Source organism: Deltaproteobacteria bacterium (assembly GCA_016874735.1).
Lineage (GTDB): Bacteria > Bdellovibrionota_B > Oligoflexia > Oligoflexales > CAIYRB01 > CAIYRB01.
This window is the reverse complement of record VGTI01000014.1, coordinates 1-57,671: the sequence shown is the minus strand read 5'-3', so window position 1 is coordinate 57,671 and position 57,671 is coordinate 1. Positions and strand designations below refer to the sequence as shown.

At 52.4% G+C, this 57,671-nt stretch carries 51 protein-coding genes and 1 pseudogene (1 of these 52 running past the window's edge); 21 read left to right on the top strand and 31 right to left on the bottom strand.

What is annotated here, in order from left to right:
- The 3 genes in view from FJ146_08670 to FJ146_08660 are tightly spaced (at most 7 nt apart) and all read left to right on the top strand, a layout consistent with a single transcriptional unit that may run on beyond the window.
- Positions 1–626: the 3' portion of a 2OG-Fe(II) oxygenase gene (locus tag FJ146_08670; GenBank protein ID MBM4252030.1), read on the top strand. It extends 1,723 nt beyond the left edge of the window; only the last 626 of its 2,349 coding nucleotides appear in the window; its start codon lies beyond the left edge, outside the window; the stop codon is at positions 624–626.
- Complete coding sequence (locus FJ146_08665; GenBank protein MBM4252029.1) at positions 538–987, top strand: hypothetical protein; 450 nt, start codon at positions 538–540, stop codon at positions 985–987. Before FJ146_08670 ends, FJ146_08665 begins: the two co-directional genes overlap by 89 nt.
- Positions 988–994: 7 nt before the next feature.
- Positions 995–1,507, top strand: a complete 513-nt coding sequence (locus FJ146_08660; protein MBM4252028.1) for a hypothetical protein — start codon at positions 995–997, stop codon at positions 1,505–1,507.
- A gap of 617 nt (positions 1,508–2,124) precedes the next feature.
- On the opposite strand, the gene FJ146_08655 is transcribed toward FJ146_08660, so the two are convergent.
- Complete coding sequence (locus FJ146_08655; GenBank protein MBM4252027.1) at positions 2,125–2,670, bottom strand: hypothetical protein; 546 nt, start codon at positions 2,668–2,670, stop codon at positions 2,125–2,127.
- Between the two features lie 36 nt (positions 2,671–2,706).
- On the opposite strand from FJ146_08655, the gene FJ146_08650 reads away from it, so the two are divergent.
- The 3 genes from FJ146_08650 to FJ146_08640 all read left to right on the top strand — a co-directional run bounded on the left by FJ146_08650 (position 2,707) and on the right by FJ146_08640 (position 3,782).
- Positions 2,707–2,928, top strand: a complete 222-nt coding sequence (locus tag FJ146_08650) for a type II toxin-antitoxin system VapB family antitoxin (protein ID MBM4252026.1) — start codon at positions 2,707–2,709, stop codon at positions 2,926–2,928.
- Positions 2,929–3,321 carry a PIN domain nuclease gene (locus tag FJ146_08645; GenBank protein MBM4252025.1) on the top strand — a complete coding sequence of 131 codons (393 nt, stop codon included), beginning with the start codon at positions 2,929–2,931 and terminating at the stop codon, positions 3,319–3,321.
- A gap of 257 nt (positions 3,322–3,578) precedes the next feature.
- A complete protein-coding gene (locus FJ146_08640; protein MBM4252024.1) occupies positions 3,579–3,782 on the top strand; it encodes a helix-turn-helix transcriptional regulator in 204 nt (67 codons plus the stop codon).
- A gap of 261 nt (positions 3,783–4,043) precedes the next feature.
- Here the strand turns inward: FJ146_08640 and FJ146_08635 are convergent, their stop codons facing one another.
- The 5 genes from FJ146_08635 to FJ146_08615 form a co-directional block, all read right to left on the bottom strand.
- Positions 4,044–4,346, bottom strand: a complete 303-nt coding sequence (locus FJ146_08635; protein MBM4252023.1) for a DUF2442 domain-containing protein — start codon at positions 4,344–4,346, stop codon at positions 4,044–4,046.
- Positions 4,300–4,539: a DUF4160 domain-containing protein gene (locus FJ146_08630; GenBank protein ID MBM4252022.1), complete on the bottom strand. Its 240-nt coding sequence runs from the start codon at positions 4,537–4,539 to the stop codon at positions 4,300–4,302. The genes FJ146_08635 and FJ146_08630 overlap by 47 nt, the downstream gene beginning before the upstream one ends.
- A gap of 245 nt (positions 4,540–4,784) precedes the next feature.
- Complete coding sequence (locus FJ146_08625; protein MBM4252021.1) at positions 4,785–5,414, bottom strand: HdeD family acid-resistance protein; 630 nt, start codon at positions 5,412–5,414, stop codon at positions 4,785–4,787.
- 287 nt (positions 5,415–5,701) lie between these two features.
- On the bottom strand, positions 5,702–6,199 hold the full coding sequence (locus FJ146_08620) for a GreA/GreB family elongation factor (GenBank protein ID MBM4252020.1): 498 nt from the start codon (positions 6,197–6,199) through the stop codon (positions 5,702–5,704).
- 20 nt (positions 6,200–6,219) lie between these two features.
- Positions 6,220–7,089, bottom strand: coding sequence for a DUF2330 domain-containing protein (locus FJ146_08615; protein MBM4252019.1), 870 nt, complete (start codon positions 7,087–7,089; stop codon positions 6,220–6,222).
- A 136-nt stretch (positions 7,090–7,225) separates the two neighbouring features.
- On the opposite strand from FJ146_08615, the gene FJ146_08610 reads away from it, so the two are divergent.
- On the top strand, positions 7,226–7,555 hold the full coding sequence (locus FJ146_08610; GenBank protein MBM4252018.1) for a hypothetical protein: 330 nt from the start codon (positions 7,226–7,228) through the stop codon (positions 7,553–7,555).
- Positions 7,556–8,237: 682 nt separating this feature from the next.
- Here the strand turns inward: FJ146_08610 and FJ146_08605 are convergent.
- The 3 genes from FJ146_08605 to FJ146_08595 all read right to left on the bottom strand — a co-directional run bounded on the left by FJ146_08605 (position 8,238) and on the right by FJ146_08595 (position 13,733).
- Positions 8,238–9,299: a HEAT repeat domain-containing protein gene (locus FJ146_08605; GenBank protein MBM4252017.1), complete on the bottom strand. Its 1,062-nt coding sequence runs from the start codon at positions 9,297–9,299 to the stop codon at positions 8,238–8,240.
- Between the two features lie 12 nt (positions 9,300–9,311).
- Complete coding sequence (locus FJ146_08600; GenBank protein ID MBM4252016.1) at positions 9,312–11,243, bottom strand: hypothetical protein; 1,932 nt, start codon at positions 11,241–11,243, stop codon at positions 9,312–9,314.
- A gap of 381 nt (positions 11,244–11,624) precedes the next feature.
- The gene (locus FJ146_08595) at positions 11,625–13,733 is read right to left on the bottom strand and encodes a hypothetical protein (GenBank protein ID MBM4252015.1); all 2,109 of its coding nucleotides are present in this window, start codon (positions 13,731–13,733) and stop codon (positions 11,625–11,627) included.
- A gap of 149 nt (positions 13,734–13,882) precedes the next feature.
- On the opposite strand from FJ146_08595, the gene FJ146_08590 reads away from it, so the two are divergent.
- Together FJ146_08590 and FJ146_08585 are read left to right on the top strand one after the other, a co-directional pair.
- Complete coding sequence (locus FJ146_08590; GenBank protein ID MBM4252014.1) at positions 13,883–14,743, top strand: class I SAM-dependent methyltransferase; 861 nt, start codon at positions 13,883–13,885, stop codon at positions 14,741–14,743.
- Between the two features lie 96 nt (positions 14,744–14,839).
- Positions 14,840–16,879, top strand: a complete 2,040-nt coding sequence (locus FJ146_08585) for a CHASE2 domain-containing protein (protein MBM4252013.1) — start codon at positions 14,840–14,842, stop codon at positions 16,877–16,879.
- Here the strand turns inward: FJ146_08585 and FJ146_08580 are convergent.
- Positions 16,851–17,708, bottom strand: a complete 858-nt coding sequence (locus FJ146_08580) for a hypothetical protein (GenBank protein MBM4252012.1) — start codon at positions 17,706–17,708, stop codon at positions 16,851–16,853. The genes FJ146_08585 and FJ146_08580 overlap by 29 nt on opposite strands.
- A gap of 412 nt (positions 17,709–18,120) precedes the next feature.
- Here FJ146_08580 and FJ146_08575 point away from each other — a divergent pair, with 412 nt between their 5' ends.
- Entirely contained in the window at positions 18,121–20,451 is a 2,331-nt protein-coding gene (locus FJ146_08575) for a hypothetical protein (GenBank protein ID MBM4252011.1), read from the top strand.
- A 21-nt stretch (positions 20,452–20,472) separates the two neighbouring features.
- Here the strand turns inward: FJ146_08575 and FJ146_08570 are convergent, their stop codons facing one another.
- The 10 genes from FJ146_08570 to FJ146_08525 all read right to left on the bottom strand — a co-directional run bounded on the left by FJ146_08570 (position 20,473) and on the right by FJ146_08525 (position 32,490).
- Positions 20,473–22,794, bottom strand: a complete 2,322-nt coding sequence (locus FJ146_08570; protein MBM4252010.1) for a TonB-dependent receptor — start codon at positions 22,792–22,794, stop codon at positions 20,473–20,475.
- Positions 22,795–22,817: 23 nt separating this feature from the next.
- The gene (locus tag FJ146_08565; protein ID MBM4252009.1) at positions 22,818–23,495 is read right to left on the bottom strand and encodes a TonB family protein; all 678 of its coding nucleotides are present in this window, start codon (positions 23,493–23,495) and stop codon (positions 22,818–22,820) included.
- 28 nt (positions 23,496–23,523) lie between these two features.
- Positions 23,524–25,395, bottom strand: a complete 1,872-nt coding sequence (locus tag FJ146_08560) for a beta-galactosidase (protein ID MBM4252008.1) — start codon at positions 25,393–25,395, stop codon at positions 23,524–23,526.
- Positions 25,396–25,549: 154 nt separating this feature from the next.
- Positions 25,550–26,347, bottom strand: coding sequence for a 3'-5' exonuclease (locus FJ146_08555; GenBank protein ID MBM4252007.1), 798 nt, complete (start codon positions 26,345–26,347; stop codon positions 25,550–25,552).
- Between the two features lie 94 nt (positions 26,348–26,441).
- The gene (locus FJ146_08550) at positions 26,442–27,095 is read right to left on the bottom strand and encodes a GNAT family N-acetyltransferase (GenBank protein ID MBM4252006.1); all 654 of its coding nucleotides are present in this window, start codon (positions 27,093–27,095) and stop codon (positions 26,442–26,444) included.
- 119 nt (positions 27,096–27,214) lie between these two features.
- Complete coding sequence (locus FJ146_08545) at positions 27,215–28,051, bottom strand: trypsin-like serine protease (GenBank protein ID MBM4252005.1); 837 nt, start codon at positions 28,049–28,051, stop codon at positions 27,215–27,217.
- A 70-nt stretch (positions 28,052–28,121) separates the two neighbouring features.
- Complete coding sequence (locus FJ146_08540; GenBank protein ID MBM4252004.1) at positions 28,122–30,011, bottom strand: alpha-amylase; 1,890 nt, start codon at positions 30,009–30,011, stop codon at positions 28,122–28,124.
- A gap of 65 nt (positions 30,012–30,076) precedes the next feature.
- Entirely contained in the window at positions 30,077–31,090 is a 1,014-nt protein-coding gene (locus tag FJ146_08535; GenBank protein MBM4252003.1) for an alpha/beta hydrolase, read from the bottom strand.
- Between the two features lie 25 nt (positions 31,091–31,115).
- Positions 31,116–31,583 carry a hypothetical protein gene (locus tag FJ146_08530; protein ID MBM4252002.1) on the bottom strand — a complete coding sequence of 156 codons (468 nt, stop codon included), beginning with the start codon at positions 31,581–31,583 and terminating at the stop codon, positions 31,116–31,118.
- 139 nt (positions 31,584–31,722) lie between these two features.
- Positions 31,723–32,490, bottom strand: coding sequence for a hypothetical protein (locus tag FJ146_08525; protein ID MBM4252001.1), 768 nt, complete (start codon positions 32,488–32,490; stop codon positions 31,723–31,725).
- A gap of 272 nt (positions 32,491–32,762) precedes the next feature.
- Here FJ146_08525 and FJ146_08520 point away from each other — a divergent pair, with 272 nt between their 5' ends.
- Positions 32,763–33,422 (top strand): hypothetical protein, encoded by a 660-nt coding sequence (locus FJ146_08520; protein ID MBM4252000.1) that lies wholly within the window; start codon positions 32,763–32,765, stop codon positions 33,420–33,422.
- Positions 33,423–33,429: 7 nt separating this feature from the next.
- Here the strand turns inward: FJ146_08520 and FJ146_08515 are convergent, their stop codons facing one another.
- Together FJ146_08515 and FJ146_08510 are read right to left on the bottom strand one after the other, a co-directional pair.
- Positions 33,430–36,210 carry a phosphoenolpyruvate carboxylase gene (locus FJ146_08515; GenBank protein ID MBM4251999.1) on the bottom strand — a complete coding sequence of 927 codons (2,781 nt, stop codon included), beginning with the start codon at positions 36,208–36,210 and terminating at the stop codon, positions 33,430–33,432.
- A 78-nt stretch (positions 36,211–36,288) separates the two neighbouring features.
- Positions 36,289–37,113, bottom strand: a complete 825-nt coding sequence (locus FJ146_08510; protein MBM4251998.1) for a hypothetical protein — start codon at positions 37,111–37,113, stop codon at positions 36,289–36,291.
- A gap of 275 nt (positions 37,114–37,388) precedes the next feature.
- Between FJ146_08510 and FJ146_08505 the strand changes: the two genes are divergently transcribed.
- The 5 genes from FJ146_08505 (at position 37,389) to FJ146_08485 (ending at position 42,590) form a co-directional block, all read left to right on the top strand.
- Positions 37,389–39,353: a hypothetical protein gene (locus tag FJ146_08505; protein MBM4251997.1), complete on the top strand. Its 1,965-nt coding sequence runs from the start codon at positions 37,389–37,391 to the stop codon at positions 39,351–39,353.
- A 43-nt stretch (positions 39,354–39,396) separates the two neighbouring features.
- The gene (locus tag FJ146_08500; GenBank protein MBM4251996.1) at positions 39,397–40,377 is read left to right on the top strand and encodes an alpha/beta fold hydrolase; all 981 of its coding nucleotides are present in this window, start codon (positions 39,397–39,399) and stop codon (positions 40,375–40,377) included.
- A 290-nt stretch (positions 40,378–40,667) separates the two neighbouring features.
- Positions 40,668–41,132: a hypothetical protein gene (locus FJ146_08495; protein ID MBM4251995.1), complete on the top strand. Its 465-nt coding sequence runs from the start codon at positions 40,668–40,670 to the stop codon at positions 41,130–41,132.
- Between the two features lie 41 nt (positions 41,133–41,173).
- The gene (locus FJ146_08490) at positions 41,174–42,190 is read left to right on the top strand and encodes a hypothetical protein (protein ID MBM4251994.1); all 1,017 of its coding nucleotides are present in this window, start codon (positions 41,174–41,176) and stop codon (positions 42,188–42,190) included.
- A gap of 82 nt (positions 42,191–42,272) precedes the next feature.
- Entirely contained in the window at positions 42,273–42,590 is a 318-nt protein-coding gene (locus FJ146_08485; protein MBM4251993.1) for a helix-turn-helix transcriptional regulator, read from the top strand.
- Positions 42,591–42,623: 33 nt separating this feature from the next.
- Here the strand turns inward: FJ146_08485 and FJ146_08480 are convergent, their stop codons facing one another.
- Positions 42,624–43,847, bottom strand: coding sequence for a tail fiber protein (locus FJ146_08480; protein MBM4251992.1), 1,224 nt, complete (start codon positions 43,845–43,847; stop codon positions 42,624–42,626).
- A 991-nt stretch (positions 43,848–44,838) separates the two neighbouring features.
- On the opposite strand from FJ146_08480, the gene FJ146_08475 reads away from it, so the two are divergent.
- The gene (locus tag FJ146_08475) at positions 44,839–45,411 is read left to right on the top strand and encodes an IS607 family transposase (protein ID MBM4251991.1); all 573 of its coding nucleotides are present in this window, start codon (positions 44,839–44,841) and stop codon (positions 45,409–45,411) included.
- The gene (locus tag FJ146_08470) at positions 45,408–46,607 is read left to right on the top strand and encodes an IS200/IS605 family element transposase accessory protein TnpB (protein ID MBM4251990.1); all 1,200 of its coding nucleotides are present in this window, start codon (positions 45,408–45,410) and stop codon (positions 46,605–46,607) included. The genes FJ146_08475 and FJ146_08470 overlap by 4 nt, the downstream gene beginning before the upstream one ends.
- A 1,146-nt stretch (positions 46,608–47,753) precedes the next feature.
- On the opposite strand, the gene FJ146_08465 is transcribed toward FJ146_08470, so the two are convergent.
- Both FJ146_08465 and FJ146_08460 read right to left on the bottom strand, forming a co-directional pair.
- Positions 47,754–48,350, bottom strand: coding sequence for a hypothetical protein (locus tag FJ146_08465; protein MBM4251989.1), 597 nt, complete (start codon positions 48,348–48,350; stop codon positions 47,754–47,756).
- A gap of 216 nt (positions 48,351–48,566) precedes the next feature.
- On the bottom strand, positions 48,567–49,175 hold the full coding sequence (locus FJ146_08460; GenBank protein MBM4251988.1) for a hypothetical protein: 609 nt from the start codon (positions 49,173–49,175) through the stop codon (positions 48,567–48,569).
- Between the two features lie 135 nt (positions 49,176–49,310).
- On the opposite strand from FJ146_08460, the gene FJ146_08455 reads away from it, so the two are divergent.
- Entirely contained in the window at positions 49,311–49,754 is a 444-nt protein-coding gene (locus tag FJ146_08455) for a hypothetical protein (protein ID MBM4251987.1), read from the top strand.
- 99 nt (positions 49,755–49,853) lie between these two features.
- Positions 49,854–50,744, top strand: coding sequence for a hypothetical protein (locus FJ146_08450; protein MBM4251986.1), 891 nt, complete (start codon positions 49,854–49,856; stop codon positions 50,742–50,744).
- 10 nt (positions 50,745–50,754) lie between these two features.
- Here FJ146_08450 and FJ146_08445 read toward each other — a convergent pair whose 3' ends face one another.
- The 6 genes and pseudogenes from FJ146_08445 to FJ146_08420 form a co-directional block, all read right to left on the bottom strand.
- On the bottom strand, positions 50,755–51,939 hold the full coding sequence (locus tag FJ146_08445) for an FAD-binding monooxygenase (GenBank protein ID MBM4251985.1): 1,185 nt from the start codon (positions 51,937–51,939) through the stop codon (positions 50,755–50,757).
- 84 nt (positions 51,940–52,023) lie between these two features.
- On the bottom strand, positions 52,024–52,380 hold the full coding sequence (locus FJ146_08440) for a hypothetical protein (GenBank protein ID MBM4251984.1): 357 nt from the start codon (positions 52,378–52,380) through the stop codon (positions 52,024–52,026).
- Between the two features lie 66 nt (positions 52,381–52,446).
- A complete protein-coding gene (locus FJ146_08435) occupies positions 52,447–53,178 on the bottom strand; it encodes a hypothetical protein (protein ID MBM4251983.1) in 732 nt (243 codons plus the stop codon).
- Positions 53,179–53,337: 159 nt separating this feature from the next.
- Positions 53,338–54,696 carry an amidohydrolase gene (locus FJ146_08430; protein ID MBM4251982.1) on the bottom strand — a complete coding sequence of 453 codons (1,359 nt, stop codon included), beginning with the start codon at positions 54,694–54,696 and terminating at the stop codon, positions 53,338–53,340.
- A gap of 593 nt (positions 54,697–55,289) precedes the next feature.
- On the bottom strand, positions 55,290–56,213 hold the full coding sequence (locus FJ146_08425; protein MBM4251981.1) for a hypothetical protein: 924 nt from the start codon (positions 56,211–56,213) through the stop codon (positions 55,290–55,292).
- Between the two features lie 176 nt (positions 56,214–56,389).
- A pseudogene (locus tag FJ146_08420) lies at positions 56,390–56,557 on the bottom strand (rRNA (cytidine-2'-O-)-methyltransferase).
- A 481-nt stretch (positions 56,558–57,038) separates the two neighbouring features.
- On the opposite strand from FJ146_08420, the gene FJ146_08415 reads away from it, so the two are divergent.
- Positions 57,039–57,671: hypothetical protein (locus FJ146_08415; GenBank protein MBM4251980.1), on the top strand; the 633-nt coding region annotated here is incomplete at its 3' end.

The window sequence follows — 57,671 nt, the reverse complement described above, 5'->3', positions numbered from 1 at the left end:
GTCGTCACGCTGGCAAACTTAAATCTGCCGCGCCATTTAGCGATAAAACTATGACTAAGAGGTACTTGGACGACCTTGCGTCACACTTTGTTGCCGCGGCGGTAACAGGCGCAAGCAATGTGCGCGACGAACTGATCGCCATACTGACGAGTCCCGATCAGGCGCTAGCGCCAGAGTTGGCTGCAGACCTGCTGGCAAGTTGCTTGGAGGCCAGTCGGCCAATTGGGGCGCGGGACCTCGGATTGCAGCGATTCTACGAGCATGTGATCGGGCAGCTCGAAATGGCGATAAACACCCCAGTGCGTAACCCCGATAATTGGTCCATTCAGCCCCCGAAGGGGTGCTCGTGCGACCTGTGCAAGGAGTTGGCCTCGTTTCTTCGGGCCAGCACCCGCGTCAGATTTGAATGGCCGCTGTCCAAAGAACGTCGCTTTCACATCCATGGCATCATTGATCGCCATCTGCTGCCAGTGACTCATACAACGATTCACATGGGTAGTCCGCACAAACTGGTGCTGACGAAGCAGGAGGCGCTGTTTGCGCGGGATCAGGTGCAGCGTGAGCGACAAAAGGAGTGTCTGGTTTGGTTGCGGGACCGTGAGGAAGCTTTTCGGTCTGGATGGTAGGGTGTTCAACTCACCTTCGACCGCCGCTCCTAGGAGTCCCGGACAGCTCGGCAGCCGCACAAGCCCATCTCTCGAAGCCGAAGGCCGTCCCGTACCGGAGCGAGTGGCCAAGGAGCTGCGCGGCTTTCTCACATGCGGCATTCTGCAGTACGGCTTCGTTCTGGCATTCTGTCCGGGGTGCTTTTGTCCCAGCTGTTTCGGTAAGCGGATGGCCGAGTCGGTCAAGCACCTTGTTGACCATGTGCTGCCACATGCGCCGTATCGACAGTGGGTGTTGACGTTCCCGTTTCGAGGGCGTTTACCGGACGCCGGCGACAGAGGGCGTCGCGCCGCGCCTCCACGCGCTCGCCGGTCCCAGTGACGCGGATTTGGCGAGCGTCGTGGACAAGATCGCCAAGCGCACCGTCAAACTCCTGCGCCGTCACGGCTACTTGGATAGCGACGCGGAGTTTGTCATGCGCCCGGACGCTGACGAGATGTTCCAGGACAACGCCGCCATGACCGCGGACTTTGGCGCCGGAGTCCAGAGCAAGATCGCGCTCGGCCCCCGCGCCGGGCACTTCGTCCGCAAGATTGGCAAGGGGTTCGGGTTCGAGGAGGAGACGCCGCTTGTCAAAGGCACCAAGTGTGCCACCATCAACGGCTTCAACCTCCAGGCCGGCGCATTCGTCAGCGCCACGAATCGGCGGCACTTCGAAGAACTCGTCGCCTACATGACCCGGTCACCCCTCGCCACCGACCGGCTCAGCGTCAACGACCACGGTGACCTTGTTTACACCATGAAGCGCGTCTTCTCGGATGGTACACGGGCAATCCTGTTGTCGCCCATGGAGCTCAGTCAAAAACTCTGTGCGATGGTGCCTCCTCCCCGCGCGCACTAAACGCTCGACACCGGCGTCATCTCGCCGCACAGCAAGTGGCGCAATCTGATTGTGCCGGGTCCGAAGGCCCGTAAGGGCTTCAACCCTGAAACCGTCGACAAAAAGAAGGTCAAAAACCACCGCCGCGCGAAACTCCTGGGGCGCATCTTCTAGATCGACGGCGGCACCTGTCCCAAGTGCGGCACTGAGATGGACATCCGCGCCGCGATCCATGACCCAGGGCGACCTCGAGCAAAGTTTCGCAGAGGCCCGGGGTTCACCTGAGGATGAGGTTCAGTCCGCTTATGATGACCTCTGATACGGCCTTCGGACCGGTGCGCCTCGGAGATGTTAGTGTCACAGAAAATCCACGAATTTCCCTAAGCAATGACTTTTCAGAACGGATGTTGCGAATGGAAATTTTGATCCAGTCAAACGCATATTTTCGTCGTAGTCTGGAGGGAGGCCCTCGTAGTACTCGCAAGGTTGGTTGTCGTCGTCCCCTGTGATCGTGAGCCTCCTCACTCCGTCGACCCTTTGGGTCGGCGGGTCTTGGGATGATGCCATGAGTGCTTAAGGATCATCCTCGAATCAATCGTCTCGCTTGCTCGTCTAGAGGCTCCAACCAACAAGTGAGGTCATTGATGTTTAAAGGCGCCAATGCAGAGAAAAATAAACACCTGTGGTCCAAGGTATTGGACATTGAGGTACAACTTAAACACCTTCTGGGTGCTGAACAGGCTGGACGGGTAGCCACTTAAGACCTGTGCCACGTGGGTGCCTGATGAGGTGTGAACGATAGTCTGCGCACTGGAGTTATTCTGCCCGCTGGCTATTTGCAATTGCTCCCACGATTGGTCGGTGATGCAGTTGGCGGAGTAGGTTCTGACAAAGGTTGGAATGCCGTTGCCGCCTCCTGCGATGGAGATCGTGCCGGTAGAGCTGATGGCTGGTGCAGCGATGCGGCTATTCGCAGGATGGGCGCTACTGACCAAATGCCAGGAGGAGGCTACGGAGCAATTGCTGGTGCAGAGTAGCGTACTGAAAAGTGAGTTGTAGCCATCACGCTGGGTCAGGGCTACTGCCACATGCTGACCGTTATTGTAGACCGTTCCAAGACCACGCCATTCGACTGCCTCAGGCGCAACCAATTGCGCATAGAGACATTGACATATCATACACATATTTGTTACACCTTGTGTGTATGGAGTTACACCGTCATGAAGCGCACTAACCTTGTTATTGATGAAAAGCTCCTGACCGAGGCTAAACGTCTCTTGGGAGCCAGTACCCAGTCAGATGCAGTCAATCAAGCGTTGGCTCAGACGATTCAGTTACTTAAAATTCGACGCTTAGCTGAATTCTTCGGCACAGGCGCTTGGGATGGCAGTCTCCCTGCAATGCGGGAAGATCAATCAAAGACCAAGAAGCGACGCGCCTAAATGTATTTGGTCGACACATCGATATGGATCAATCTGTTTAGCAAAAAACCTCGTTTTCATCTCGAGGTTGAGCAGCTATTTCAACTTGCCGTAGCACCTCCCATCGTGCAGGAGCTAATTCAAGGGCTTCCTACGGGCTCATCCTATGAGCAGATGAGATCTTCCATTTTGGCGTTACCGTGCAGTCCTGCGGTGGTGACTATTGATCATTATCTTAAGGCCGCAGACATCTACCGGGCGGGGCGGAGACGAGGTTTGACCATTAGATCGTCGGTCGACTGTTTGATAGCCGCGTTGGCTTTAGAGGAAAAGCTACCTGTATGGCATTTGGACCGTGATTTTTCGGCAATCGCAAGTTTCACGGATCTACATGTGACGGAATATCCATGGTGACCTTCCATCCGATGCCTTGGTACGGCATATCTCTTAGTCGATTTACGAGACACGTTTGCATCGCCAGTCTCTGTCCGTTTTTGATTGGCTGAAAGCCAATGGTAGGACATTCACCCCCTTTATTGCCACAATACCCCCACACCCCTTACCAGTGCCAACCTGCCACCCCCATAACCCCGATCTAGCCCTGAAGTTGATAGAAGTGGTGAATCTCGCACGTCAGGACGACGCCATCGTTGGCTTAATGGAGCTTTTGGGTGAAGAGCCCGAGGAAACGTCTGAACGATATGATTGACCGCCACGGTGGTGTTAGCAAAGTCGCCAGAAAGGTGGTAACGCCGCAGCCCTCGCTCAGTCGCCTGCTTAATTCAGCCTCGATGCCTAGGCATGTGACAATGTATAAAATCGCTAATGCGCTTGGTCTGCCGGAGACCGAAATCGCATCTGAGTGGAGCCGGTAAGCAGAAAATTTTGTATACGCTTGGCGTACGCAGAAGGTTCGAAATCGACCCCAAATGCCGGCAGAAAACGGTAGATTGACTCTAAAACTTTGGTTCGTGAATTCCGTGATTTATCTTGAGTCTTAGCTTGATGCGAAAAATGCTATTGCTGTATTCGACTCCCGTCGCCTCCACCAAAATTTATTTAATTATAAACCCATGATGGAAAAAGCTGTCGCCTAGGAATGCCGCGGCCCTTAGTGGGCTACTAATTATGGGAAATCAAGCCGACCTTTTACGCTTGGGACGCAATGGGGCAGCCTTGGCAAGGAGTGGATAGGCATGCGGTTGAGTTAAAGATTCAACATGCAGGTCAACATCTAGGTCCGGCCATCTCAAATGGCCCTTATGCGGTGTTTCAACATAGAAAATCGCTTTAGCTGGCGCGGTTTGAAACCAAGGGTAATCGGCAAAAGGAGCAAAGTACTCTACTTTGTCTACTAACAGCCAAATACCATGTTTGGTGACGGCCGATACTTCAGGCTTTGAAGTGCGTGATCCAAGCCGTCCGGATTTCTTTTTCATGCTGTTCCACCAGTTTTTGTAACAACCCAACTTGACGCTTAGTTAATCCATGCGCTGACGCGAGGGCGATGATCGGCTCTATCCAAAACTTTGCTTCGCCACTTGGCGAGGACACGTGGACATGCAAACGCGGCTCCTCACGCGAGAAGAAGAAGAATCGATAAGAGCCATGTGTAAAAACTGTCGGGCTCATAACCGCCTACTCTCATTTGACATACAGCAATCAACACATAATACTTGATGGCTACCCACCATGCAATTATTTGATCTCTAAGTAGCCCCTACTTTTGACAGCTAAGCCGGCGAAAACTGGCTCTCACCTGATCACCAACCCAGTGTGGAGACCTTCTTTGAGTCATAGGGCCCTTGTGTCATTGATCACGGACCATGACCGCTTGATGCAATGGCGTTAGCTCAAGATTATAGCTTAAGTAAACTTTAAATCGGCCGCGGCATACTAGGTTTGCTGCCGATATGACGCCCGGCTGCGCGCATTGCTGCAGCACCCAAGGCGATCATTGTTATGCCGCTAACCAGGATATCTATGCCGATAAGTGTGCCAAGAACCCAGAGGCCGGATGCTGGCCAGCCCAACATGATCATCCCACCCAATGCAAACGTCGCAATACCGCTAATGAGCAACCACGGCCAGTGGCTTGGCAGCATAGCGATTGCCGCTAAGATGCGCACAACGCCTTGCACCATGAAGATGATCGACAGCATCAGGGTGATGCCGGTGGCCGCGGCAATTGGCTGACGTAGTATGAAGCTGCCAACAACTATGTAAACGGCTGCAGCGAGCACGTCGAGTAGGGCTATATTCCATCGCCGAGCGACAAATGCACCTATGCCAAACATGCAGCCGCCAACAATCATACATGCGCCAACAAGATAGACCGAAGCAATGGTTGCTGTGGGAAACTGAATACAAGCGGCCGCACCAACCAACACCAATAAGGCACCAAGACCGATCATAAGCGGACCGCTTCGTCTGCTAGCATCGTGGTCGCGGTCTAAGGTAGCTGGGATGAACTCAATGGCAAACAACCGTTCTGAGTTGCCTCTCATAAATTAACCTCCTGAACGAGTCGCTGACGCAGTTATGGCTCCTAGGAAATCCCACCAGCAAAAAGTACGCCAGGGACTGACCAGACCATTTTTGGGCAAATGACGCTGCAACACTAATCAGCGTCTGCTGATGCTGACTGCGTAGGTAACTTAGCCAGAGTTCTACTGCGAATTGCGGTGACAGCGCATTTTCGCTAGATTAGTTAATGAAAATCTTGGCCACGGATTAATCCGAGGACATTAAGAACGGCATCTCGCGCCCCTGCTTAGAGAAGCTCGTTAAGTTCTTATTCTTTCGCAACCTTATCAGTGCGGACCATAATCTCATCGCCTATGCGCTTGCCCACTAAGGCCCGCCCAAGCGGAGTCTGCGGTGTAAGTGTGATTATGGACCCATGAACCTGCTCGTCGGAACTCTGGAGCGTGTAGCCGCCAGCTACCTGGATGAGAAAATACCAGCAAGTTGTATGTTCTGTGCTTAGTTTGACTAGCGCGGTCAGGCCAACAACGTCATGACTTTGGAAGCATCGCGGAATCATTGCGGTCACGAGGTCTAAAGCGGCTTGGAGTTGCGAGGCCCGCGCCTCCTGAGCCCCGGCCAGATAGGAGGCCTCCAATCCGCGGGGGGGATCGTACTTATTCTCTGGCTTGTTTTCGGTGTGAGTAGCGGCATCATGTGCTGCGGCTGCGGCGATACGAAGAGCGTTTAGTTCAGCCCCTAGTTTGGATGATAGTAGTTCATATAATTGCGAATTACCGCTCAACATGACACTGACTAAATACATTGTTGCGTCAAAAGCCGTGTTTAATTGACACCAATGCTTGGATCGTCGTTAAGCCGTGCAAAAGGGAACTCAGCGCTATTGAGATTCCGTCCTCTATAGCGCAGTATGAACGCTTGATGTTTGTCGATAAAGAGATTTTGGAGTAGGGTCGGCCACCGACCTTTATCAAATGACACGAGCCCTCGTAACTCCAGGTAGGGAAATACCGGCAGAGTCTTGGGCATTTTATGGAGCAACCAGTAAATTTCGAGATCAAAGCTACGTTCGTGGTGGGTGAAGCGAATAGGATAGCTCAACTGTGAGGCGCGATAAGTGACCTGTAGAGGTTTAAGCCGAGCTTCAGGGCCGTCCAGCGATGCTTTGATAGCCAAGAAAACATCTCCTTTCCTAAGGTAGATCTTTTGCAACTCATCAGGCATGCCTTGGAAGCCATTTCGCTTGAGCCACGCTTGAAAGGGCTCACCGGCTCCCTCAGCGAGAATCTCGATGGGTTCGATCTGATAGTTGCCGACTCTTTGCATGTCATGGACTTTAATTGTTCTATCCATAGACTTGCCTTTTGGCGAGCGCGACAAGCCACCGGAGCGATCAGGCGGAAAGAGTTGTTGGAGCTGCTCAAAAAAATGTTCCTCTCGTTCTTGATAGCGTGATGGGACAGATGGAAAAGGAAGCACCCAAGCAAGCACACGCGGCAGCTTCTTGCCGGCTTTGACCTCAGTTTGAAGGATCACGTGGGCATTTGTTCCGTCGTGATAAAGAAAGACTGACTGTGTTCCTTCTTTCACCGAGTCCTTGTAAGTCTGAGCATAATGCAAACAAGCAAAGCTACTCTTGGCGAAGAAAATCATTATAAAAGCAGAGATTAGGTGCGGGTATAACATGAGCCTCATTCAGAGTTCTAAATGGAATTCGTAATAGTTTCCTGCCCTGAGCTCGGACTTTGCTCACTGGTATTTCATTCTTGGTCAATCTGCAATTAAATGCAAGTTAGTTGACACGGGTGACCAACGTCAGACAAGCCATGTCATGTGGCACAATAACGCTATCTCAGGCAAGGGGTTCGGGTTCGAGGAGGAGACGCCGCTTGTCAAAGGCACCAAGTGTGCCACCATCAACGGCTTCAACCTCCAGGCCGGCGCATTCGTCAGCGCCACGAACCGGCGGCACCTCGAAGAACTCGTCGCCTACATGACCCGGCCACCCCTCGCCACCGACCGGCTCAGCGTCAACGACCACGGTGACCTTGTTTACACCATGAAGCGCGTCTTCTCGGATGGTACGCGGGCAATCCTGTTGTCGCCCATGGAGCTCACTCAAAAACTCTGTGCGATGGTGCCTCCTCCCCGCGCGCACTAAACGCTCGACACCGGCGTCATCTCGCCGCACAGCAAGTGGCGCAATCTGATTGTGCCGGGTCCGAAGGCCCGTCAGGGCTTCAACCGTGAAACCGTCGACAAAAAGAAGGTCAAAAACCACCGCTGGGCGAAACTTCTGAGGCGCATCTTCAAATCGCCCTAGCGCCCTCATGATGAAGTCTGCACCCTAGAGTGAGGCTCTCCATGAACTATCCCGACCAATCCTCACGCTCTCTGACAAGAGCGCTCCGATATGGTCAGAGTTTCGTGCTTCAACGGGCGGGTAACCTCGCCCTCCACACCTGAGGACGGTTCCCGTCCCGTGACAAAGCCTGTCAAAGCATAATTCAAGATCACACGTGCAGCATTCACGTCCCGGTCAATTTTGAGCTGGCAGTCGTACTTTTTTTAAGTGACGCGGATTAGCGATGAGATACTGGGCGTAGTCGTCACCAACGATGGTCACAAAGTTGGCGGTGCCCCAGTCAATCCCGACGGCCGCTTGACCACTTGCTCGATATGGCCGCAGCGTCAGCAAAGCTGATCGACGCAAACCACTTTACTAAGTATCAGTTTCGCGAGCACGCCGAACTTGTCGGTCAACTACCGCGGTTGTTTATCGAACGCACCGGCCAAGCAAAAATGGTGCCTTTGCAATGCGCGTTACTGGGATAATTTACTTATTAATAGCTCTGCGCCAGCGCCTTCAGATGCTCGTTTGATTCAAAGTTTGCCAATTGGCGCAGAATTAACTTTGACTCTTCATCTCCGGCCTTTGCCAATACATTGATCACGGACTCTTTTAAATATACGCTAGTCGCACGGTTGTAGTGGACACCAAGCTGTTTGACCACTCTATAGCTTGGGGTGCCTTGGCCCAGAGCTTCGATAGCAGAAGCGGCAACGCTCTCGTCTGGATCTTGATCCAGTAAACTTAAGAGAACTTCCTCTGCTTCTGGGTGATTCAAGTGTCCTATGGTTCGGGCTACCTCTTTTAGCACTGATACCTCGACATTCGAAAAAAGAACGTCCTTTACGCGCTCGAAATATCGGGAATCGCCGTGATTTGCCATTGCTGCCAGCGACTGTACCAGTGTTTCATCACCCGCATATGACATTGCAAGGAGACGCTTAACTACTCCCGCCGTTTGCACTGGGCCTAAATTTCGAGCTACAGATCCCAGAGCCATCAGAGCGGCAGACTTAGACTCTGGCAGGAGCTCCACGCGATCCACCACGGCTGCAAGTGCGTCAAGTGCAAGAGAGGACGGTGCAGTGTGGCTGCCCATGCTTATGACGCTTTGAAAAATCATGATCTCTTGCTCAAGGGATGCCTCAATCATAATGGCACACAACGCTTCCTGTGCCAGCGGGCTACTTTGATCACCCATCGCGCTGATCACTAAGGTTATGTCGTCTTCAAAAAAGGGGCTTTTTGGATCGCGCCCCATCAGCTCACTTTTAGCCTCAATGATACGCGAGGGATTCTTTTGAAATTCTCGAATTAGTCTTGAAAAAAAGCTATTTTTTCCCCTTTGCCGATGCTCGGGAGGTAGTTTATTGAGTGCAGTCAAAATCTCGGAAACTCGCCCAACCAAGGGCACAAACGGTGGGCCCACACCATCATCCTGTTTGAAATCGCTGCCTCTTTCAAAAGGCATAGTAAAATTTATTGAGTAGTCGGCGGTGCTCTCACTGACCAGCATCAGCACGGACGTCAAAACTATAAAAAACATGTAACGCAATGCGCACCCTCCCTACTCAACGGAATCTTCGAACAATTTTGGTAGATCTCCGGGGTCACACTTTTTTCTAGTGGAGCTTTCATAGAAAAGCTTATTTTTTCTATTTTGAAAAAGTGCCAGGCCTTCGCACCTTTGGTCTTCGAGCTTGCTGTTGCAAAAATTATCCAGATCACCGAAAAGTTTCGAATGAGCTGACTTTTCGGTAGCTAGAGACCTACTTTTTTCCACGTTATCAGCGTGATCTGCCAAACATTCGATTGTGTGAATGAGCACCCGTCGCGATTCTACAAGATCCGCAAGACTTCGGTAGCAGCTGCACCCATCCTTTATCTGTGTAAAGCCTTCCCTTGCGTTTGGCTCCTCGACCAACACCGTAGGATTTGTATGTGCGTATGCCTTCCAGCTTAGTGACTTTGGAAATTGCACCAAAGGATAATGCCAATCCTTGCGGAGGTACTTTTTTTTGAATTGTCCAAAAGTATCAGCCATTTTTGAAAATCGATCGAATTGTCTAATGATGCCAACAATAGAATCGTAGATAATATCAAGCCTGTCATCTAAACCCGCTGATATTGAAAAGGAGAGGTTTCCCCGCAATGCGTGCAGAGCATGCTCATAGTCAACGCTAGTGATGATCCATTTTTGATCATCACTTGACCTCGTGTAACGCATTGAAGCCGACGCTGACTGCTCGAAATCAACTAGCTCAAGACTGCCTCCCAAAGTGGACTTGGCACCGACGACGGAGCCGAGTCCAACTCCGCCTTCAACAGATGCTGATATGCTCACATTGACATCAGGGGACGCAATCAACGAGGTGGCATGATCAGGAAGACAATTGGCACTACCTTTTCCACCGCAATCGTTTGTGGATCCTAAAACCCTAGGTAACTCCGTTTGTAGATAGCTATCAAAACAAACCTTTCCTGACGATCCAAGACGAACCCCACCCATGGCTCCGATAGCCGGAACTACCTCGTTCTCGACTTGAAGCTCTGGAGAGAAGTTCACGTAGCGACAAGCCTTTAAACTTGTCTTCACTCGATTTTGGGAAACCTTGAGTCCACCGCTGTAGAGTCCTCGTCCAAAGGAATACACTTTCAGATTACCGATACTTCTAGAATCAAATAAATCGGGACCGAAATTTGACACCGATGCCTGAATATCAAAGGCCTCACCTTTTTCAAAGCGACACAAAGGAACGATCTGATTTCTGAATCCCTCAATGTTCAATTGCCTGAAATGGTCCCAAAATCCTGCACCAGACATTGCCGTAGTGTTGCCACCATTTTTCACGTAGCCATCCAAGACTTCGTTTATCGTCTGTGCCTCGGCAACTGCTTGGCCAGCCTTGTTAATGTAGGCACATAATTTATCGATCCCTACTAAACCTCTGCCTTTTGCTAGGCTACCAATGATGCCCGAAACTCTGTGGTCAAAAATATACCCATCGACTTTGAATTTTGTAGAAATTTGCTGATTTGCATTATCTCCGATGTTTTGTCGCATCGAACCATGAAGCATTACAGCGAAGTTTTTCTTTATTCCAGATTGATCTCGTGATCCTGTAACCCTCGGTGTGTATCCAATCAGAAGATACTGCTCGATTGCATCCCTCTCCGTCTGAAAAACTGTATTGTCACAATATCTGTTATGAGCTGCTGGCGGGACTAAAGATCCATTCTTGTTAACCACATGGAACCAGGGCGTGTCACTCGTTGGTTTAAATTGACAACTGATGTCAAACCAGCTCTTCTTGTACCGGCTAAAGTCGAAATTTTCCTTGGCTAGGTCGTATCCGAAGTCTCCCTCTTCTTCACTTTGATCTTCAAGACTCGTGCCGGCCCAAATTGGCGATGGCGTGGAAAAAACAGCAGAGACGTTGGAATTGTCTCCCGATTTACAGCCCGTAAGTAAAATTGAGATAATTGAAAACCAAATCATCCTCGGATCCTTGTTCTGGTTTTCTCCACCTAATTCTGTTCGGAATTTGAATTCACATTGTTGCTGGGTCTTAATTTTTTGCCCAGTGTTCCAGTAGTTCCAGACTCGCTGGAGACACACGATCCTACAAAAAATCCATCGGAGAATGTTTTGGGATCTTTAATGAAAAAAAAGAATTCTTAGAAATAATATGGCCTTACGCTTCGCTATTCAATTGCGTTAATGGCTGCATACAAGAAGAAGTTCAAGCCCACCACCGATTCGAAGCACAGTCTACGGGTAGCAAAAAACGCCCTGAAACGCAATTTTGCACCGAGTACGCCCAGACTGTCGTGGGCCGAAAACAACGCCTACTTTTGGACCCGCGAGGAATGGTTATATCTAGCTTTCGCGTTTAGCGCGCCATATGATCTCATCAAGACTATCACGCAGAAGCATTTGTCCATCGTTGGTGATCACAAGGCGAAATGGTGGTAGCCCGTGACCAGCGGTGCCGGATTGCCAGACGATCTGATTTTTCTGATCGATGATCACTAGATTGCCATTATCAAGTAGCTTGGCTGAAACTGGGGGTGAGAAGTTGCCAGACGCCCGAGATTTGTTGGGAGGGCTCGACCAAACTCTGCGTGATGATGCCATCAAATTCAGTGAGCCGTCCTCCTTAAGCAGCACCTGATAGTGACCATTGAGCGATATTAGCCCCGAGAACTTGCGCTGCGAAATGACTGTGTCGGTCGATAGATGGGTGGAGGGAGTAAATTGCCACGTGTCACCGATCAAGCCGGTTGTCTTACTCACAATCTTTTTTTCGCCGTGGGGGAGAGAAACAAGCATGAATGCCTGCACGTTTTTCCCTGATTCACATCTTTCAAGATGTAGATCCTGGAACGTCGTGGCCCTCTCAGTTGATGTTGCGAGGCAGTTATCGGTTGCGAGATGCCGCAGTTGTACATAACTGTAACCAGGTAAAGGACTCAGGTACCAATGCTGGGCTCGTGCGGGACTACAGGTGGACACACTAATATCCGATGTCTTTGGGCCGAGTTTTTGCTTATCCACTTGAATCAAGCATTGGTTCGTACTTATGTTGCGGATCTGGTAGGGGCCTCCTTGCAGCTCATTGCGGTCCTTTACCGATGCGACTATATGCTTGACGAGTTGTACCGCCGCACGATCTTGTACCTCCAGGCTACGATCATCGTCGGCTGTGCGCACGATGATCATGTCGAGCGACGGAATAATGGCAATCATTTGACCAAATATGCCCTCGGCCAAGTAGGCGTCATGGGGTAAGTCTTCGAGCTCTTCGGGCTTGAATGCGGCAACCTTTAAGGAAGGTGGCGCCTGGCTGCTAAACCTGAGCGGCATATCGAGGTGCCACAAAAAACCATAAAAGGCGAAGCATTTTTGCTGAGCCAAACTCAATTTAGAATCCCAAAGTCCCCCGCATGGCGTTAGTGAAGCATCGATCCAATCTCTTGGGATGAGTTGCTGCCCTTGCCAGCGCCCACGGTCCAGGTAAAGTTGTCCGAATTTAGCAAAATCGCGCGCTGTAGCATACAATCTGGCATAAGAGCGGGTCCGACCACTCATATCTCCCAGCCACTCAGCAGTCATGCCGATCGGCTTAAAGATGCGCGTATAGGCGTAGTCGGCTACGGACTGGCCAATGGCCTCTTGAATGACCTGCGATAGTACCGCTGGGTCACCGGTAGAGTAAAAAGCATAATCACCTGGTTGATAGGATTCCCCGTCTGGGCGCTCCCTGAGTCCCTGAAGTGCGACGTAGGCCACCGGATCTCGTGATCGACCCGCACCGTCCATCATCGCTAAATCAAATTGACCAGGAAAATTCCAAACACCGCGATCGCTATTCCAGTCCTCTGACCAGTCGAGGCCGCTTGTTAAGGTCATCAAGTGTCGTATTGTGATGTTTTGGCGCCCGTCACACCGGGGTAGACATCCGGGGTAGCGCCACTGAGGAATCCAAGTTCCAGCCTTGGCATCGACACTGGGGATTTTACCGTCCGCGATTGCTAACCCAATCAGCGTGGCGGTGACACTCTTGGCCATGGAGTAGCTATGATGAACGGTCGATGCATTAGTACAATTGCTGGTCCCTGATTCGTCGTCGCAGCCAAAGTAGGCCTCGGCGGCAATATAACCATGGCGCGTGACTAAGATGCTAGTGACGCGATTTTTAGGGTCTGCGGCTGACTTGATGGCAGATTCCAGTTTAGCCTGGTCAATGCCAAGTTTTGCCGGTAAGCATCGGCGCCAACCTAGCGTCTGATCGTATGCGAGTGGCTTTTGTCCGCATTCTTCATCGCCAGCATGGGAATTAGCAATTTGTATCTGCTTTGACTGCTGGAGGCCGAAGTAAAGTGGCTGTCTGCGCATAGTCTTCAGATTAAAGCCTGTCGTACTGGTACATTGCACGACAGATATTGCGGCGATTATGAAACGTAATTTTGACTTCATGGATTCCATGAATGTCTCCGTATGCGCGTAACAAAAAAATCCGAGGCACAAACCTTTTCGGGTAGACGCATCCAGCCCCCGAAGGGGCTTATGATATAATTGAGAGTGTATATCCTCTCTCGCTATGAGGCAAAAAACAGTACCATCACGGAGCAAGTGTGAAGCAAAAACAAGGTAGTCAGACGGCGATTTTTGTTGCCATCATGCGTGCTCTCGGGCATCGAGCCCCATGGGTGCCAGGATTCAGGGATCCGACTGCCGAAGTGTTTTTGGGCAAGCAATTTCGTAGCTTCGAGGCTTCGCTGAAATCAAAGATGGGCAAATTTCTGGCCCACAAACTAGAGACCTTTTGGAGTTCGCTAGCGGTTAATTTTCAATTTCGTACAGTGATCCTCGACCAGGTTATCGAGAATTCACTGCCATTTGATCAGCTTGTGATTCTCGGTGCGGGTTATGACGGAAGAGCCTGGCGTCTTGAATCACTCAAGAATGTTAAGGTCTTTGAGGTAGATCACCCGGCAACGCAAGAGGTGAAAAAGAAAGCCCTAGATCGTTTGGTGCAGTGCGCGGATCAGGTACAGCTGTTGCCTATTGATTTTACAACTGATGATCTCGGTGCATGCCTTGACGCGGCAGGCTTCGACTCGCGACTCAAGACTGTTTGGATTTGGGAGGGTGTGGTCATGTATCTCACCGCGGAGCAAATTCGACAGACGATGGCCTGCATCGCGGGGCGCTCGTCAAAGGACAGTCGGTTAGCTTTGTCCTATTTGCCTCACGGACTAAAAATTGGATCGCGCTTGGTGAGTCGTATCGGTGAACCGATGTTGACGGTTACTGCTCCTGGCGAGTTTGGCAAGCTGGCTGAGGGTACAGGCTGGAAAACCGAGAGCGACAGTGGAGTTGCTGATTGGCGGCGTGAATTGATGGACGGGAACCAAGTGTGGTTTCAGTGGCTACATCCCAAAAATTGGTACGAGCGTATCTGGGTTGGTGTTCCAACTATCGATGATAAATAGACATTATGTCGTATTATCATTCTGCTCCAAATCACAGGTGTGGCTCGCGGTAATCTCGCTACTAAAATATGCAAGTTTATTGCCGATCAGCGCGATATGGCATTACGCGAAAAAATCGGGATCTGGGGCAGAGGTCTTAATAGTTCTGCAGGCAGGCTACTAGGATCATGGGTGCTGCTTCTTATTTGTGCTGAGGCCTTCGGGCTCGGTGACTATCTGCATCAGCATATCACTAGTAAAGTGAATTTCACGGTGCGACGCCGCGCAGTGGGGGAGGGTCACCTCAATCCTAGGATCAAGATCTACGCCGTCGATGATCCCACGGCGGCAAAGCGCGGTGAGGTCAGACTTTCTGGTAGGGATTTAGTTCAGGTCTTGCATGCGATTGACGCGAAGTCTCCTCGTAAGATTATCCTTGATGCCATGTTTTCGCAGCGGAGTGAGTCGACACAGCTTGACCCCGCTCTTGCCTCAACATTGGCATCATTAAAAACACCTATCATCACGGGTGTCATGATAGCGTCGGATCCGATTGCACATCGAACTGTGATCGGTGATAAAAGATTGCCGATCCTGATTGACGGGAAAGATCGAGCACCGAGTCCCATCCGCAGAATGAAGCCAGCATTCATCTACGGTCCAGAGGGAGCGTATTTGCAGGCCTTTAACAGGTTCGGGCATTTCGTGGAATTTGCCGAGCATTATTTGGCTCCTGTAGTCTTGATCAATGACGTTGCGGCATTGCCCCATCTTAGCGTTCAAGCTGCGGATTCGATAAGCGTCATCGATAGTGAGTTGAAGATCGATGGCTACGAAATCGCCCTCGACAAGCGTGGGTTGTTGCCAATTGATTATCTAAGCACCGATGTGATTGCGCCAAGAATTCGGTCACTTGGGGGCTACTTCTCTGGTGATCGTTTTATGTTTTCCGATATTAACTCAGATGATGTCGTTGTTATTTTGACTGAATACACAAGTGGGGTGACGCGATTTGTAAGTTCGCCGTTTGGTCTTATTCCCGGACCTTTTGCTCTAATTTCCTGTTTAAATTCTGTGCTGAATAAAAGTTGGCTGCGTGCGGTGGGATATTCCTACGAGCTGATTTTAATCCTATCCTTTGTCGGTCTATTTATCGGTTTTACGACCAATCCATCGAGGTTTTTTCTACTTTTGGCAGGGTGCCTCACGGTGACTTTGGCCTGCTTCCTTTATCTTTTTATCGGTTGGGGCATCGAGGTAAAATGGCTGCTCCCGATGCTGGGTATCCTGGGATCGGCGGTCATCGGCCTTAGTGAACAGCGACAACGAGAGAGCATACGCCGCATTTTTCTCGAGTCGGAGAGAAAAACGGCTGCAGTGTTGCAGCGCGATTTCTTACCAGCATTAACGGCAAATCACGCCAGCTTTGAATTAGCAGCCACTTATATTGCAGCCGAGACCATCGGAGGCGATTGGTTTGCCCATGGTGTGATCGGAGATCGCTGGCTATATGTGCATTTGGGTGACGTGACCGGACATGGTGCTGCTTCGGCAATGCTGGCATCATTTGCCAAAGGCGCCACGGACGCTCTGCATGAGGCGCATCGGAGGCAAGAGGGTAAACCAGCTCCGTTAGCATTGGTTCATGAGTGCTTAAACCAGATCATGCGTACATCATCTGGTGAAAATCTTTACATGACGATGCTCTCGATAATTATCGATCTGCACACAGGTCATTTTTGCTACCTCAATTCTGGTCACGAACCAGCTTTCGTCGTCCAGGACGCCAAAATCACTGTACTTTCAAGTCCCACCAACAACCTACTAGGACACACTAGCGAGGCGATAGACACGCGCATTGGTAGTAGTCAAATCAAAGCTGACGACATGTTGATACTGTTTTCGGATGGCCTTCTTGATGCAACCTGTCCTGTCGATAAGAAACCTAGCCTTCGACTCTTGACCAAGCTTATTCACAGTGCAGACATTTCGAGTGCCGCGGGGCTGCGCAATCTGCTCGATTTGCGCTGTACGAGTCGATTAGATGCCAGTGCTAAAGCGAAATTCAGTGACGACGTCACCTTTGTAATAGTTAAATTGAAGAACAACGCGGAAGCTAGCGACGCTACTACTGGACAAGAGCACCAGTCAGCATGATCCTTTGCTGATTGTTGGTCATCACGGCTTGGAGTCTGACGGTACTTCCGTTTAGGCACGATTCAGGCACATCCCTGATGTAAGTCACTACGAGGTAACTTGGCAAACCGGGGTCAGCGTTTTCTGTGCGTAAAGGGTTACAACCGGGTGGAGTAGCAATCGACCAAGAGTGGGTTGTGGTCTCCGTCGCTATGTCTAATGCTGTGCCGTTTGGGGTAACAACCCTACAGCTTCCGTCCCAAAAAAATCCGCGGTTGGCGTAGTTTCTTGAGCAGCTGATCAGGAGCTCCGAGCTCACGTAGTCACCACCGGCCATGATGTTTTCGGAGCCATTGGTTGCTGGGCCTCCGGTGCCAGGTGGGTTAATGACTGCTATGGGCTGTTCTCCTAGAGTTGTATTGCCGCGATCCAAGGATCCACCAATAGGTTGAGGAGGAATAGCGAACAGGCCGCTTTGATCAGTGGGGCCATCCGACTTCCGACCGTCGTAGCTACCAGCTATGTTTACTGGGACGCTCGCCTGGTCTCTGACTCCGATACCCGCGGCACTTGTGGCGGCTCCTGTGGCAGCTCCTCTGGCGGCTCCTGTGGCGGCTTGATTAGCTCCGGTGTGGTTGCCACTTCTGTGCGACGCGTGGGATTCGTTCGACTTCGCGTCCGAAGAGCCGCCTGAGATTTGAGTTGTGTTCTCTTCCATGTGTACTGCATCGGTTTGTACCGATCCTGTGCCACCCGCACTTGCGGTTTGTAGCCCGGTGCTACAGGAGATTGTTAGCACAGTGCTAAGGACGGGAACTCGACACCGCAAATTTTTACCAAGCTTATGCATTTTATAGACCTTTTATTTCCACTTGCGACGCATATCGACACAATGGGATGAAATCTTGAGAAATTCATAAAAAGTCAATCAACACGGCGACATAGAGTCGAAGTTTGCACCTGATGGTTTTTGCTATGTTTTCTGCAATTCGCACTACGACGCCACTCAGGAATATGCACGATCTCAAGTCTTAGCCCAAAGCCACCGACCCACTATCGTTGATAACCCTTTTTGGGCGGGAGGGCGTGCTTGCATGCTACCCTGTCAATTCCGACTCAAGTCCCAGTGCCCCAATCTAAGTGACTAATATTACGTCACTTATAACTAGGTTGGGCACACATGCTGGTTCTGGACTTGAGGGTAAAACACTAAAGAATTCGGCGATGTACGCCGATACGAAGGGTGGGTTACTAGGAGTTCTATGGGTCACAAGACGCTACATAGCGCACAGTTTATGCTTGTCCATCGTCTGTCACGCCAGTTGATGAACAGTTGCTGTATGCTTTTTTTCATCGTGACGTTCCTGCTCTTGGGTGCCGGATGTAATCGCACGGTTAAGCTTGTCGATCGGCGTTCAAGCGAAGAGGGCGCTACGAGTGTCCGCGTGGAACGGGCTAAGTTTAAAGTAGCTAGTTTATCGAAATTTGTCGTTGCTCCCGGCGAGGACTTAACACTGCAGGGAGAGAATCTCGCTGCCCTGGCTAACACCAAAGTTCGGCTCGAGGCATTGTCCACGGCATCTGGAGCCACTGCACTAATCGGTGCCAGCTACGAGGCCAGCTTGACGATCAGTAGTGGCACTGAAGGTGTTCTTAAACTTCCTGACGAATTGCCTTGGGGGCTTTACGCCGTCAAATTTGAGTCGGAAGCCTCAACAAGACAGCTCATCATTTTTTCCAGTCAAGGTAACGGAGACTTTTCTGTGTATACGGCGGGTGCGGAAGCTGTGTGCTCAGGTCAAAAATTTGTCGACGCCAAAGGCACGGTCGCTACGGGGACCAAAGCTTGTATGGCGAGTCTCGCAGACTGTGGTGCCGACGGTGCTACAGGCTGCATTGCAACAACGTCCTACGCAGCGGCGGCAACCACGGGGCTTGCAAGTAAGATACTAGACGGAGCCACTGTCGCAGGAGTTGGGGGCAATGTGACGCTGCCAGCAGCGGACAAGGTGTCTACGGCAGCAGGTGCCTACGGCGTTGCCGGTACCAGTGTCACACCCGCGCTGGTTGCTTGCGCAAGTGACGGTGCTACCGGATGTCTAGCCTCAGCAGATTATCCAGCCGCCATGGCAGCAGGACTTGCGACTAAAGTTCTCGATGGGTCCACAGTTGCCGGAGTCAGTGGAGGAGTTACCCTGCCGCTAAGCACTAAAGTTCTGACGGGTACCAGTTACGGAGTAGGGGGCACTGCTAGCAGTGGACAACTCATACTACCTACAGCTGGTAAGGTTCTTAGTGGGACGTTGTTCGGTGTCTTTGGGTCCACGACCACAGGTTCTCTGATTCTGCCGCTTGAGGGCAATGTGGTTGCAGGTAGCTCAGCTTTTGGTGATCCCGATGCACCTAAGACGCCAGGACTCAACACCAGCTTTCCCGCGACGCCGATCGTTCGCCCCTCGTCACCGACAATCACCGCCACGACACTCAGCGTCGCTGCCGGACAGATCACTCTGGCTTGGTCGGCGGTGACCGGAGTAGACGGATACCTGGTTCTCATGTCTACGGCTGGAGCGATCACCTCGACTCCAAGCGATTTAGTCTCTTACACGAGCGGTAACGTCATTGGCTCTGCTAATGTTGTTTACGCTGGAGCAGCGCTGACTACCACTATCACCGCGGCGGTTGCATCAAACACAACTTATAGGTTTGCGGTATACAGCTACAAGGATGCCAATGGGCCGACTAGTCCGGTTTACTCCGCTAATCCAGGCATGAAAACCATGTATGGCTGTGATGCTTTAGCTGGTGGGACTTGGATCCCTGTACCGGGAGATACCGTGTACAGTACAACAGATTTCTGCGTTATGAAATACGCAGCCTCTGATGTAAATAACGTCGCCACTTCTGATGCCGGTGGCGCACCATGGGTCAATGTCACGCAGTCTTTTGCGAAAAACGCCTGTCAGAATCTTGGCGCAGGGTATCACCTAGTGACCAATAGCGAGTGGATGACGATAGCGGCGAATGCCGCAAATCGCTCGGATAATTGGACTGGTGGTGCAGTCGGAAGTGGTGCCTTAGTGAAAGGTCACAGCGACAGCTCACCGGGCTCGGTGTGTGCGCCAGATTCAAGCGATGGCAAGGCTTGGGTGCATGGGGGCACTTGTACAGGGCAGTTACAGGGTGCACTTGGAGCCGAGCAGCGGCGTACGTTTTCTCTGTCCAATGCCGAAATTCTCTGGGACTTAAGCGGTAACGCTTGGCAGTGGGTAGATTTGAGTAACGCGACCAGTAAGCCCACACCCGCCAACAACTCCTGGCAGAAATTTGGCGACCTAACGCCAACCGTCGATATGACGTTAGCGATGCTCGTACCACGAAACGCGGCGCAATCGTGGTGGACCGATACATGGAGCACGAGCGAGGGCGTGGGCTGGTACCGCGGTGGCACAAATGGAAGCGGGGGCGCATTAAGGCGCGGCGGAAACGGAGTTGCCGATGCCAACAGATCTGGCCTTTTCACCGCCGATCTCACGGTGGAGTCAGAGTACGCAGACGGATTTACTTCCTTCCGCTGCGCTTGGCATCCCTGACACCACTTATACAACGCGACATCAGAGGGCTAGGCTGATTCCAGCCCAGACCGTACGCGGCATTCCTGGCCTGACGCCGGCTGGACGCAAGGCCGCCACGTAGCGGCGCGCCGTCACATTGCGCACGTCGATGTAGAGACGTTGGCCGGGTGCAAAATCATAGCCACTGGTGAGGTCAAAGACTGCGTAGCTGGGGATCGCTTCCACTCGATTTAAGTCGGTGCTTCCGGCTTGCACTCGAGTGCGGCTTTGATAATGACCAATAATATGAAGATCTGGATAACCTGTTTTTGCTACGCCAATGCCAAAGCCGCCCATGCCATGGGGGACAAACGGCATATAGTCACCTTTTGTCACTGACGGCGCCCACTCTTCGAGTGTGGTCGAAAAGCTAGACTCGAAGCGAGCGTCTGTGTAGGTGTAGTTGGCGAATGTTGGTACTTTTAAACCTAGTCCAATGAGAGCGCCCAAATCTGTGCGGACCACAAACTCGGCCCCTTTGATCAGTGCCTTGCCGCCATTAAACTGAGCTCCTGTACCCTGGCCGCCACTGGCGTATAGGTCACGGCCAAGAATATTTTCGTAGCTATTATAAAATCCAGTGAACTCGGCATTAAAGATTTGGCTGAGATAACGCACGCCCGTTTCGACATTCCAACTGGTCTCGGGTTTAGTGTCACTCTCCGATCCGGGAGTCGGTGGGCCGAAACCGCGATGAACTCCCGTGAATACAGAAAGTTGTGGCGTAAGTCTGTATGCAGCTCCGGCGCCTGGTAGGGTCTGTGCAATTTTACTTTGCTTATTGGTTGGAGTGTTTACGCGATCAGGATCGGAGGCACCGTAATCATCCTGATTTAGTTCTAGTGCTTCATGCCGCGCACCGACGGTTAGATTCCAGTTGCCCATTTCGATATTGTCAATGACGTAGGCAGCGAGGGCGGCTACGCTGCCGATACGGTTATTGCCATTACCCGTGCCAGGTGTAGCCGCAGTAGTACGGACTAAGTATCCCTGGTTCATTTGATAGCGATCGTCATTTTGTAGACGATCTTCTTCGTCTTTATGTAGCCTAAGGCTAATATTTATTTCATGTCTGGTTGCTGTTCCAAATGTCTGACTTAAAATAGATTCAGCGCCTTGGCTGTAAAACCGCCGATTATTTGCCTTCACGGTTAGGGCATCCGCACTACTAGTCGTCCCGCGTATGACGTCGTATTCGGATGAGTATTTGATTGGATCTGAGAGGATGGACTTGATGTTGGATGCCGTAATACCGGTTTTGACGCTATCAAGTTTATACCAGTTACGATTTAGTTTTTGCTGATAAACGGTCGTAGTTAATATGGATTTTGGCAAGAATTCGATACTATGGCGTAGAGAAACAGCTTGGCGCGATAGTTTCATCTGATCTTTTTGAGCCGCAGCATATACGCGATATGGTGATTGATCGAAGTCGGCTTGCGACAGACCTAGATAAGATTCGGCTGAGTTTTCACCCGATACGCTGAGTTTGAGTAAAAGCTCTTGGTAACTGCTGGCGTCCGGGTCGGTGTTAAGGCGCATCTTGCCCATCACATCTTGAGCCGAGAGGCGGTTGGTACCACCGCCATCAATGTGCTTGTAGCCGTCCTCTCCAAGCTGATAGGTTTCAAGGAGCCAACCGAAGTTTTTTTGCGACCCCCCGATATTTAAGTGGACCCGGCGTCCATAGCGTTCGCCGATGGCGACGTTAGCTTTCGCACGCCAAGGAGCTTCCGGTATGCTGGTCGAGCGTAAGTTGATCGCGCCACCTACCGTATAAGGCCCATATTCAATGGAGCTAGATCCCTTGCGTACCTCGACGGACTCCATCCTGCCGGCGATGGGTAGAGAGTGGATAGAGGGAGCAGCGTACGGGGCTGGCGCGATAAGGATCCCGTCTTCCATCACCGTGATCTTTTGACTCCTAAGGACTCCGGTGCCGCGCATGCCTATGTTTGGGCGTAGACCGTAGCCGTCCTCGTCTTGGAAATACAGTCCTGGTACCTCCCAGATCATGCGTTGAAGATCAGATTGGTGGTGTTTCTCGATGGTGTCCTGACCGATCACATTGGTCGATCCTGGGGTGCGTTTTTGAGCTTCCTCATCTCCGGTGATCGTGATGCCACGCAGGTTATTTTTGTTTTTGGGAATTCCTGCCGTGGGTGCTGTTGACTTCCCACCCTGGGATGGTTTATCCAGTTCGGTTGCTGGAGCACTGGGGATAGAGATAGCAGATCCTTTGAGATCAGCGGCAAAAATTTGCTGCGAGCTATTGACGAGTATTACGAGCGAAAGTGATAAATTGCGCCGATCAAGTTTCATCGTCTGCCTCCGATTCTTTACCGTTACTCTGTCAAATCTTGGGAAACTCTAAAATACATAGGAAGGACGTAGTGACGCTCTCCAAGACCGTAACTTGAAGGTGCGGGGAACGGACTACTTGCGATCATGATTTCCTTCGCCGTGGTGTCGAGGAGATCATGGCCCGAGGATCCAGCAATTTTTAATTCTGTAAGGGTACCGTCAGCTTGAAGTGTGAACTCCACCATGACATCTCCCTCCATACGGCGCAGGCGGGCCGACTTTGGATAATACTCGTGGTCGCGAATTTGCTCGAGTATCAGGGATTCAAAGGTGCCTAATGATCCCTGGGCAGCACCAAGTCCAAGATCGATGGGCCCGGTTGGCTCGGCGTCTCCGATGGTAGCCGACGCGGTCCCGACAGGGGCTTGGGACTCGCTCCCTAGTGGATCACCGTACTCTTGGTTGGCGGCGATAACTGGAGGGTTTGTTGTTGGTAGTTGGTGTGACGCCGCGACCTTTTTGCTGCGCTTCATGCGAGGATGGGCGCGAGCACTCAGCGCTTTTGTTCCCGGTATGGTCAGGTGGACGACTTGGCCGCCACCCGCAAGTGTTATAGGCGCCTGCGGCGTGCAACTACGCCAAAGGACTCCCACGTGGATGAATATCGCGAACGACAGCATCACCATAGTCGATTTGTGGTTTGGCCGTGGGATGCTCATCAAGTAGTCACGTGAGTTATGCTGTTCATTAATCTATATCGAAAACCGCATGATCAAGGCCCTGCATAGTCATTGCTTCCGGTGCCTTCTCGAGCTCTAAAACTATGATCTCATTGCGGCCCTTTTTGAGCCAGACACCAGGGCAAAAAAGCGCCTGTTGGGGGCCAATATGCCAGTAGCGCCCCAAATTATGCCCATTAACGAAGACGACGCCTTTCCCCCAGCTTTGGGTGTCAAGATAGGTATCAGCAACCTCATTTAAATTTAGCTCTGCGCGGTAGAAGGTTGGTTGCTTGCTGTCGCTTTTATCGGTAACAGGAGAGAAGCGGAGTCCTGAAAGGTCTGTAAGTGGCAGCGGGTATATGTCCCAGTCGCTAAGTGTACCCTGTGAGGTTCTGACCTCTTTGGTTATTCCCTTGCGCTCGAAAGTCATATCTGGCCCATAGTTAACGCGGCCTTGGTTCTCGACCAGAATATCAAGATCCGAGCCCGATTTAAGATCAACATCCAAGTCGTCTTGCTTCAGGTGGCGATCTAGAGTTCCCTTTAATTCCCCAGAGTGGTGAATCCAGGCGTAGTCGCGTACATCGAGGACCTGGAGCTTGCCCTTATAATTAGTTTTTACTTTGTGACGATAGAGTATGAAGCCGTAGCCTTGGTTCACGTCCTCCATTGACATGATAGAAGTCGCATGGACGGGATTCTTCAGTAACTGCCAAAGCGGCGCCTGTTCCATAAACTGAAACGCAGGAATTTGCGTGAGTTTTGGCGTCTCTGGTACGGACGGTATTGACTCCCCTTCCGGCAGGTGAGTCTTAATCAGCTCCCGCACGGCATAAAACTTGGCGGTAGGATGCCCAGCCTCATTAATCGGTGCATCGTAATCGTAGCTGGTTGTGTCAGCCCAATAGACACCGTGATCGATATTGGCGCCGTTCATAAAGCCGAAATTGGTGCCGCCATGGGCCATGTAGAAGCTGACGTTGTAGCCTCGGTCAAGCATCCACTTGAAATTATCGAGCCCTTTCTGCATGGGACGATTAGAGTGCTTATCGCCGACATGGTCGTACCATCCAAACCAATATTCGGCATTCATACGGATGCCGTCAGGGCGGTACTTGTCTAGGATCCCGAAAGCCTCGTTGGCATCCTCATCCTGACCAAAGTTGAGCGTCAGGGGTAAATCACTAAACGATCCAGCGGCCAAGGATGCCGTAGGGTCGTTGCGATCAAGCACATTATCCGAAGTGAATAGCTGACCGTCGAACCCTGCCTTTTCCATCATGGCGCGGACGGCAGCCATGTATGCCTTGTCCCTACCAAACGAGCCATACTCATTCTCGACCTGGGTCATGATGATCGGACCGCCACGGTGTATCATGAGGCCTTTCACTTGCTCGGCTACTTTGCCCAGGTACCTTTCCATGTAGCTGAGAAACTTCGGGTCTCGCGTCCTAACCGCAATGTCAGGCTCCCTCAGAATCCACCATGGGAGTCCACCAAAATCCCATTCAGAACACACGTAGGGGCCTGGTCTGAGCACCACGAAAAGCCCCTCTTCATGGGCGGTCCGGATGAATGCTGCAATGTCGAGCTGGCCACTGAAGTCAAACTTGCCAGGCTCCGGCTCATGGAGGTTCCAAAATACATAAGTGGTGAGCGTATTTAGTCCCATGGCGCGTAGTAGCTTCATCCGTGCGCGCCAGTAGTCTCGAGGCACGCGACTGTAGTGCATATCGCCGCCTCGAATCAGAAAAGGTTTACCGTCGAGCTCGAATTGGCTCCCACTCGCTTTAAATGTGTGACCCACCGTCGCCTCGTTGGGATTGGCTGTGGTTATTTGTGCAAAAGCGACCATAAGTGCGAAGGATAAACCCGCCGCTACGGCAAAAGTCCTCATCAGAACAGATCCTCCACAGAGTCAGGCCGCTGGTGCCCTCCGAGACCCCGATGCTAGAGTAATTCTCTTAAATTGTTATCTAATATCACTAGAGTATTTGTTCTGGCGTTGTCTAGTTTAAAACCTTTGACCTGCGATTGTGACCTGCCGGCGATCAGGACGACTTCCTAGTCCCGAGGATCTCAAGAATCCTGCCGATAACGTAGTTTTTTTCAGCCTGCGAATCATAGCAATGGGCCGCAAATTTATAGTCACCGTTGCCATCGGGCAGAAACCCTCTGGGCTTTAGCCACCGGCGGCGTGGTGGTTTGCCCTGGCTCTTGTAATTAATTTCAATGTCGAGTCCATGGATGATGGCGTCGCTGATCGCCTTATGGAATTCATGGCGCCCACCTAAATCCATCATCGATACTGAGCCGCTGAGCTTCCAAAGTGTGTCTAGATCGGGCTCAGTTTTCAGTATCAGCTTGAAAAGCTCAAGTGTCGCTCTGGTATCTGCGAGGGCACGATGAGCTCGCTCATTGATGATGCCGCACCTGGCGCATAATGCCGCCAGTTTTGCACTCTCCCCTGGGGCGCATAGATAGTGTCTGGCTAGTCTCACCGTGTCTATCACTCTATTATTGCCAATATTAAGACCATGGCGCGTCATTTCAGTGCGGAGATAGGGAACATCAAACTTGATCCCGTTGTGCGCAATGACGGTGGAGTCACCGATAAATTCTTGGAGGTCCTCAAAGACCTCGCGAGGCTGACCACCTCGGGTGCGGGCCTCAGTGGTGCTGATACCGTGCACCCTAAAGGCACCAGACTCTACCTCGCAGTGGGGGCTCACCAGGGTGCAGAACTCCCTGGTAGAGCCGTCTGCAAAGGTTCGGATTGCAGCCACCTCGACTATGGCCCCATGGTAAGTACTGAGGCCAGTCGTTTCGAGGTCGAAACAGGTATACATGCATCACGCTCCCGACTTTAAAGTTGCATGCAGGATTCCTTTAAAAGCGTCTGGTGATCGCTAAAAGAGTACATGAATCTTTTTTGTTTTTCTCCTAATTTTGGACGCACGTTGGTTCACTAACTGACCGTAAGGGAATCACCTCCGGCATCTGTTCAGGCGTGGCTAGTGCCGAGGCGCAGCTTATCCAGTAGCGATGCCCCACCATCCCGTCGTCATAGCTAACTTCGTCGCGATAAATGCCACCGCAGGCCCTTATGACGCGGATCGATGCTTCATTGGTCGGCGACGTGCAGACTAGCAGTCCATTGAAGCCGAGCGCTCTGGCAATGATGATGATGTGCCTGAGCATTTCTTTGGCGTAGCCTTGGCCGCGAAACTTTGGGCGGACGACGTAGCCGACATGGCCGCCGTAGCGGTAGAGTGACTTAGTAAGGGCGAGGCGCAGGGTAATGCGACCAACAACGATGCCATTGACCTCAGCGAGTAAAAAGAGTGACGGTACGTGCCCGGATGGCAGATTGGTGCCCCGGCGATAGTTTTGCAAAAGCTGCAAGTAATCTTTGAAATCAGTACACTCGCCATACCCGAAGGCAAACGGCGTGCTAGAACCAAGGCTCTCAGCTCTAGCCGTTTCGAATAACTGTTCGTCACTTAAACTCGGAAATCGCAAGACAAGTTGTCTTGCACCTTTTTCACTCACGACATGCTCCCACAGGCGATTAGGTCGACACCGGGAGCAAATTATATGCCAGTGATCTTACCGGTCAGATTGGCCAGCAATCGGTCAATTTAGTCGTAACGGGTCTAGGGGACACGAGTTGTGTCCAGATTTTGACCAGTCGACGTGGACAGAAAATATGCCACTCATCCCTTTGAGGCGGGGCAATCGACGGATGACTCATCGTCAGCCAAGGTGTCTAATGGGTTTTGGGCCAATTGAAATGCGCATTTGAGCCAGCCTTGATACTTCGCAATCTGCGTCAGGGTCCCGTGACCCTCGTCACAAGGTGCATCAGTGCTAGGTCCCGAGATCAGACCGATCAACTCAAGTTTGCCGCCTCGGTCGAGAAATGCAGGGCCGCCAGAGTCTCCATGGCAGCCACCCTTGCGCGCGTAAGGCTTGATAGTAAAGGTAGTGGTCTCGGGCTCCATGAGATCAACCTCCACCCAGACTTGCCGCAAAAAACCAAACTCACCACGCAAATCCGGATGAACCTCACCCGAGCTCCCATAGCCAGCAATAAGCACGGTGTCACCGCTCTTCAGATTGTTTTTGTCAGCAATCGGCACTGGCTTAACCTTGTCGGGCAGATCGCCGCTAAAAGTCACAATGCCGACATCATAATGATAGCCCTTCGTCCACCGCGGATGGCGCATGATATTCGTGGTCTGAATGCCGGGTAGGCGCCAGTACCGCGGTCCGATGCCTATGTCGAGCTGTTTGGCATTAACCAAACAATGCGCCGCGGTGACCACCTGGTGGGGGCCGATCACCACGCCGGTGCAACGCATGGCTGAATTGGGTGTGGCTCTGGCAATGAGGGACACGGTATGGGCCATAGTCCTTTGATCTGGGTTCATATGGGGAAACTCACCACCGACGATCCGGACCTCGCTGGTTTCTTGTTTCTTATAGGCACGGCATCCACCGAGTAATAAAAGGACGAGACACAGGGTTGACGTATGACGTGATGTGGTCATGTTAACTTCTCCTCAACTATCTACATTCAGCTGAAATCAGAGGTCGTTGACTCCGTCTACACGCGATTCATCAATGGAGAAATAGTCCGTCGCTGCCAATTTTACCCGGGCCGTTTAGCACTAGAACAGCTGCGGCGTGCGCGGCCACGGAGAACGAGATCTTACCGTTCACGGAACGATATTCCTGGCCACTGACGGCATCTCGGTAAATACCAGGTGTGACTCCCGTGACCGTGATGTTCTGAGCTGTCCCTGCGGCGAGTCCCACGACCGCATAACTATGGGTTTCCGCGTGATCCCGGACGAAGGACATGCCGCTACCCCATTCCTGCACCTGCTGCATCCGACCCTTTTGCAGCGCTGGTACGGAACGACGAATCAGGTTCAGCCGTTTTATGTGTTGATAGAGTGGGTGTGCTTTAGTCTGTGTTAACCCTGAGGATGCCAAGTGCGCGCCAAAATAGGCGCGACCCGTTTGGTCTAGAGTCATCGTCGGGCCGTCGATATCTTGCGGTAGCCCTTTTTGGAATTCTATTTCCTCACCGTAGTAAAGGCAGGGTATCCCGCGGATGGTCCAGAGGAGGTTATAGACCATGGCAGCCTTCCACATCTCACCACCAAACCGATACTTGAAGTCGTTGTCAGGACCTACATCATGATTCTGGAAAAAAGTAACTAACTTACTCGCGTCACCATAGATCCAGTCCCAGTTTAGCTGGGCACCGATGCCACTAAAATTGCCGTTTTTGATATTATCTCGAAACGTCGCAAATAAGGGGAAATCGATTACCGAAAGTCCCGAATCAGGACCCGAATAAGGATCACTCGCTAGCGTCGCCCGCCTCGTGTACCACCACGGTCTAATCACAGCTGATGCGTTGTCATTGCTAAGTTCCTGCCCCAGGCCACTGCCCTTGACTAAGTTCTCGCCAAAGACAAAAAGATCAGGTTTATAGGCCACCCAGTCATCAACAAATGACAGCACGTTGTCCCGATCAAGGTGCTTCAGCGTGTCAATACGAATGCCGTCGATGCCCATGTCAATATACTTATGGATGGCCTGGTTTAGATAATCTTGGACATGCTGCCGCTCCGTAGCCAGGTCAACGGCATCACCAGCTAAGTGCTTGCGCTGTAGTGCCCGTGGATTTTCCCAGTCACCGCCGGCCATAAATCCGTCCAAATGATACCAATCAGGATCGAGTCTTTTTGCGTCGATACCAAAAAAGCGCTGGGGATCGTAACCTGGCTTAGGAACGACGACGCCAGTTACAGGATCGCGTAGCGGTCTTAAACCGGCAGCGTCGCTAAATTGGCGCTCAGCAAACCAGCGCGGCGCCAGTGGGTTGTCGTTATCTTCACGATACTCACTACGGTAATCACCTAAATGACCCAGATATGGACCATGGTTAATCGTACTACCGTTTGCAGGCCGGAAATATTTGATGGGCAGATGATCGATCCAAACTTTGCCCCGGATTCCGTACTGACTAGAGTGATTGATGACCACATCTTGGATGATTTTCATGCCTTTGGCGTGCACGGCATGAATCAGGTCCTGGTAACTTGCGTCGTCTGATTCAAGGCGAGGGTCGACGCGCTCCCAGTCGTAGCCATGATAGCCATGGTAATCGAGGCCGCTGCGATTCTCGATAGGTGGCGTAATCCAAATGGCCGTGAATCCCAGATCCCTAATGTAATCTAGTTTAGAGATGAGTCCACGGAAATCACCGCGCCATTGTGGGTCACCTAGCTTAATACGGTCACGGTTGTAGTAGTTGTTGCTTGGATCGCCATCATAAAAACGCGCCGTCATCACGAAGTAGATAGACTCTTCCCGAAAGTCGGTCGTGGCACCGTGCTGCGATGAGGGGTGATCTTTAGAGGCGCTGGCGATAGCTTGGTTCGACAACAGCAGAGTCAACACATAACCAACTGCAGAACCAATGATAGCCTTCATAGGTACGGCCCTTATTTTATAACCACTAATAGAGAATACCGGCTATGTTAATCCCACGGTCACATTTAACCTAGCTCTAAATGAGTCGCGATGAAATTCGTTACGGCGTGAGCCAAGTCTTGGCCCTCGGGGAAGTAATGGTGGAGCATGAGAGTTGCGTGCGGTGTCCATTGACCGCAAAACTCATGGACCGTTCCGCCCTGGCGGCGCACTTTGGCGATCAGGAGACGGGCATCATCGCGCAGGATCTCATGGTCACTGTAACTTATGAAAAGGGGCGGGAGACTATGATGATCGGCATGCAGTGGCGACAAATCTGGCAGATCGCGCTGATAGTCTCCGGTATAGTTTAAAAAATGTTTGCTGTAGAGCCTCTTAGTGAAAGGGCCGTAGATCGGCAACAGACACTCTTGGCGCCAACGAGTATCTAGGCTTGAAGCACTAAATGTCAGATCCGTCATTGGGGAATCCAAAAACGCAGCGCAAGGCATAGCAAGGCCTGCATCTTTGAGACGCAGGAGTAGCGATAATGCCAGGCACCCGCCAGCAGACTCGCCGCCCAAGATGATATTGCGCGCTTCATATCCCATCGTTGTGAGTTCATGAAACACCTGCCACACCTGATTACTAGCGACTGGATAAGGGCTCTCAGGAGCGAGGCTATAGTCAGGAGCGACTACAGGGCAGTTGAGTTTGTCGGCGAGCCTGGCGAGAGCTGAGCCATGGGTTTTACTAGAGCAGATCATGAAACCGCCCCCATGGATGTATAGAATAACTTTGCTGCTATGTTTTAAAACCCTTGGCCTGAACCATGTGCAGTTGACATCTTTAATCAGCGACTTTTGGAGCGATACAGAAAGGCTGGCGCTTGTAATTTTGGTGACTTGCCAACCCACTAAGTCGAGTAAATGCGACCCGAGGCGGAACAGTTTTCTACCGATGCGCTGCGGCGGCATGGCAAGCACGGTGAATATCAATTCGAGGTAAATCTGGAGCAGTCTCAAGACTATTCTGGCGACGCGCAAACGCAGAGACATCTGTGCCACGAAATAATCTCCAGTCCCAGGTGTTCTCTCCATTCTAGCATTAAGCTAGCGCGGGAGCTCACTGCAGCTGAAGCAGGTAAGTGACAGCAGCCTTCAGATCCTGGTTCCGCGCATCCAAGCCTATCATGTTGTCCATGGCTGAGGCCATGGCCTCGATACTGTCACGGTAGGACGCGGAGCCAGGAGATTGTTTCTCGACCTGATTGCCGTTACTCACCGGGGTGTTGATGACCATGGCTAGCTCAAGGGTAGCAAGGTTAAGCCAGTATTGTTGGAGGATCACCGTGTCCATTACGGTCACTTCCATAGTCGGGGCAGTGCCAAAATATTCCGTAGTTTGTGTCCTTGACGAAGCATGGTAGCGCCACCAGATGGTGCGCCCGCGATCAGATATCGTGCGCTCGGCGCTAAAGTCTTGCTCGTAAACGGGAGCTTGATTCAAGGAGGTATCGGCACGCAAGGCAGTTGAGTTAAGTGCTGCCAGCATCAGAGCGACTGATGTGAGGCGTGTCCGGAGTGTCGTCATGGGTGGGTCCTAAAGCATCTTTAGTTGAGATGCTCCGTTTATCACACCGGCACGCATTCGTAATGGCAAAAACATGATCCAAAAAAATACGGCGATCTTCGAGGGTTAAGATCGCCGTACGGGAGCTGGATGTGGACTTTTAATCGACGCGACGGACTTTAACAGCCGACAGGACATGGACATCAACGGTGGCCGGGCCGTTAGAGCCAGCGGTGAGTATTCGTACGTCGACGCGGCTATCTGCAAGGCGCGCGGTCTTATGAAGGTCGACACCAATTGCTGCACCCACACCCACGTCGGCGATCATACAGTACCAGCCGTTCGGATTAAGTAGGCGGTATTTTGTGATGGTTAGCACATTCACCGCGACGGGGATTACCACCAACTCTGGTGCAGCCGTGACGTTGGTGTCTTCGATGGTGGAGCCGAACCCGAGGATATTGACCGATACGCCCAGGTTTCTGTAGGGAGATGATGCGTTAAACGGTGAGTTAGCTCCCCAAACGGTCAGACATTTATTGATCCCGGTGCGCAATTTCTTTTCCTGTTCACAGGTGTCCCAGCCCTTGGCAGGTCGTTTTGGGCACACCATCTCCGTCAACTGATTGCCGGGCGTCCCTTTGTCTTCGACTACGGTTGTGGATGTGCCTGGTTTTCCATTTGACTCTGATTCACCGGGGGACGTGCCAGGCGTTTTATTTTCGGTGCCCTCATTGGGATTACTGCCACTTAGCTCGTTTGAAGCGAGTTGACTCTTCGCGGCCGACGCAGGGCTATTTAAGGAGCTCTTCGGTCCCGTGCCGGTACCGAACTCATTGGCGCCGGTGAATTCACTAGATCCGCAGCCAATGACGCTAAAGCCGATGATGAAAAGACCAATCTTTAGAGACTTATTGATGTTTTGCATGGGGGGTGTTCCTACCTTGGGTTAAAGATGAACTCTTATCGGCGGGAAAAGCGCAAAACTTTAGCGCAATAATCCATTAAACTGAATTTACTGAAAAAATTGGCTTTCATTAAATTCAGAAAAGTGCGTCTTCCGAAGATTTTGCGTCTCCTTTAACTCCAAAGCCCGGCAGCCCGCCATCGACACAAAACAATCAAAAAATGATTGTTTATAACCAGGTGTATGATCTAAAGGACCCTGTCCGCCATACCAACTATAAGACAACTCAGATCATGAACGACCACAGCGACACCGTAGGATTCAGAGTATTGGGCAAACAAGACGTCGCCCAGGCAGCGTCTTTATTGGCGGCTGCTTTTGCACACCATGATCCCCTAGCCGTAGCACTGCAAATTTCTAGTTCGGAGATGCGCGAGATGATCGTCCCTCTTCTTGAGGCATCGCTAGGTGACGAGCTGTCTGTGGTTGCCTACGACCAGAGTCAGCCGGACAAAATACTCGGCTGCGTTTTGGCCAAGAATCTAGGTTCAGACAACCCTGCGCAATGGTCTAAGTCGATTGTCGATAGGTTTAGCGCCGTCTTTGGATTGATTGACGAGTTACACCAACGATACTTTCAGAACCAAGGCCCGGAGAACATGCGGCAATTTGTTCACGAGAGCATGGTCGCGACCGATACGCGCGCAGCTGGCCGGGGCGTGGCGCAGGGACTGCTCAAAGCGAGCGCCATGAACGGCAGGACCAAGGGATATACTGGTGCCGTTGCCGAATTGACCGGACCCATTTCGCAACATGTGTTCATCAATAAACACGGTTACCAACCAGTGGCAGCCGTGTCCTATCGGTCCTTTAGCTTTGGTGGTGCCGAGCCCTTTCGGTCGATCGGTGGCGTGGATAGCTGCGTGCTGGCCATCAAAAACTACGACCATTGAGCCGCTCTCAGCCCGTATTTCTCAGACCGCTAGCTAGAGCGCTAACCGTAATCAGCAATTGATTTAGTAACTGATCGGTGGCATGGGATCCATGGGTATCCTCGGTGCCATGTTGTGCCGCGCGCCAAGCGCGTATCTGATTAATTTGCATTTTGTGCAGCGTGCGTAGTCCCGTCTCGCGCATGGCGATCGTGCGCACGGCATGGGGGCGACGCCCCTCAATCGGACTACCAAACACTTTGACGAGCATGCGTTTTGTGCGTTCGTACTCATCCGTGATTTTTTGCATAAAGTAAGTACGGACTACTTGGTCATCAAGTAGATCGGCGTACCATCCCATAATTTCCGGGCTGGCCGAAGCCACGGTGGTCTCAACATTATGAAGTAGGTAATTCAGTAGACTGAACGATCCGAGGTGATTTGTAATATGCTGGAAGTCGGATGGAGATGTGGTTTGTAGGTTCTCAAGAGCAGTGCCAACACCGTACCAACTCGGCAAATAGAATCGTGATTGGTTCCAGCTAAAGACCCAGGGAATGGCACGCAAGTCGGCTATTGTGGACTGTCCCGTGCGCTTAGCGGGGCGACTGCCGATCCTGAGACGTTCAAGCACATCGATAGGAGTCACCGTCCGGAAAAACTGCAAAAACCTACTGTCCTGTAGCAGACTCTGATAGGTGTCTTGGCTACTCTTGCTCAACTGTTCCATCACCCGCAGATAGACAGGATCGTCAGGGTGCTTTTCATCCGTGAGTAAAGTCTCTGACGTGACGGTCGCTAACATGGTCTCGACATTGTAGACGGCTGTAGCAAAGTTGCCGTACTTGCGCGCGATGATTTCCCCTTGCTCGGTGACGCGGAAGGCACCGGTCATAGTGCCTTTAGGTTGAGCCTGCAGGAACCTGTGAATAGGCCCCGATCCCCGACCTACGGTACCACCCCGGCCGTGGAAGAAGTTGAGATCGACTCCGTGACGAGCGGCGACGACGTGCATCGCTTTTTGGGCCTTGTAGAGATTCCACTGGCTAGCCAGAATGCCGCCGTCCTTAGCGCTATCGCTATAACCGATCATCACCTGCTGCATCGGCCGTGATCGCCCCGTCTGCCGACGCTGATCCTCAAGGCTAGCCTGAGTGATCGGATGGTTGAGGAATTCGTTCAACACGCCTTCACTACGCTCCAGATCATCAATCGTTTCGAATAGCGGTACTACGGGCACTTTGCAGATGAGGCGGTCGCTTTCCAGGCGGAGCAGACCTGCTTCACGCGCGAGCAAGTACATTGTGAAGAGATCATTGGCTGCATGAGTCATGGACACAATCAGCGAGCCTATGCCCTCCGGTCCATACCGATCGAGGTGGGTCCTGACCACGGTTAGGCAATCGATAACGGCTTTGGCCTCGCCCGTGTGGCCCTGGTTAGCGGGCGAGAATGGCCTGGGCGACTTTAATTCACGCCGGATGAACTCCGTCTTCCGGTCTTTCGTCCATTCTGGATAGGTTGTAGCATCCTGGATACCGGCAAGTTGTAGTAGGTCTCGCATGGCTTTATCGTGAAATTGGCTGTTTTGGCGAATATCCAGCTTGGCTAAGTGAAAACCAACAGTCTGTAGCGTGCGCACTGCTTGCCGCAGTTCATGATCAGCCAGTCTATCAGCGCCGATAGCCGTCAATGAGTCGTGTAAGGTGCGGCAATCGTCCATGAGTTCGCTAGGGTGCTGGTAACACGTGTCCTGATCACCCAACTCGACAGCATGATCACGCACGACCTGGATGGGCAGCCGCGCGATCATCACAGCCGTCAGTACTAACCAAGGTTCGTCGGGGGACTGCTTTTTCGCCTCGCTAAATTGAGTCGGTAAGGTCTTCTCATAGTCACTCAGGCGCTGCACTAGAGCGGCTGGGATCTCGTGGCCTTGATCCGTAATAGTGAGCTTTTTAGCTAAATCTAGGAGCTTATGACGTAGTACGATCAGGGCATTGAGCCGCAAGGCCTTGAGCGTCTCTGATGTGATCGCAGCACTGACGAGGGGATGCCCGTCGCGGTCACCACCCACCCAACTGCCTAGTGTAAAAGTTGGGTAATCGTGGTTCATGTAGGACAGCTTCTCGTCAAACCCAGCAACTTGCCACGCTGATTCAAAGCGCCGATCTAACCAGGACAGAATCTCCGGGAATACATTTTTAAGGTAGTGCATCACGTTCTGTAATTCGTCGGTGACCTCCGGGCGTTGCACATAAGTCGCCCCCGTGCGCCAAAGACGTTCCAGTACGGTTTTGAAGTCATCCTTGAGCCACTCTCGCTCGATCGGCGTCCACATTTGGTTTTCGCGTTTGACGAGCAGCAGATAGAGGTCGCGATGATGCTGGAGTATGGCTGTTCTTTTGGCCTCAGTTGGGTGAGCGGTGAGTACGGGTTCAACTTGGAGGCGCCTTATAGCAGCCCGAATGGCATCTGCCCCGAAACCGTGATTCCTTAGTCCAGCAAGAGCCGAGGGCCAAAGCCCGCTCTCTTCCTCCAAGTGATCAGCAGTTTGGCGCAAGCGGCGCCGTTGGATGGTCGTATTTTCCTCGACCATATTGAGTAACTGGAAGGAAATTGACAGCAGTTGTACGAGATTCTGATCGTCGCTCACCTGCTCTTTGAGTGGGGCTTCAGGCTGGAGCCACGGCACAAAGGCAACGAGGTTGGCGAGCTTGAGATCAACAAGGACCTCACGCAGACATTGCATAATGAACTGGAGATCCTGTTGGAACTTGGAGTTAGTGCTGTTTGTCATAAATCTCACGCTTGGAATCCGTTAGGATCTTCCTTATAACGGCTTAAGGCGCCTAGACCAATGACATTTCGCGTTTTTTGTCTGTGTTCACTTGCCGAAAAGCTGGTGGCGGGCGTCCAGAATCATCTGACAAGTGGCATCTTCGGCAACTTTCACCATGCTAAACCGACTTTGATCTAGGTCCGGCGTGATTTTGGGCGACACTGCACCTAACACGGTCGAATCCGAACCTAGGACCTTTTGCTCGATAGTCCACTTGATCGTGCCGTCTATCCGTTCAGGGGTAGTTACAACACCGGACTCCTCGAGAATCGTCCGCTGCACAATATAGACTTTGCCGCTGAGGCTTACAAACAAAGCTGATGCACTTACTTCCACTGTGACGCCAGGCAGCTCGTCGCCATCTTGATCGAAGGCGCGTGCGTCAGCCGCGCGAGTCGGCAGTTCGTCGCTGGCTGGGTTATCTAGTCGGGCACCGATGACCTCCGTGATGGCTGGCGATGTAAGCAGTGACTGGGTGCCGCTCTTTCCCAAGGTGTACGTGATTGTGCGTTCAGGTAGGGCGCGCTTAAAGGCCTCGGGAAAAGTCAGCTTAGTGGTCTTTGAACCTGCCGCGCTGATGTCGCAAAGCTGCTCGGTAGTTGAGAATTGATCGCCTTTCTTCGTAGCTTTGACGATGAATAGGCGTTCAATCGTACCGTCTGATCTGATCCCGGCCGCCGCCGATTCAGACGCTAGAATTAATTGCTTAGCCCATGTGCCGGCACGGAGACCGTCAGAGCTTCCCTGCGCGTCTGCCAGATCACTGGCTGCTTTTGGGCCGCAGCTACTCGTCAATCCCAGCAACATCGTGAAGATCAGAGTGACGTTTTTTGCTCGCTGGGTTGGGATCTTGTTCCTTACTGAGTTCATGACTGGCTCCGTAACAGCTACATATTGATCTCGGTCCGCAGGTGTGCCTTGAGTCTACCGATGTCCAATATCCGTGCAGGTTCTGTGCCACCAAAGTGAGACGCGACGGTCCCCAGTTATGGGCCAAGCAAAGCTTAGGAATTTCGCGTATTAAAGGCACAGATGTGGCGCTGCAGCGGTGCTAACCTCCCGGAGTGAGCGTACAAAAAGCTGGCAGCTGGGACTTGTTGCTGTAAACTTATTGTTTAGTCCAACATCATATCGGGGGCCTAAAGATGCGTCTTGCGCGGGTCGTATGTCCAACCCTGGCAATCACGGTGGCAAGCATTGTCGGTGGCTGTCGCCACACAAGCAAATCCACAGACGTTAAAGAGGCCCCGGACAGTTCCGGTGCTGCAACTCTACTTGGCATTGATCCTCCCTACACTTGGGACTCGGTCAAGGACGCCACCTCTGGACAGATTCAGGTGCCTTGGTCCGACACTTACTGGCCCCTTGCCGCACGCGGCCTGGCGGCTCGGTGGGCCGCTGGAGATAAGATCAGCGCCTTGCCGGCTTCGCCCCAATCATTTGCAGAGGCCCTCGTTACCCTACGAGAAACGCTCGCATCAACTGATCCATTGGCGACGGCCTACCTGTCACCTGCAGAGAAGTACGATATTGTAGCTGGAAGGATCGAGGCGGCCGATGCTGGCTTTTGGCGGGATCTTGAGGCCCTTAAGGCATCCTTTGGCGCAGACGTTGGGCCGCAACTGGACGCGCTCACTACCAAGAACAAAGAGCTCCATCGTGAAATATCTGGCCTGAACGAGCAAATTGACGAACTCGGTCGCCAAGCATCCGAGACGATCAGTAGGCTTCAGGCTGGTTCGGAGGCAGATCGGCAGCGGGTTGATGAGACTATCAAAAGATACGCGGAACAAATTAATGCTGTCGCTGTGCGCCTTGGGGAGCTCCTAAACACCTACAAGGCTAACCAACGTACCATGCGGACACTGCGTACACCTTTCACGACCAAGGAGATGGCGTTCGCCAGCAAAGCACTGCCCTTGACCCCCATGACAGCGGCAAGCTGGAGCACCTGGGGCGGTTGGGAGGTGAGCGATGTCGATAATTATCTGTGGATGGGCCATTGCCATGGTTGGGCGCTGGCTAGTGTGGTTGAGGATGCGCCTAAGCACGCGGTGATGGTGCATCAAGGCGACCGCAAGGTGCTTTTCACTGAGGGTGACATTCGCGGTCTTGTCACGAAAATATGGGCGGATCAACTGCCACCCACCAAGTTTGCGGCGACACGCTGTAACTCAAAAGACCCGCCCAAAATTGCTGGGCGCATTAGCGACGGAATGGTCTGCATTGGCGTCGGTTGCGAAGCTGAAAAAGGTAAGCACATACACATCAAAAATAATCGGTTTAGGGAAGGCTTTATCGAATATAGTTCGTCGCCCTTTGATCCGCACACGAAGTTTGCCAAGTTCCAAGGCGCACTGACGGATGACCGTGTAGCGGTGGTCATTTACGAGAGTGCTGCCGCTATGAGTAAAGATCTGTTCGCGCCTGATGCAACGGTCACTAAGCAGTTTGGCTCGCTGCATCTAGGAGCTGGTTGCCGGGATGTCAATCCTATGACGTTGCACCTAGCTTTGACCAAGCTCATACATGACCGTAAAGTTGGATTTGTCATCGACCGTGATCGCAATGCAGAGGTTTGGAACCAACCAGTACAAGGCTACGAACTTGAGTATTTGCCGATAAAAACTCGCACCGGCGAGGCTCCTGGCGGTGTACCAGTAGATATCGGGTCAGTGTCAGATCCGTTGGGGCCTTTTCGTGCACCGGGGACAGCTTTTCTGGTCAGTATTCAAGCCACCATTACCTTCGGCGTTGAGATTGAACCTCAGCTCACTTATGCCTCAAATGCCAGTGACGAGAGGACAGGTCGCATGGTGGTGACCTACACCCTTGAACTCGATAAAAACAAAAATATCATCGGGGGAGAATGGGGGCGTCTACCCCGCGACAAAGGTGGCTCATTCGAGCCGATAGAATCGGTGCCTGATTTTATTTGGTATGCAGCAAAGGGTACCACACCAAATCCGGGCCTTTACGATGTCGGCCTCGTTAAGAAGATTCAAGCCTGCGCCGCTGCTCCGGCTACTGGCAAAGTAGTCCTAAAGCGTCAAGGTGCTACCGGCGATATAAAAGACGAAGAGCTGGCCTACTCAGACTGCTCTGTTTAGTGATGATCTTCTCTGGGCCATGCGGGATTGCTAATATAGAGTTATGACGACGCGTAAATTCACCCCTCATCCGCTGATTCCGCAGGGCTACGCCCAGACGTTTTTTGCGGCCGTATCGCCCCCTTTATCCTCGGTCAAGCCATCGGTGACGGAATGGGTTGGTCTTAGCGATGGCGATGAGCTACGCCTCGATATTCACCAACCGGCCGTAGATGATCCAGTTAAGCCCCTCATCTTGTTGCTGCACGGGTCCGGTGGTTCAGGGGATGATGCGCTGATCGTACGTCAAGCGCAAGTATTCAGCCGTGTGGGTTATACGACCGTGCGCTTCCATCATCGAGGCTGCGGTGGCGGCAGTTTGGAGCGCGTTACCAGCCTCTATCACGCAGGCCGGCTGTCCGATATTGTCGAAACCTTGCGCTATTTTGAGAAGCGATGGCCAGGCCGGCGCTGTCTAGTCGTGGGTTACTCGCTGTCGGGCAATATGATCCTTCGGCTTCTGGGCGATGCGGCATCCTATCCAGTGTCTACTGTCACCGCTGCGCTCGCCATCTGTCCTCCGATCGAACTTGAGACGTCGTCACGCGCGCTGGCATCCTGGCGCAATCGGCCATTTGACTCGGTGCTAACCCTCCGCTTTGTCAAGCAGGCGCAGATGGTTGAAGCGAGGAAACCTGGCTCCCTAAGGCGCGACCTCCCGCTCGTCCTTACCCATCGCCAACTCGATCAAGTTTATAATTGCAAAGTCGCGGGGTTCGCCGACAGATCCGACTACTACGATGCGTACTCTGCCAAGAGATACCTTGCCGCAATTAACCAGCCCGTTACGATACTCACTGCTGCCGACGATCCGATCATTCCAGTATCTATGTTTAAGTCTGGCATGCCGCGCAACGTGCGGCTGAGGATTGAAGAGCGTGGCGGCCACTGTGCATTCATCGGTTCCAAACCTACGGAGTTTGGTGACCGCAGATGGGTGAGCTCGTTTGTCTCGGATTGGGTAGCATCAATAATCAGAAAGTAAGTTTTTCCGATGGCCGCCGCCCTAAATGGCAGACTTTTAATTAAACAAAGTCTCGTGTTTACCGGCTGTTAGGACATGTATTCCCCTGTTTGATTCAAAAAATCGAGAAATCTTAATTTCATCCTAAAGTTTTTAGCCCTACCTGCCGATAAGTTGTCCATAAGGCAGTGCAATCCGAAGTTCCGGTCCACTAGTGGCAGACCGTAGCCCCCAGACGCACAGGAGGGGGCCCGGGTCAAAGGACAGGTAAGGACAGGTAAGCACAGGAAACCACGCCTAAGAGGACCAAGATGTATACAGATCAAATTAACTACGAGTATGCCACGGCCATCCGCCCGACCTCTAACATCCTCGACCCGAGGTGGAAGCCGCTTACTCAAGACTACTTTAGTCTCCTCGCGCTCTTTGTCATCGTCGTCAATGACTTCATGCTCAAATCATCGCCTTACGCCGGTCTCGTTTCGGGCAAGTTATCGGATTTTGCAGGTATGTACTTTTTGCCTTTTCTAATTACCGATCTACTTATGATGTTTAGTTCCAGTATGCGCCAGGCCGGGAATGCCATGGTGGGAGCTATGTTGCTTGCTGCGGCAGCGGTGATCGCAATCAAGTTGTCGCCAGTAGTAGGCGGATACTGCGCCGACGGCTTTGCCTGGGCGGGAATCAAAGCGCGATTCGTCGCAGATGCTACCGATCTATTTAGTTTAGCCATGTTGCCACTGGCTTATCTGAGATTTCTGGCGCTTGCACGCTAATCGCATTTGGCTGATTCAATTTAATTTATTGAGGAAGATATATGTTTACGATGAAGCAAAAAATAACACGCGAATTAAAGCGAGTGCAGACCACAAAATCCGCGTCCAGAGCAGCAACACTAAGCATCTTATTCGTTGCCAGTTTGACCTCGAATATTGCTCTAGCATCGTCTCCAAACAAGGGTCGCGCTGTGACCAATTTGCCGCCGATTGATCGAAATGTCCGCGTCGAACGCGCACGGCCAAGAATCATGCCATTAGTGAGACCAGTCTTTAGACCGGTGGCACCAGTGAGCTCACCAAAAAGAGATTCTCTTGCCTTCCAGGGTACTCAGGCTGTCGCTAACCCGATGCCTCGTGAGTATGTCTATCCTGGGTCTGTCGTCCTGGTTTTATTTGGCTTGGCTCTAGTGCTGACAAGCATTGTGTCACTCATGCGGCAGCGCCAGATTGTTAAGACCAAGATGTTATTAGAGCAGGCTAAGAAAAACAAGCCCGCGGCTTTGCCGCGAGCGGCAGTAAAGAAGCCGCAATCAATAAAAATACCTCCTACACCCGTGCATGTTGAAAGGCCAGTTGCCACAAATAACGCACGTAGCCTAACCCTAGCTGATCTGCCGCCCAAATCAGAGCCAAAAGAACGCGTCAACGTGCGACGCAAGCCATGTTCGCTCGAGCGATTCACGCAAATTGAACATGCAGTGGACGTCGCAGTCGCACGGATGCTTGAGAGTAAATTTGAGATCGCGCCGCAAGACTGGGAGTTGATTCGCGGTTTCTGGAGTCAGGCCGTCACGGTACCAGCAGAAACGGCCAAGGCAGAGGGCGTGCGAATGACGTTTGAACCAGCTAGCGTCGATGATTTTGTCGAAATTCAATTGGAAGTTACGCGCGTCACGAGGGAATCACTTGAGATTCTTTTCGGTATCAGTGAGACCGAATGGTTAAAGATGAAACTTTACTGGTATCAGAGATTTCCCAAGGATGAATCGTTAGCCCTGAGTTACCGGCAAAGTCGTGCCCAATATATGTTCAGTATGAATGCCACCGCTGCATGATTTAGCGGTGTGCTCTGAGTCGCAGGGACGCTCGTTCGTTGGATGATCCGTGTATCTAAACTTCATTGGAGAATTTGATGCCATGGAACCAAGTACCAATAGCAGCGCTTCTATCATGCGGGCTCGTGTCGCCGCAAACATCAAACGGTGCAGACAACGTGCTGGTTTCACGCAAAGTGCCTTGGCTGGGCGCTTAGGTGTTTCGCAGCGCTACGTCGCGATGCTTGAGCAGGACGCGCGGAATCTCAGCATAGAGACTTTGACCCGTATCGCCGAATCCCTCGCGGTTAACATCACGGAACTTATTTGCGACGCCAAGGAATTAGAGCTTGCCAATAGAGCCGCTGCACAACTCGGGATCGAGCTGTTGCAGCAGCATTTGAAGGGGCAAAGTCCCTAAGCCGACATCGCATGGCGTTGTCAGTCGTTGGGATCAATTTTTTTGACACACGGCGCACCGCAAATTGCGGTTTGTAGGTGGGTTACCAAGTTCAGCGTAGCCTTGATAAAGGTTGGTTGCATACATGTGTGCTTTCGCGCCGACGACATTAACGCTGGTATCGATATTTTGTACATCAAGGCAAACGCGTTCCATGGGTGCCGGGTGCGTGTAGTAGGATCCGATCGCATAGCCATGATACGACAGTGTCCAATTGGCGGGGCAGGTGTTGTCGCCCCAAATGACGGCTCTCGGACGTGGCGAGTAGTAAACGGCACATTTCACCATCGTATGAGCGGGTACGCAGTCATTATGCAGATGGTGAACATCCGCTGCGTAAAGTAGATCACCGTAGCTGTAAGCAACGGTTCCAGCCGTTCCGTTTGTCTTAAAGCAGGTCATGTCACCTGAGCCACTATGGTTATAGTAAGCCGTATAGGCAAAACCTGAGTAGAGTAACTCTGTCCCCGCCGGCGCTGTTGCATTGCCCAAACGCGTATAAATGTCACCGCTATAAAGCGGTGTACCGTCAGCGCGCTCAAATCCACCGGCACGAACGCTGCCGCTGCCCACGTCTAGGGCTTTAGCCGGAGTGCTGGAGCCGATGCCGACGTTACCGTTGTTAATGACGATGGGGCTATTGCCGAGAGCTGTAGAACTGGTCCACTGTGGTACGTAGCTAGCACTACCAGAACCCGTACTGGCAACGGTAGTGGTCGGGAGTAACTGAGTACTCACACAGTAGGTGACGTAGATGTTTTTGGGCCGCGTTTCGGTAGCAGCCCGCCCGGTTGCCGCTCCCAGTGTGTTATAGCCATTTTGTAGATAGGTCTGGCCGCCCTGTGCTGTTGTAGCATCGTAGCGGCCACCATCATCAGTTGCGTAGGTAGCGTGCGTGTGGTCTTGGAATGCGTCGTTTTGCTTCGATCCCACGTTGTCAGCGGTGGTTCCGTCGCCGCGGTTGGTTCTTGAAGCAGCATCAGGATCGTTGCCCGATCCGTGACTCCAACCACGCATAAAGTAGCCGCGGTAATCAGGTAAATTGAAAGTTGTTGAACCATTGCCCGCACCATAACTCGTGCCTAGTGCGGTAAAGAGGGCGGCATAGGTGGTGCGCGAAATCGCTGCACCGTCGGCCTCAAGCCATCCGGTAGGACATGTTGAGGTAGGGAAAGGAGCGATCATCCCGGCCGGACTAACGGCATTCGTCGCAGGCATCCAGGCGCTACCGTTAAAGTATTCGAGCAGAGTTGTCGTCGTGTTGTGACGGATCCAACCAGGCTGCGGGGAGTTTGGTTGCTGGGCGGTGGTGCCGGCTGGTAAGGCTAGGGCGTCCGTTCTGGCGCCTAAGTCTAGCGTGGTTCTGGCTGTATTTGTGCCAATGCCTACGTTACCGCTGGCCAGCACAGAGGTGAAAGAACCCGCATTGGGTGTCGTGGCACCGATGGATCCGGGTGCCGCCCAGTTGGTTATGCCGGGTGGTACGCTCCAGCTGCCGTCGGCCTTCAAATATTTGCCGGCTGTGCTATCGCCTCCCGCTGGCGCTGGCACGATGCCGGCTGTCCCGCCTGAGCCCGTATCACCCACTAACGTTGGTAAGTCACCGACAGCTATTGGGCCCACGCTGACATTTGCTCCGGAAGCTGTCTGTTTCAGATATTGGCCGCTGCCACCGGTCAGAAGTAAACTCGATCCCGTGCCGCCTTTGCCCAAAGGCACCACAGCTCCGAGGTTGTTGGGACTCAAGTTTGTGAGTGCAGCACCATCCACTGCAGGCATTGCAGCATTGGCGTCTAGGCGTACAATTTTGTTCGCGGTCGTACCGGCATCGACGGCAAGTGATACGGCACCAGAGCCACCTCCTCCGGTCAGGCCGGATCCTGCTGTTACGCCGGTGATGGTGCCGATGGCAGGCGTGGTCCAGGAGGCGAGGCCGCCACTGTCACTCGTGAGAACTTTGCCCGCACCCGGCGAGCCGCCTTGTATTTTGACCTGACCGTTGACGTCTAGTTTGGTCGCAGGTGCGGATGTGCCAACACCAACATTGCCTTGTTGGCGCCATACATCGCTACCAGTGTGACCCCAGGCCTCGCCGCCAATACGACTCCAATTGGCGCCGTCGCTGGCTAATTGTAGCGTTTGGTAGGGGTTGCAAGCAGCTAACAAATTCATAGTTGAATATTGTTATCTATAGTCATATATTTCAACAATGAAACTGTCAGTCTGGGCCAAATCGCAAGGAATCTCTTATCAAACCGCATGGCGCATGTGGCAGCAAGGTATGCTCCCCGTTCCTGCTACTCAGCTCCCAACTGGTACGATTATCGTTGAGCAAAATAACGCAGCAAGCTCAGGGGCCGTCGCCATCTATGCACGAGTAAGTTCTCATGACCAGAAGGCTGATCTTGAGCGTCAAGTCGGTCGCTTGACTAGTTATGCCGTCGGCAGACAATTGCCGGTTAGCGCTGTCGTCACGGAAGTAGCCTCGGGTTTAAATGGTAGGCGGCCCCGACTGCTCAAATTACTAGCTGATCCAACTATCAAGTTTATTATCGTCGAGCATCGCGAGCGACTTGTCCGCTTTGGCTTCGAGTATATTGAGATGTCACTGGCATCTGCGGGACGAAAGCTTATAGTGGTGGACGAACAAGAAATCGACGACGACTTAGTTCAAGACATGATCGATATTCTAACGAGTTTTTGTGCGCGATTATACGGGCGTCGCGGTGCTAAACATCGCGCTCATAAAGCGGTCACGGCCGCAGCGGATGCAGATCCTTGATCATTGCTCATAAGATTGCTCTGAAGCTCAACGTCCAGCAACGCATCTACTGCGCTCGCAGTGCTGGAACTGCTAGGTTTGCATGGAACTGGGCATTGAATGAGTGGAAGCAAAGCTATGAGGCCGGTGAAAAAGTGAGCGAAGCCGGCCTCCGCAAAAGGCTTAATGCGATTAAGCGGGAGCAATTCCCGTGGATGCTAGAAGTCACCAAGGTCGCGCCGCAGCAAGCCATTAAAAATCTAGGGACTGCATTTACCAGGTTTTTTACGGCTAAATCAAAATATCCGCAGCCAAAGCGCAAAGGCCAGCACGATAGCTTTCGCGCGGATAATGGCCCGGGTACCTTCAAGGTAACTGGACGACGTCTTAAGTTGCCAGTGGTAGGCACGCTAAAGTTGCGGGAGGAGTTGAGATTTACAGGTAAGCCTATGTCCGTCACAATTTCACGCGAGGCTGATAGATGGTTTGCATCTATCGCGGTAGAAGTCGAGCACACGCCACCGACCAGCGAAAATCAAGCTGTCTGCGGCGTTGATCTTGGTATTAGCCGGCTTGCGACAATCAGTGACGGTACCATCTATCAAGCAACCCATGCGTTGAGACGGGAGATTCGGAAACTTAGGCGAGGCTCACGACATCTCAGCCGCAAGCAAAAGGGGTCGAAAAATAGAGCTAAGGCAAAGCATAGGCTGGCAAAGCTGCATGCAAGAATTGTCCACGTCAGACGGGACATTCTGCATAAATTGACTACTGATCTGACGAGTCGATTTACGACCGTGGTCATCGAAGACCTTAACGTTAAGGGGATGATGGCAAACCGCAAACTAGCTCGCGCCGTTGCTGATGTCGGAATGTATGAGTTTCGCCGGCAGCTCAGTTACAAGGCCGAGATGCGGGGCGTTAGGGTTGTGGTCGCGGACCGTTTCTTTCCATCATCACAGCTGTGTTCGACTGCCGGATGTGAGGGGCGTGCTGCGGGTCTAGGGCTGGCAGTGCGCAGTTGGACCTGCAGCCATTGCTACACCACCCATGACCGTGACTTAAATGCAGCCAAGAATTTAGAGCGCTATAGTACGGTGAGTTCCACCGGAATTAACGCCTGCGGAGCTGGGAGTTCCGTCGCACCTGGGCAACCAGGCAGACGTAGCCCGGCGCTGAAGCAGGAATCTTATATAGTAATAAATGACTATATTTAGAGGAACGGTTGCTGAGCCGCTTCCAGGTCCAGTGGCGATGATGTCACCGGTAAGATCCGTTAGATAATTACCGGCCGTTTGTTTACTGTTGAAGGTTGACCAATCGGTGGTGCTCAGGTAGCCGTTGGTCGAGCCACTTGCTTGCGTGATTGCGATGACGGGTGTAGAGGACGGTGTCGAAACTGTGAGGGGAGGCGTCGCTGTGACTGTGGTCACGGTGCCATAGCTAGAGGGAATGTCGGCAATGTTTCCTGCGACCCACTTGCCACTTTTGTAGGTGAGTATCTGATCTTCGCCAGGCTGTCCACCCGTCGCAGTTTGAGAGCTTAGATTGAAGGAGCTAAGTTTATCCCACCGGACCTTACCGTTACCGTCACTAGTCAGAATTTGACCTGGTGTGGCTGTACCTGCACCGTTGACGCTCGGTTTCCCAGACAGCTTGTCGTAGACGAGAGAGGTATCATCCACCGGTGTACGCAAGGCGTACGGCACAAAACTAAAACGTTGCCGCGGATAGATACGACCACCTGCTGTGACTTCGGCATACACTGGTTCGCTGCCGTTGCCGAGTATAGTTACGGCGTCCTTGGTGGTGAGCTGCACACTGAGAGTGAACACCCCGTTCTGTAACGCAACACTGGAGAACGCGTAAGGATCTCCGAGTGGGATCCCGTCAGTCTCCGCGGAATAAAATCTTAGTTCGATATCTGCAGGGCCTTCGAGCGGCGCTCCGGAGCTCTGCGTCAAACGACCGGAATAACTCAGTGGAAAGCCGTCGGCGGCCAACGCTGCTTGAGGAGTAAAAATCGTCGCCACCAGCGCAAAGAGTCTGACGACACTCTTTGCAAACCTGATTAAACATCCGGCGTTTAGGCCAGACTGAATTGATGGTACGAGACACATAGGGCGACTCTTCTGGCAGTGAGGATCGTCCTCCGTCTTTATTCAATACCGGCATCGTCCGAGGCCGGCAAAATCTTGAGTTTTTCTTTTTAACTGCCTAAAAGTCGAGGGGTTAGGCGAGGTGATTTGAGTCGTTCTCTGGGGTGGGGCAGGCGCATTTTGTCTAAGAAAGAAGATAGGGATTTTCGGTGGTTGCTTAACCACCGAAGTCCCTCGTTTACTTTGCCGGTCAGCAGTTGAGGGTCAGAAGTTGAGGGATAGTCCCACACCGATACCGTTGTCACTGCCGTTGGCGCGCGGTCTTGAGTACACCACGGGAGCAAAACTCAAGTTAACCGAGCTATCTTCGCCCGTAGCTGCGCTCTCGAACCCGTTGTAGATATTCAGGGCTTTGTTGAATGCTAATCCCGATTGCGCAGCCTTGTAGATGCCAGTCGTCACACCACCAATCCACAGCGTGTTGTAGACAATCGAATGTTCTTTTCTTGGCAGATGCCATTGATTGTAGTCGACCACGAGAAACGCTATCGAAGAGGCCAAAGTACCCCACAGTATGTACTTCGAGAGCTCCGCATTTTTCAGATAGGTGGCGAACTGTTTAGCCGCCTCGGGATTGCTATCGAAGGCGTGCTCTGCATCGGAATATCCCGACTGAAACCAACCTTTGCTGTAGGCCTTGTTGTCGACGCGGAGCAGCGGCATGCTAAACATTTGGGCTTCAAAATAGGCTTTGGGCTTAGCTGCTTCAGCTCCCGTGGCTACGCCTGAGGTGATCGTCGTAGCGGCCAGGGCTAGAGGTAAAAGACGACGGACATTTTGAGAAAGGAACGCGCACATCATAACTACTACATCTCCGGGATAGCGGCGGCACATGCTGCCAGTTGCTGATAATTTGGCTAGTTGCAACTGGCGTGCCAATTGGGGGTATAGCCAGAACCGCCCGCATAACCGGGGGGTTAGGTGAGTCGGATCGGAGTAAGGGCGCCTCCGGTACAACGGTTCGGTGGTCACTTTTTTTACCAAGTGGGAATGTTTTGTGACCAGTGACGCCACTCGCTAGTCCCTAGCAGCATCGGTGATGCTGTCAAGAAACTGACTCTGAGCATCCAGCAATTTCTGACGGATTTGCGCGTTGCCACCTCCTTGGCCAGCGATGGCAGCTTGGAGCTGCGACTCCAGGAGGTTGCGTGGGATGGCAATACGACTGGCGCACGCCATCCGGAGGACACGCATTCCGGACTCGTCTGACTCCTCGCGGCGCTCCCAGTAGCGAGCAACCAGTTTCACGCCTGTTAGCCGCCCTTGTGACAAGAAAGCCATGAGCCTTTCGACCGCGGGATCACCGGTGACCGAAGATTCTGCCACTTGACCCGACGATGTGATGGCATCACGTACCTGCCGCAAGATCTGAACGCGTCCTAGATCGGCAGCTGCGTTGTTGCAGGCTTCGGGTCTTGCATTACCTGACATCGTGATAGTTTCGACATAATTGATGTCACCATGCTCCTGAAAGAGCGTCACCATGCCGGTGGCCCACGGAGGCGTCGTATCAGCCTGGCCGATGCGCTCAAGAACTCGGGACGGTTGAAATTCGGGCTGCTGCACCTTTGCGCTGAAGCAGCCACTAAACAAAAAAGTTGATATCACCATTGCTGTCACTTTCATGGGCAAACTCCTTAATCTAGGCTTCCCTGGCGCGGAAAGAGCCTGACGGTATGTCAGACCACCGATAGGCCTCATATCGGCCTCGGTCGTGTCAGGAAGGGTCACACCGGTCGTTGCGACGAGGGCGGACGGTCCATGACCTCTCGTGACATGGCTCGTGCCGAGGAGTGGGTATCAACCATATGGGCGGATCAACGGGAGGGTGACATGTGCACGGTTTTGGTCGCAAATTTGATGGGTTCGCCTGACAGGTTGCTCGCAGAGGGTAGGTCGCTGGCCCTGCTCGGACAACCCTTGTATAGCTATCTCCTCGAGTTCGGTATCGACCTTTGCGAGGCGGCGTCCTGGTCACCGCGGACACCAGTGCTCCAGTGCGAGTGGGGGATTCTGGACGGTCGATTTTTTCTGAGGAAAGTGTCTTTTGACCCTAGCGTCGTCATGGAAGCGCAGCTGATACAGGCAATAGTGAATAGCATGGTCGGGCGCAGAGCAAAATGGTTTAGCGGTGAGTTACGTGCAGATGATGCCCAGGGCGAGGTGGTTTATAGGATAGAGGCCGGTATAGTCAAAGGACGGTGAGTGAGGTGTCGTGTGGGTGTAACCAAATCATCTTTATTTTTGTCAATCTGCGGTGCTCTGCTATTCCTCAGGACAACTCCACTGCTAGGGCAGTCTTTCATGAATGCCTCGAGTCATCGCGATATCGACTGCAGTAGCGACAGCCAATTCTTCTACGTCATCGGTCACGGTAGCGGCGCATCTCAAACTGTCGCGGCTCAGTCGGCGCTCCTTGACGCACGTAAGAACGCCATACTCTGCGTCTTCGGTGGTGTCGTCTCCTACGATTCCCACATCAAAGGCACGGCTGATCAGGTTGAGGCATCGACGCAGGCGCACGTGAGCGTGACGGGCGAACACATCGATTGGGGTGCGTTGGAGCTCCTCAAGGCCGATGACAGCATGGTGGATGGTGTCTACAGCAGTGTGATCCGATTAAGGTGGCCAAAGCCAGCAATCGCTGTGATCAAGGCTAAGCGTGACGTCATTAAAAGAGAGCGCACGAAGAACGCCGCCTTGGCTCGAGAAGTAGAAGCCGCAAAACGCCAGTCAGCCGAACAAGAGGCGCTTCTGCAGGCTAGGGACGCCGAGCTTCGCGAGATGCGCCGTCATCAATATGAACTGCTAAGCGCCGCAGCAAAACACGACCGTGTGCTCGCCTCGATCGAACGGCAGAAACGCGAACAGGAGGACCTCGATCGCGAATGGCTACACATGGCACTCAAGCTCGGATGCGGCGTCACGATCAAAGAGCTGAAACCCACACTAGGACGACCAAGTCGCACAGAGGTCTACGTGCGTCAAGAGTCGAGCTACCGGTACCGACCGCTACTTTATTTCGTCTACGGTAACTTCGCCCTGGTGGCGCCCGTCTACGATGTAACTTGGCTGACGGCTACGTCGCGCGGGACCGAGCTCTTGATCGACCAAGCTTGGCGTTATCAGATCACTCAGGTGGTGCGGTACAGAGGCGATGGGTCCTATTGGGTGGTGTGTGATGAGGGGCGATGACCGGGGGCCCTTAGTATTCTGGTAGCGACACCTGCTCGGCCTTCGGTTTTGATAGGCGGCGACCGATGGCAGTCACGGTTGGGTGCGATGCGAATCGTAACATGTGATGAAAGAGTTGAATGCCCAGCTTAGTCTTGGGGTGTGCCAGACGGGGACTGCCTGGCGGCAATTGCTGGGCTTTCGCGACGTAGGGGCGGAGGATGCGCTCGTAGTTGGCGAAGGCCTGGCGGTATTCGTTGGAGCGAGCCAGTTCACCTGCGAGCACATAGGCGCCGACAAAGGCGAGGCTTGTACCCATACCACTGATAGGTGAAGGGCAATAGCCGGCGTCACCCAGCAAAACCACGCGGCCTCTGCTCCAGTGGGGAGCTTTAATCTGGCCGATAGCGTCCATGTAGAGTTCAGGAGTGTGTTCCATGGCGTCAAGTATGCGCGGTGCCAAGCAACCTGCGTCGCGGAACTTATCCCTGAGTAAGCGTCGTTGCTCCGCTGTACTCGCGCGCTCGTGGCCTGAAGCTGGCGCGAGAAATGATAGCGACGCACGCATCGTGCCAGCATTGTCGGGACGCAACAAAATGGCGCGACCGCCAGGGGCATTCTGCCAGAGGGCCCAATTCGTATCCGATGGTAAACGAGGAATCGTTAGGTAGGCCATGGTAAGGCCTAGTTCACGGACTTCTGTAGCGCCAGGAAAAACCAGCTCACGCGTCGGCGAGTGTACTCCATCAGCGATGATGACGAGACTGAAGGCGCGTTCGAGTCCGGACTGAAATTTCACCGTGACGGCATCAGGTCCGTCATTAATAGCCACGATGCGCTCACCGAACAGATATTCGCTAGAGTTAGACGTTTGGTCGTAGAGTATGCGGGCGAGATCACCGCGCAGGATTTCTAGTTCCGCTGTGAAACCTCTAGACTCCGACTTGGATACTGGGAATTCCGCAACGCTCGATCCATCCTGATCGATAAAGCGGAGGCCGCGCTCGCCCGTGGTGGCCGCCCTGATGGTGTCCTCAATACCCATCCGCCGCGTGACGATGCGGCCGGCACCGCGGACGTCGACATTTTGTCCGCCAAGGCGTAGCTCACTTGCCCGCTCGACGATGGTGGTTTTAAAGCCGTAGCGGTAAAGCCAGTAGGCTGCCGTGGGTCCGGCTATGCCGGCGCCAGAGATGAGTAAGGGTAGTTTCTTCAATTATTAACTCGCGTGGTCTTTGATGTTGAGAGTTCATCGGTGGGCGTGAACGGCGCCGTAAGATATATGAAGATACATGCTGCTTTAGAGCCGCCAATCACGCAGATAATGCATCAGTAAGGGTTTACTGAGAACATAGCCATTTTTTTCGCGGTAGATATCGGCATGGTCGAGCAGCTTTTCGAGAATTTTTCGCAGCCCACTAGCAGATATTTTGAGGATACTTAAGTTGTCTTTGCCCATTGGATTTCGAAGTATCTCTTGTTTTGCAATCAGAGTAAGTACCCTGACTTCATTTCTTGTGTAATTGTCGAGATAGGTCTCAAACTCACCGCCCAAAGAGGCGATATAGCTATTTAGAGTGGTAGTAATGTCGTCGATTGTCACATCGATAATGCAACCTTGATCACCTAAGGTATTGACAATGTGCGAGCAGAACATATTGATAGCTTCGGCATTTCGCAGAAGTTTTTCTTGGAGGCTGGTCAACGTAGATCGATCAGCTCTTTAATGATGAAATCCAAATCTTTCGATGATGTAATCATTGTACTCGTCAACTGGCAGAGGTTTAATCTCTAGCCGCTTTCCCCAATTAAAAAATGGAGCCCTTGGTCTTTGGAAGATTTTCGCCAGTAAATGCTGCTTGGATCCAAGAATTATAATGGGAATTTCGAACGGGAGTTTCTGCATTTCCTCGCGGAGTAGTTCCTCGCACCCAGTCGCTAAGGCAATATCCTGGAATTCATCGATGATAATTGCAACCTCAACGCCATTTTCATGTAGTTTTTTGACATTAGCAAAAAAATTTTCGACTGTGGGACGTGACTTGGCGGCGTTGTTCGTGACACTTGCTTCGATACTGGCATCGGGTGAAACGGCAAAGGATGGCCTAAGCCCCTTGATCATCGCGGCAGTCGATTTAAGGGTGGCCTTAATTGTAAAGGTGGATTGATAGGCTTTGTTGAAGTACAAAGTTAGCTTTTCTGCAACGTCAGTGATGGATCTCACGCCATAAAGCTCGATGTAAATTGCCATGCCAGCAGGCGTCTGCCGTAGCCAATCTGGTATGACTATGCTTTTTACTAAACTTGTTTTGCCGCTGTCTCTCTTGCCGTAAATCACGATCTTGTCGGAGCATCGCAGGGCGTCGGCTAGCAATTGCGCCTCACGGGTCAAATTACACAAATTGGCACGATCGACTAAGGTGTTGTATAAAAAGTGCCTAATATTACTGGACAAATTTTAATCTCCCGGCAAATTGCACTTTTAGTATATGCACTAAAAGTGCAATTTCCGACTACCGAAGGGATTACACTCTAATTTGCCATCAACGACTAGCAGTAACAGCTTGTAATGATTGACAAGTTCTTTTGGTTATGTGCGCCGTTACCTTAGTACTCAGACCATACTGACATGCCGCGTCGCTTTGCGACGCTCAAGCAAGCTTGCCGTCTGGAGTTGGACGCGCCGCAGGACTAGGTCTTCATCCACGCGGGTACTCCGTCCTTGGCTGATCAACTGTTCGCCGTTTACCCAAACATCCACCACATCGCTGGCACGACCGGCGTAGACCAGATTCCACGGTAGCGGGTCATGCTCATCGTCACGTAAGAGTGGCATCAAGTGCGGTTGCCAGAGGTTGACGGTAACGAGGTCAGCCTCTTTACCGACCTCCAGCGATCCGATGCGCTGGTCCTCACGCAGGACCCGGGCTCCGCCCATGGTGGCGAGACGCAGCGAGTCGTGGGCTGGTAGGGCCGCCGCGTCGAACGTAGCGACTTTTTGTTGGAGGGAGCCAAACTTCATGAGCTCCCACATGCTGAGCGAGTTATTGGAGATCGGGCCGTCGGTGCCTAGCCCCGTGGGTATCCCCTTTGCCGCGTAGCGTTCGTATGGCGGAATGCCTCCCGCGAGTTTTGCATTGCTCGTCGGACAGAGCACGACACCGGCAATGCCGCGGTCGCGGAGGCAGTTCATCTCACTCTCGTCTAGCCAAACACCGTGCGCAAGCAGCGTACGCGGGCCGATAGCGCCGTAGGCATCGAGTTGATGGATCGGCAACTTACCAAAGTGACCTAGGACAGCATCGACCTCAGATTTAAGCTCGCTCGAGTGCGTATGGAGGAGAACGTCATAATGCGCAGCCATCGCTGCGGCGCGCTCGTAGGCTTGGCGTGTGCAGTAAAAGAGGTGCTCAAGTCCAACCATAGCCTTGATGCGGCCGTGCGCATGACCGTGATATTTGGCGAGTAATTGCTCGTTGCTATCGAGTGTTTCAAAAAAGTCCTTATTACCGCTATCGGCAACATAAGGCGCCAGATGGACACGTAGTCCGAGCGCCGTAGCGGCATCGGCAGAGCGGTCCATGTAGCGATACATATCTAGCACAGTCGTTGTGCCACCCTTGAGTGCCTCAAGGTAACAGAGTAGGGAGGCCCAGTAGGCGTCCTCGGCAGTTAACACCTGATGCTCTCGCTGATAGACGGGCAACCAGTCCATGAGGTTTAGATTCTCGGAGTAGCCACGAAGTAGACTCGAATGGCTATGAGCATCGACAAAGCCAGGCATCACGGCCATCACGCCGCGGCCGTCAATCACAGTGGCGTCGTATGGACCATGGACCGAGCCCGCCGAACCAATGGCGGTGATCTTGCCGTGGTCAAAAACCAGAGTGCCATCACGGATGATGCGGTTATTGGGATCGACTGTGACGATGATGAAGTTTTTAAGTACTGTTGCCATGCATTGCGCCTCCATCTGATGCCGCGTTATTATCAGAGCATGAAAACCGTCCCATCGATAGTCTTGATCTTGGTTGTTAATGTACTAGCGCGCTAGCACGCCTTTGCTGCGTCGCAAGGGACAGGCAACGCCGAGATTTCCGCATACGCCGACCAGGGCGTCGAGCTCCAGGCCGAGATAGAGGTCGATGGGCACGCCGTCAAAGAGCGGACACCGACCACTCTGATACTCCCCGAGGGACGTCACACCGTAGTCATCACCTACGCAGCGAGACGCTGGGATCGGGAGATCAAGGTAGTCAGGGGTTGGCGAGGCCCACTCGGGTCGGTGATGGTGTCAAAATTGGTGTTGACGGTTCGGATAGTCAGATTGCGTACACCTTTTGGCAACACTCTGGTGTCTTCAAATGCCCATACCGGTGTTGTGCAGCCAAGAATGACGCCCGTACAGAGTGCACCCCTGACCAATCTACTGACCTGAGTCGGCATAGCGAAAGCGCTTCATCGATTTATTAGGGACTTTTCACCAAATTTCCATACATAACAAAGGCTGCCTTCGCAAACGACAGGCAGCCCCTCTTTGTGATGGGAGTGAAAACAGGCCAAACTTTACTCAGGCTGCCAGTCACGACCGGTCAAGCCGCGGTAAGAGATCTTGATGTGGTCATAGATCTCCTGAAACTCAGGAGCCCTCGAGGCAGGAATCTGATCCTGCGCAAGCCGGTCCATCATGTCGAGCAGAGTCTCGTTGGCAAAATCGATAGCTTTTTGCTTCCAACCTGCGCTTGGCTCGTCCGAGTGCAACTGCTTAAGTACGACGATTTTGGTGTGATGGTTATCAAAGTAGAGGGAACCAGGATCCTGGCTGCCATTTGCTGGCGCAGCAAGTGCGCGATCAATTTGAGCGAGAGCTTTCTTGGCATCATAGAGGCCAACGGCTCGAGCGAGCGGGTTCGACCACACATTGGCAGCGACCCGGTGGACCGCTCCACCTTCATACGCACTGCTGGCGGCACTTTGACTAGCAACATCCAAGCCAGCATTGACTGTATCGCGTAGAGCTCCAGAGAATGCAGCTTGCTCGAGTACGGTGCTCGCCTCGCCCCAGTAACCAATGCACATACCGCGGTAATAGAAGTAGGCAGGCACGCGCTGACCGATTGCTGCAGGACTGATTTTCTCAACCCAACCTGGCTCGTTACAAGTACGGCTGAAAAGCGAAGCATTGCGGCACCAGCAATCGCCAAAGACGGCGCGCCGATTGGCGAAATCAGACTTAGGGCTCAGCATCTCCCCTTCGTACAGTGCGAGACGACCGAGCTGCTCGGCAGCGCGAATCTTATCGTTGACGTTGTTGGCGCTATCAAGAAGCTGCAAAAATTCAGAGCGCGCCTGCGCAATGACGGCACGATTATTCTCACGTTGACTGAACAGTCGATCGGCTGTGGCAAAATCAGCGGCGACAGCACTATGTGCGAGCGAAAATCCAAACACAGCGCTGGCTAGAGCTCTTAACATCGACCATCTGGTCATTGGAATCCTCCTGGAAAATAAAAGCGTCCAAAGTCTTAGCTATAGTTTAGTTAGTCTGCGCTAGATCAAATGTCAATCTTGGGCCCAAACCCGGTCAATTTGAATGGACCCAACGCATGCCACTTTGGGCGCACTAAAAATTAGTTTTTATCTGACCCGAAGTGATTCAGCAACTAACGCGACTGTCGGGTGTCTTCGGCTGCGACGATATCGACGCCGGCCAAAGTACGGCGCGCACGCGGCGTCAGATCCTTAAGATGGCCAATGGGCGTGGCGACGATGTAGACGACCGGCCCAAAACTCGCATTTGTCTCAGGGGCATCGGTAGTTTCGGATGACGGGATCTTAGTCATTTGGGGATCCTGGGAAGCGCGGCTCATGCTGCACAATAAGTTGCTGCAACTTACATATAATTTCACTCTGCTACGGCTATATACTGCGTTTTGCTTTATGCGTACATGCACAGTTATGTTAATGCAGCTACAGGTTCGCGGTGCTGGAGCGGATCAGCAGGAGAACCGATACTAACAAATAGGGAGCCAGATCCTAGAGCGGTGTGCAAGCCCCCCGCACGACACATTTAATGCCTTCGAAGTGGAAGCATGGACAAGGTCGATCAAGCGCAAGCCGTCAGTGCATGAAAAAGCGAAAAGTCGTCATGCAGCTTAGTGCGCGGTGAATCCGCACCAACCGTCGCTATCTCACGAGACAGCAAATACTGGAGCACTGCAAAGGCATCAGAATGAGGCATGTCGCCCGCGGACATCTTCACACTCCCTCCGAGGTCACTTCTCATCAGCTGGCTAAGCGTCAAAGTTCGCCCACATGGGCGAGGCTCAAAAACAAGTTCACACCTACCAGGCAAGACAGCCCGAAGACACAGTCCTGTGCGAGGTCCTTGCCGAGCATGTCGAGACCTTCATCGCACAAAGAGAAACTGACGGCAAGGGGCTTCCGGAATTTGTTGTCAAAGAGCTCAGGGGTTATCTGCGCTGCGGGGTTCTTCAGTACGGTTTTTTGCGCACAAAATGTAAGGCCTGCGATTTTGATCGGGCGGTACCGTTTTTGTGCAAGGGTCGCGGTTTTTGTCCGTCGTGCTGTGGCAAGAGAATGGCGGAAAAAGCTTATCATTTGATCGATAATGTGTTGCCCGACGCACCTTATCGCCAGTGGGTACTCAGCCTGCCCATCCCTCTCAGGTTCTGGATGGCCACAAATAAAAAGCTGACGAGTAAAGTTCATCAAATTGCCTCCAAAGAGATTACTGCCTATTACACCTGCATCGCAAAGTCCAAAGGCATTGAAAATCCGCTGCCGGGATCGATCACCTTGCATTTGAGCCACCGACAGACCAAGAAGTCTGTGATGTTGTCGAAAAGATCGCGACCAAGACGATCAAGTTCCTGCGCAAAAAGGGATATCTTCAAGAAGAAGGCGAAGAAGTTCTTCGTCCAGACC

What these genes read in the sequence shown, in the direction of transcription:
- FJ146_08655 (MBM4252027.1), bottom strand. Translation starts at nt 2,670, where the DNA reads ATGTGTATGATATGTCAATGTCTCTATGCGCAATTGGTTGCGCCTGAG.
- FJ146_08650 (MBM4252026.1), top strand. Translation starts at nt 2,707, where the DNA reads ATGAAGCGCACTAACCTTGTTATTGATGAAAAGCTCCTGACCGAGGCT.
- FJ146_08645 (MBM4252025.1), top strand. Translation starts at nt 2,929, where the DNA reads ATGTATTTGGTCGACACATCGATATGGATCAATCTGTTTAGCAAAAAA.
- FJ146_08635 (MBM4252023.1), bottom strand. Translation starts at nt 4,346, where the DNA reads ATGAAAAAGAAATCCGGACGGCTTGGATCACGCACTTCAAAGCCTGAA.
- FJ146_08630 (MBM4252022.1), bottom strand. Translation starts at nt 4,539, where the DNA reads ATGAGCCCGACAGTTTTTACACATGGCTCTTATCGATTCTTCTTCTTC.
- FJ146_08625 (MBM4252021.1), bottom strand. Translation starts at nt 5,414, where the DNA reads ATGAGAGGCAACTCAGAACGGTTGTTTGCCATTGAGTTCATCCCAGCT.
- FJ146_08620 (MBM4252020.1), bottom strand. Translation starts at nt 6,199, where the DNA reads ATGTATTTAGTCAGTGTCATGTTGAGCGGTAATTCGCAATTATATGAA.
- FJ146_08615 (MBM4252019.1), bottom strand. Translation starts at nt 7,089, where the DNA reads ATGAGGCTCATGTTATACCCGCACCTAATCTCTGCTTTTATAATGATT.
- FJ146_08610 (MBM4252018.1), top strand. Translation starts at nt 7,226, where the DNA reads ATGTGGCACAATAACGCTATCTCAGGCAAGGGGTTCGGGTTCGAGGAG.
- FJ146_08600 (MBM4252016.1), bottom strand. Translation starts at nt 11,243, where the DNA reads ATGATTTGGTTTTCAATTATCTCAATTTTACTTACGGGCTGTAAATCG.
- FJ146_08595 (MBM4252015.1), bottom strand. Translation starts at nt 13,733, where the DNA reads ATGGAATCCATGAAGTCAAAATTACGTTTCATAATCGCCGCAATATCT.
- FJ146_08585 (MBM4252013.1), top strand. Translation starts at nt 14,840, where the DNA reads ATGGCATTACGCGAAAAAATCGGGATCTGGGGCAGAGGTCTTAATAGT.
- FJ146_08580 (MBM4252012.1), bottom strand. Translation starts at nt 17,708, where the DNA reads ATGCATAAGCTTGGTAAAAATTTGCGGTGTCGAGTTCCCGTCCTTAGC.
- FJ146_08575 (MBM4252011.1), top strand. Translation starts at nt 18,121, where the DNA reads ATGGGTCACAAGACGCTACATAGCGCACAGTTTATGCTTGTCCATCGT.
- FJ146_08570 (MBM4252010.1), bottom strand. Translation starts at nt 22,794, where the DNA reads ATGAAACTTGATCGGCGCAATTTATCACTTTCGCTCGTAATACTCGTC.
- FJ146_08565 (MBM4252009.1), bottom strand. Translation starts at nt 23,495, where the DNA reads ATGAGCATCCCACGGCCAAACCACAAATCGACTATGGTGATGCTGTCG.
- FJ146_08560 (MBM4252008.1), bottom strand. Translation starts at nt 25,395, where the DNA reads ATGAGGACTTTTGCCGTAGCGGCGGGTTTATCCTTCGCACTTATGGTC.
- FJ146_08555 (MBM4252007.1), bottom strand. Translation starts at nt 26,347, where the DNA reads ATGTATACCTGTTTCGACCTCGAAACGACTGGCCTCAGTACTTACCAT.
- FJ146_08545 (MBM4252005.1), bottom strand. Translation starts at nt 28,051, where the DNA reads ATGACCACATCACGTCATACGTCAACCCTGTGTCTCGTCCTTTTATTA.
- FJ146_08540 (MBM4252004.1), bottom strand. Translation starts at nt 30,011, where the DNA reads ATGAAGGCTATCATTGGTTCTGCAGTTGGTTATGTGTTGACTCTGCTG.
- FJ146_08535 (MBM4252003.1), bottom strand. Translation starts at nt 31,090, where the DNA reads ATGGAGAGAACACCTGGGACTGGAGATTATTTCGTGGCACAGATGTCT.
- FJ146_08530 (MBM4252002.1), bottom strand. Translation starts at nt 31,583, where the DNA reads ATGACGACACTCCGGACACGCCTCACATCAGTCGCTCTGATGCTGGCA.
- FJ146_08525 (MBM4252001.1), bottom strand. Translation starts at nt 32,490, where the DNA reads ATGCAAAACATCAATAAGTCTCTAAAGATTGGTCTTTTCATCATCGGC.
- FJ146_08520 (MBM4252000.1), top strand. Translation starts at nt 32,763, where the DNA reads ATGAACGACCACAGCGACACCGTAGGATTCAGAGTATTGGGCAAACAA.
- FJ146_08510 (MBM4251998.1), bottom strand. Translation starts at nt 37,113, where the DNA reads ATGAACTCAGTAAGGAACAAGATCCCAACCCAGCGAGCAAAAAACGTC.
- FJ146_08505 (MBM4251997.1), top strand. Translation starts at nt 37,389, where the DNA reads ATGCGTCTTGCGCGGGTCGTATGTCCAACCCTGGCAATCACGGTGGCA.
- FJ146_08500 (MBM4251996.1), top strand. Translation starts at nt 39,397, where the DNA reads ATGACGACGCGTAAATTCACCCCTCATCCGCTGATTCCGCAGGGCTAC.
- FJ146_08495 (MBM4251995.1), top strand. Translation starts at nt 40,668, where the DNA reads ATGTATACAGATCAAATTAACTACGAGTATGCCACGGCCATCCGCCCG.
- FJ146_08490 (MBM4251994.1), top strand. Translation starts at nt 41,174, where the DNA reads ATGTTTACGATGAAGCAAAAAATAACACGCGAATTAAAGCGAGTGCAG.
- FJ146_08485 (MBM4251993.1), top strand. Translation starts at nt 42,273, where the DNA reads ATGGAACCAAGTACCAATAGCAGCGCTTCTATCATGCGGGCTCGTGTC.
- FJ146_08480 (MBM4251992.1), bottom strand. Translation starts at nt 43,847, where the DNA reads ATGCCTGCGACGAATGCCGTTAGTCCGGCCGGGATGATCGCTCCTTTC.
- FJ146_08475 (MBM4251991.1), top strand. Translation starts at nt 44,839, where the DNA reads ATGAAACTGTCAGTCTGGGCCAAATCGCAAGGAATCTCTTATCAAACC.
- FJ146_08465 (MBM4251989.1), bottom strand. Translation starts at nt 48,350, where the DNA reads ATGATGTGCGCGTTCCTTTCTCAAAATGTCCGTCGTCTTTTACCTCTA.
- FJ146_08460 (MBM4251988.1), bottom strand. Translation starts at nt 49,175, where the DNA reads ATGAAAGTGACAGCAATGGTGATATCAACTTTTTTGTTTAGTGGCTGC.
- FJ146_08455 (MBM4251987.1), top strand. Translation starts at nt 49,311, where the DNA reads ATGACCTCTCGTGACATGGCTCGTGCCGAGGAGTGGGTATCAACCATA.
- FJ146_08450 (MBM4251986.1), top strand. Translation starts at nt 49,854, where the DNA reads ATGAATGCCTCGAGTCATCGCGATATCGACTGCAGTAGCGACAGCCAA.
- FJ146_08440 (MBM4251984.1), bottom strand. Translation starts at nt 52,380, where the DNA reads ATGTTCTGCTCGCACATTGTCAATACCTTAGGTGATCAAGGTTGCATT.
- FJ146_08430 (MBM4251982.1), bottom strand. Translation starts at nt 54,696, where the DNA reads ATGGAGGCGCAATGCATGGCAACAGTACTTAAAAACTTCATCATCGTC.
- FJ146_08425 (MBM4251981.1), bottom strand. Translation starts at nt 56,213, where the DNA reads ATGACCAGATGGTCGATGTTAAGAGCTCTAGCCAGCGCTGTGTTTGGA.